Below are 49,568 nucleotides of genomic sequence, written 5' to 3' on the forward strand. Positions count from 1 at the left end.
GACACTCTGCAGTTTGATTTTCAGATCGAAGAAAGAGTCCGTCTCGATGGTGGTGACATCAGCAAGTGCTACATGATCAGCGATGGTGAACAGCGTTATTTCGTCAAAGTAAACGAGCGTGAGTTCTATCCCCGATTTGAAGCAGAAGCAGAAGGTCTTCGCCAGCTCCACGAAACCGGGAGTGTCTTTGTTCCTGAGTTTGTTCTGCTTGGCCAGTGTAAAGATCACGCATTTTTAGTGCTCAACTACGTGCCGCTCAAACCTCTGGAAAACGACAAAAACAGTTATAAGTTTGGCCTTCAGCTGGCAAAACTTCATAACTGGGGTGATCAGAAAGAGTATGGTTTTGACCAGGACAACTACATTGGCGCCACCCTGCAGCCAAACAACTGGAACAAAAACTGGGCCCGTTTCTTTTCAGAGCAGCGCATTGGCTGGCAGCTGCAGCTGCTGAAAGAGAAAGGTATCTCATTCGGCCAGGCCGATATTGTCGTGGACTCGGTCTATGCCGCGCTTCGCCATCATCAGCCCAAACCTTCCCTGCTCCATGGTGATCTCTGGCATGGCAATGTATCCAATTCTGCGTTTGGCCCGGTCTGCTACGACCCGGCCACCTACTGGGGCGATGCAGAATGCGACCTTGCGATGACCGAACTGTTCGGTGGATTCCTGCCTGATTTCTATCAGGGTTATGAAAGCGTTCGACCGTTACCGCTCGAATATCAGTCCCGTAAGCACGTATACAATCTCTACCATGTTCTCAATCACTGCAACCTGTTTGGCGGACACTATCTGGAAGAAGCTCAGGGGATCATAGAGCAGCTCGTTGCTGACTATCGATAATCAGTAACCGGAAGAATTAACAGCACGGCACCCTGTCCAGGTGTCGTGTTTTTTTTGGGGTTTTATAGCCTGATAACAAAACTATAAATATGGAATGCATCTCAAATTTTCCGCATAAAAATCCATACCATCTCAGGCAATTTTCCGAGGCAGATCTTATAAATTCTTTGAAATTGTTTCATTCTTTGCACTGTCTCAACTTTGCCACTTAATTCTTAACCTTAAACAACTTCCAAACCTAATATGAAGTTAAGGACACAACACTTCCTGTTTGGATGTAAGGATAAGGCCAATGAAAAATTACACTGAGAAAAGCGTGATCTGCCCTCACTGTGGACATACGATCCGTATCACCCTTGACTCTTCAAATGGCAGTCAGGAGTTTTATGATGACTGCCCGGCATGTTGCCATGCCATTCACCTGAGCATGTTGGTCGATGAGCAACATGATGACATTCAGTTGATGGTCGATGCTGACGACGAGCAAATTTTCTGACTGGCCCGTTTCTCCTGATTAAAGCAAAAAGCCCCGCTTACTCATGTAAACGGGGCTTTTTCTGTTCGGGAACGGTTATCAGCTCACTTCGCGCTGAGCCAGCACTCTCTCTACCGTATCGACAATCGCCTGAGTCTGCGGATCAAACTCGATATTTACTTTATCTCCTGTCTGGCGGCGGCCAAACAGGGTTCGGGTCAGGGTTTCAGGAATAAGATGCACATTGAAACGGCCGTCTTTCACATCACCGATGGTCAGTGAGCAGCCGTCGATGCCAATATAGCCCTTGCTCAGGACATATTTCTCCATTTCAGGCTCAGACAGTTCAAACCAAATAGTGCGGTTATTTTCACTGACAATAACATCACAGATAGTCGCGACATTTGAGATGTGACCCGACATACTGTGCCCGCCAATCTCATCACCAAACTTAGCGGCGCGCTCAACATTAATCTCATCACCTGCCTCAAGCAGCCCCAGATTAGTTTTATCCAGGGTCTCGTGCATCAGATCAAACCATACCTGGCGGCCTTCAATTTTGGTCACCGTCAGGCAGCAGCCGTTATGCGCAACAGATGCGCCGACTTTCAGGCCCTGTTCCAGCGAATCCGGCATTTCAATAACGTGTGTCTGAAAGCGTTCCTTTTTTTCTATCGATACAACTTTAGCGGTACCCTGAACAATTCCTGTAAACATGCTTACCTCTTTAACAACAGCCCGTAGCACCATAAACCTTACAAAAAAAAGCCGCTGAAACGGCCACGAAATCTTTTGCCCGACGGGTGTTGGTATAATTGAATCCAGGCCTTATCATAGCTCAAACTCTCGTGATTCCTATCACGTTCTGCACATTCTTTTCTATTACACATTTTCTCTGGAGTCTCTGTGCACCGTTATCGTAAAGAAACCGCACAACTGTTAAAACTTGCTGCACCGGTTCTTATTGCCTCAGTCGCGCAAACCGGTATGGGCTTTGTGGATACCGTCATGGCGGGCGGTGTCAGCCCGACCGATATGGCCGCCGTCGCCGTTGCAACCAGCGTATGGCTGCCGTCTATTCTGTTTGGCATTGGCCTTTTGATGGCACTGGTGCCCGTTGTCGCCCAACTGAATGGCTCCGGCGATCAGCAGAAGATCCGTTTTGAGATCCACCAGGGAATCGCGCTGGCGATTTTTGTCAGCGTTCCGATTATTCTGGTGCTGATGCAAACCCAGTTTATCCTCGGCTGAATGAAGGTCGAACAGGCAATGGCAGACAAAGCGATTGGTTATATGTACGCCATGATGACAGCCGTACCGGCCTTCCTGCTGTTTCAGACACTGCGAAGCTTTACCGATGGCATGTCTCTTACCAAGCCTGCGATGGTGATCGGTTTTGCCGGTCTGCTGCTTAACATTCCACTCAACTGGATTTTTGTCTACGGCAAGTTCGGAGTGCCCGCTCTGGGTGGCGTGGGCTGTGGCGTAGCAACAACCCTGGTTTACTGGGCAATGTTCGCGATGATGCTGGGTTACGTTATGACCTCTGATCGCCTGCGCCATATAGGGCTGTTCGACCGGTTCCACAAACCTGAAAAGAAAGCTGTACTGCGCCTGTTCAAACTGGGTTTCCCGGTTGCAGCCGCGATCTTCTTTGAAGTGACTCTGTTTGCTGTAGTGGCACTGATGATTGCGCCACTTGGCTCTATGGTGGTAGCCGCGCACCAGGTCGCGATGAACTTCTCGTCACTGGTCTTTATGCTGCCGATGAGTATTGGTGCTGCGGTCAGTATCCGTGTTGGTCATAAAATGGGTGAGAAATCGACCGAAGGCGCGATGATCGCCAGCCGGGTTGCCCTGATTGTCGGCCTGCTTATGGCCTGCTGTACTGCGCTGTTTACCATACTGCTGCGCGAGCAGATTGCCCTGCTCTACACCAATAATCCTGAAGTGATTGGTTTGGCAACCAGTCTGATGCTACTCGCTGCGATTTACCAGTGCACTGATGCGGTGCAAATCGTCGCGGCCGGTGCGCTGCGTGGCTATAAAGATATGAAAGCGATATTTAACCGCACTTTCATCGCCTACTGGGTTCTGGGCCTTCCTGTGGGTTATGCGCTGGGGGCAACCACCCTGCTTACCAGTGAGCCGCTGGGCGCTGCCGGTTTTTGGATTGGTATCATCATCGGCCTGACAGCAGCCGCGATTATGCTGGGAATGCGCCTGCACTGGATGCATAAACAGGACAGCGATATTCAGCTGGAATTTGCAGCGCGCTAAAAACCCGCCTACCCGCTCAAAAACAAAAGCCGAAGCAGTTTGGCGCTTCGGCTTTTGTTTATTCTTCCACCCGCATCCGGACAAATCGCGCGAATCTGGGAATGCCGTTAAGGGTATAGCCGTTGTAACGATAAGTAATAACAGAGCCAATTTCCGGCGGCTCACGTCTCAGGGCATCACTCAGACCACTGCCCACCTTAAAACGCACACCTTCACTGGTTTCGACAATCAGAGAGCCCACCATACCCTCATACTTGCCTTCTCCTATCTTATACCCTATTACCTTAGCCTCAGCGTCCTGATGTTTTTTAACTTTTAACAGAGCCTCACTGCGTCCGCCCTGATACGGCATATCAACCCTTCTCAGCATCAGCCCTTCACCTTTTTGGCCGGTTACCGTATCAAGTAAGCGGTTCAGGTCCGATTCGTTATGAATGGGACTCTGAGCGATCCGGCTAAGGTGATCATTCTGATTTCCCGCCAGCCAGTAACCCAGATCGTGATAACGCTTGGCATAGTTTCCCGCATTATCCGGCAGATCAAACAACATCAGCCGGATTTTCTTCCACGCGGAATCATTGGGGATTTTATCTAACACGGTTTGCTGAACCAGATGAAAATTGTCCCGCCCGGCCCAAAGCTCTCCTTCAAGGCGAAATGCGGGCAAACTTTTGGTAAACCATGCAGGTGCGTGAATAATATTTCCGTTTCGGGTAACCAGTTGGCTGCCATCCCACAACGCACGGATCCCGTCGAGCTTCTCACTTACCCAATACAGGCTCAGCTCTGTCCCTGTCTTGTAGGACATAGCCAGTGTCAGATCCGGAATCCCCTCCGGCCTCTCCGCAGTTGCCGGACATGCGCCAAGTAACGCCAGTGCAATCATACTGTATTTCAGTTTCATCTCACCCCTCCGTATACAACCAGTAAAACGAAGTGGATAACACCTGGTAAAGCAAACAAACGTAAATTTGTGAGTTACAAATTTATGATGATAAATCGGCCAGTTACATTACATTGCCGGGCTTTAAGCGTCTCCCAAAACCAACAAATGCAGAAAAAAGCATCAAGGCGATCACAAACTCGCCAAACAGTTCAAAAACCTGCGATTTGTACTTGCACCGAAAACCGGCTGTGGTTAATATCCCTCTCGTTCCACAGGAATGGGTCCGTAGCTCAGTTGGTTAGAGTACTACCTTGACATGGTAGGGGTCGGCGATTCGAGTTCGCCCGGACCCACCATTCTTTTTTGCATAATGATGCAGGAACACAATTTGGATCCGTAGCTCAGTTGGTTAGAGTACCGCCTTGACATGGCGGGGGTCGGCGATTCGAGTTCGCCCGGATCCACCATATTTAAAGACAAAGCCCGCTTTTATAGCGGGCTTTGTTGTATCTGGCCTCCCTATCCTGCTTCCCCTTCAAAACGAATAGACATTCATTAAAGTGAATAGCTGAAACACGCCTGATTTTGGCCGGTTCCAAAATGGTTCCAAAACGGTTCCAAAACTCACACCAGTGAAAGCTCTGCCGGCGGCACGGTAATCCATTTAATGTGCCCCTCCTTGTAAACCTTCGTACTTCGTGAATCTGTGTGTGCTGCCCTGGCCTGAGGGTCATAGCCAGCTTTGTCAAACAGGTGGATACTCAGCGCCCTGATCTCGTGAAATGTTGGCCGGCACTCAGGCGGAAGACTGCGTTTTACCCCAACTGCATCTCTGTAGTGCGAGAACTTGCGGCTCAGATACTTTTTGTTTACCTGGGTAAAGTGATCACAGTACTGACTTACTTCATTCAGGTGCCTGTCTGGCAGGCGGTGCACTATGTACGGTGAAAGCACACCATCTACGCTGTTTTCTATAACTTTTAAAAGTGACGACGTCACAGGGATTCTTACGCGACTGGCCTCTTTCTTCTTAACCTTCGCCCGGTGAACTTTCAGATAACCGTAGATCATCAGGCCGCTCTCTTCGACCGGTACCTCAAGCTTCTCAAAGTCGCTGTACTTCATCGAGCACACTTCATTTACTGAGTGTGTGGTCTCGATAGATAGTTCCATTGCCGTTCTCAGCCAAAGGGGCGCTGCCAACCAAATTTGTTTGTACTCGAGCTCTGTCAATCTGGTCCGCCGTTTATCCTCGAGACGGCGGACTTTCTTACGGCGGGCAACATTCTCCACCATTACCCCCTCGTCAACCGCATAGTCGAACACCTTACCCATGAAGCTGATCCACCGGTTATACACTTCGTTGGACTTGCCGCCGGCGCACTCTTCCAGAACGTAGTTAACGTCATTTAGCGAAATGCTTATGCCTACGCGGCCACCAATCAGATCATTGAGCCTGTCGAGACGGTTTACAAACAACTTATACGTCTCTTTGGAAGGCTGCTCATCCTCCAGGTAACGAGCTTTCAGGGTTTTAAAAAACTCGGAAAGAGGACGGGCGTTTGCATTGCTTGTTCTCGGGCTGAACTGGCTGACATCATGAGTCAGTTCAGTATCGATTCGAAATGTTGCGTTGTAACGTCTGGCCAGAGCGACAGCTCTGCTCTTGTCTTTGCCCAATGATTTCCAGGTATTATCTACCCGCTTAAAGACGTACCCTTTCACGCCTTTAAAATAAAGGCCCTCAGGCAGGCCTTTATGTTCTTTATTTCTTGGTCTCGGCACGGTCACCTCCACTCGCTTACTAATGCTTCATCAACTCATCAAGCATAGGATCACCTGTTGCTTGCTTCTCTTTCTCGATATCAACGTAATATGAGCGACCAATTCTCTTACCAGGCAACGTACCTAAATCAATTTCCCTACGGCAGATCCTTACATCGGGTGCATCCCCGTTCGGGAAACGCTGTTGACGCCATGTATTCAGTTTTATCAGCATAATGTCCTCCCACAGACAAGCCATCTCTGCGGTGATTGCTTTTTGAAACGGTACCCTCCGGAGTTGCCGCTCCAGAGGAATACCAGTGATGTTGGAGCCATGAGCATAGTTTTGTCTGCTCACTAACAATGGTGATTCAGCACCTTTAACGTCACATCCAGATGCAATGAAGTAATCCCCATCTTCCCTGCCAGGCGCTTCTTGTTCTCCGCATCCAGATTGATAGCGCTTGCCAGCGACTCGTATTTGTTCTCATGCCCTTCCAGGCGTTTCTTTTTGTCCTCGATATAAGGCTGATCCATGCCTGCTTCTTCGAACACTTGCAGAATGGAACAGGCGATATGATTTAACTGTTTCTTTGCCATGACTGCCTCCTATGCCGTCTTGCTGACTGGTGAGAACTGTGCGATTACCTGTTCGCACCATTCGATATCTGCCTGAAGATGACGTTGCCGGCGCTCCACCAACAAACGCGCTTCAGGAAGCATGCTTTCTGAAAGCTTATCCATGCGCTCCAGCTCATTGTTGAGCTTCGCTGAGTAAGCGAAGAAGAAACCGGCATCTTTAACAAAAACCATCGCACAGGCTTCATCCTGCCATTTGGGAACCACTAGGCTATCGATGTCAGCGGCCTGCTCGAGCAGTACCTGACCATGGTCACTCGGGGTATAGGTTTTCTTATCCGGTTTGCCTTCCTGAGGAACCAGCTCGCAGGTCAGAAGCCCCTGAGCTTCCATCTTGTTAAGCTCGCGATAGATCTGCTGGTGACTGGCTTGCCAGCCATACTCTCCGGTTACCCGGGTCAGGTCATAACCAGTCATTGAGTCTTTCGAAAGCAGGCTAAGCAAAATCACCTGCAGATTTGATAACGAGTTTTTCATTGTTCACCTTCCATTTTTTCTTTGGCAACAGTTGCCATTTCACTTACTTCACAAACCATGAAGCCACCAAAGCCACCGGTTCTGCGAAGCACACCATTTCGCAAATGTTTGCACTCCAAAACATCGCACGCATGTTCAACAGCGCTATCGAGATCTGGGAAGTCTCCCAACTGCATGTTAATCACCTTCTTAGAAGTCCTATCCCGGGCTACCGCCCCGCTTTCATTGAGATAGATCGCCAGATACTCCATCAACAAGCTTCCTGTACTGCAGAAAAATCTGCGTGGCCACCACAGATCCAGTCAAACGAGAAAACAACAAAGCCGTCTTTCTGCTGGTAGTCAGTGATGTATTTGATCCGGACCACCACATAGCGATCGCTGCCTGTCTCAAACAGGCTTACCTGGTCCCCAACTTTAAAATCCCGATCATTCTTCCTGATCTCAAATGTCTTCTCACCGGTAATAATCTTCTCCAGGTACTCAGGCTGGATTTTCAACTCATGCATTCTCACTGCTTGTTACCCCCATTCACTTCTCTTTCCTGAACATCCTCCGGCACGGTCGGATACACCCCATACTCACGCAGGTTCTCGACGCCCAGAGCAACAAAATTGGATACTCGCTTGCCGTTAATGCTTTTCTCACAGCCATCTTTCAGCACTACGTCAGCGTCTTTGAGTTGCTTCTTCAGTACCCGGTCAGATTTAACCGGCAGGCTGTCAAACTTGTTTCTCAGGGCAGGACTCTGGCTGATGTGTTGCATGATATGGCTGGTCCGGATCAGTAAGCACAACTCCCCATCAATCCAGTCATACGCATAGGGATGGCGAAAATGACCAGCGTCCATCTCACCCAGAATTAGCTCAGTGATCCAAACCCAGGGCTCGCGCTCGGCACTGGTTTCACTGATGTGCAGGTTCATCTCTGCAACCAAGTCATTGATAAAGTGACCGTAGTTAGTCGCAACACCGGTAAATTCACAGAGCAGCTTCCACGAAAGCAACAAACAAGCGTAGTTATCGCGCATACGGTTGGCGCCGTTATCATCTGGCTTCGCCATACAATGCTTATCCAGATAACTCACACACTCCTGGTACGCGCGTTTCATTTGAGGGCGGGTAAAACCCGTAAGGTACAGAATCCAGTTTTTAACCGGAAAGCGAGGCAAATCATCTGGAAGTAAATCCCCTTTCCTTCCCGTAAGATCAGATCGAACAATCTTACCAATGAGCGAATTTACAGGAACATCTTCACCAGCTAAAAGCACAGGAGCGATACTAAGGAACTCTTTCAGCTCAGAGCCCCGGTGTCCCACCGAATACTGATAGCTCTCCTGTAACTGTCCTACAGCAAAGTCAATTCTCTTTTGATCCTGAGCACTAAGCTCTTCCCACCCAACCGGGTGAGAAGTGTGAGAGATTGAGGTAACTATTCGCCAGTCTGATTGAATGTTCTGCCCCGAGAACATAGTGAAAGCGATAGTTCTCTCCAGCGACTTAATCAGAGTTGACTTACCAGAGCCCTTGCCCGCCTGCAAAGTGAAGTGCGGCCAAAATCCTAAAAACGTTTTGATGTGCGAACCAAGCCCCCAAACCAGCAAAATCAGAGCTGCATTCCTGGTGAATGTGGCCTGATACGCCTCAATCACTCGCCGCCCCTGCTCAGGAGTTCCTGCAGGAAACTGCAAGTTGTAATAAGGGCACTGCTGACGGGCATCGATGAAATAGCAATCTGGCCCCTCATTCAATATTGCTTTTCCGTTCTGCCAGGCGAGCCCCACAAAGTTCACCGCAGTGCGGGCGCCAATATGAGTGGCGCGCTCGAGGATGGAGATCATCCGGCTGAACTTACCCGGGTTAAAAATACCGCCACCAATGCGGCGCCAAACATCTATGTTGTACAACTGCTCACGCTTAAGCACTTCACGGGTCAATTCATAAGGTGAGTCCGGGGTCTGAATCGTCGCGCAGTAAACCTTACGCGGCTGTAGATCCACTTCTCCAGTCATCGCCGCAGTCGCAGAAGAAATAGTCACCTTAGACAAACCAGCTACACGAAAGCTGCACACGTCCTGGGGAACGGTCGCCTCCCCCTCTTCGTTCTGAACTATCTTCAGCACACTGGTAAAGTCCGCTTTCACCCGGTACAGGAAGTACACATTCTGATCATGGTCCGGCAGAGGTAAACGGCGGTAACGGCCATCATTCTTAAAGTCGCCTTCCTGCCCATATACCAGCCACTGCTCTTTACGGTGCAGGGCGTATTTGGTTTCATTCGCTCCGTGTTTACGCAGGTAGTCGTTCAGGTCGTTGGTACCATCCCAATTGGAGTTATTGTGATTAACGATGAAGCAAGGGATATTCAGAGCCGTACACGCTTCATGTACCAGCCATCCGGCTTCCGGGCCCGGGCGATGTCCTTTGCGTGGGCCATCTTTAATCGGCTCATCATTATCGAAACAACACACCACCTTTTTCCCCACCAGAAAGCGCCAGTCAATCTCTTCAACGGCCAGCCCTCTCGTGGCAATGGCAGTGGTGGAGCCTTTGCCGCTGCCTTCAGGGTCAAAAGCGGTAATCGCAGAAATGGCATTGATCGGGGACTCAACCACAATGACGGTGTTAGCACGCTTGAAAGCAATATGATCCGGAATGTACGGGTAGCCACGCTTCTCTCCCTGAGCTTTTGTTTTGAGGTCTCCGTTAAGCGCAGGGTCGAAAAAGCGGTAATCAATCCCTTTTACCTCACGGCTGTAATAACAACGGGCAGGAAAAGTAACAGCAGGGCCACCATAGCCCATCTCTCCCGGGTTCTTTTGCGGGTTGGTCCAGTCACTGAAACCAAACGCCCCTCTCTTCTGCAGCATATCGATGACAGCTGCCGGGATCTTTCTCTCATCAAACAGATAGGCCCGGGCATCATTCGCTGCCGCCAGTTGCTTGTCTGCCAGCCATTCGAGCTGGCTCTTTTGCTGTTGAGGCTGCGCAGCATCGTCGGTCGGGATCCCGTACTCTTCATGCAGAAAACGCATCGCTTCACTGGCATCACCAGCACGGCCGCAGTAAATGACCAGGTCAATACAGCTCCCTTTTTCGCCTGAGGTATGGTCTTTCCACATCATCATGCCGGAATCCTTACCGTCAAAGATGCTCACGCTCGGATGCTTGTCTGCGCGGTCTGGTGCCCGGTAGTTACCGTTTGGATCAGGGCGCTCCATGCCCAGACGCTCGGCCAGATCATGCAAATCAATTTGTTGTTTTAGTTTGTCTGCGGACGCCATAAAGCGTGCCTCCAATTTCTTTCAAATCCACCCCGATGGTCACAGGGCCAAAGTAGTGCTTTAACTGCTGCCTTAACTGACGAAATTCGGCAGATTTCATTAACTCAGCCACTGGGCGGTGGTTGCTCTGAATATGCTCCCAAACCAGCTGCTTTTTCTCCGGCGGTAACTGGCTGAGATTTACCGCCGGTATCCGGGAACTGCAGAGGCAGGTTTCTGCATACCAGGGTGGCTGTTGCCACCCGCGATATACGCTATAAGTCGTGGGCACAGATCCGCCTCAGGCAGCTCGACGCTATCCACAGGTCATCACTCATGGAGCAGATATGGGTCAGCTGCAGCTTCTCTACCTTTTCAGGCTCGATATGTTCAAGGCTCTCTGTTTCCAGTTTGATATGCCCTTCCTGCTCCCAGCGGGAAAACACCTGTTCGATATCTCCCTGAAATGCCGGACGGCAAATAAAACCCTGCTGGCGAACCATCTGCTGCTCGAGCTTAAACAGGCAGGCCCGCTCTGCCTGGCTTAACTGAGTCGCGGCGATCACTTTTCACCTCCCAGATAAAATGCAGCGATTGACTGGGATGGCCGAAGTTGGTGAGCAGCCCAAACGGAGTTCTCGTTCAGTACAGCCAGAAAATCAGGCAAGTACTTTCGGGGAACGCCGTCAGAAACCAGCCACGTCCGGACCTCACCTGGGTAAAGACTCAGGCGGGTAGCGACATACTCAATAAGTGCCCTTTCCGTTGCACGGTTATTAAAAACGTGCAGGTTGATGTTACGCAGCGCGGCAGAAAAGGCTTTACAGCGCAGTTCCGTTAGTGCTTGTGAAATTAAACCTGACATGATTCATCCTTATCTCGTGTGACCAGAGAACACCGCAACGCGGCGATCCTTATTCATAATCAACGCATCAGAGCCAATCACTTTCACCAGCACTTTAGGCCCCTGCTCCCGGATGCTCTCGACCGGAGAAGCATCCCCGCGAGAGCCATCAAAACTCACAATATCCCCGCGGCTTAACAGTGCAGCCGCCTTATGACCAATCAACGAAAACATGTGCTCGCCTCCCTCATTACTGAGTGCATAGCATCACGGTCCGGTTTGGTGTACACCGCTGTTGTTGCCTGGTTGGTGTGTCCCAGCACTGCTTGTACCCGGCGCAACGCATCTGGTGACGTGGTTCTCTCCAGATATCGCTTAGCCCAGGTATGACGCAACCAGTGCGGCGAACCCTCAGGCACTTCAGCCAGCCGGCACCATTTGGTGAAACGATCCTGAAAGCTGCGGCGACTCATCGCCTGGCGGTTACGGCTTACAAACAGAGGGCGCTCCAGCCTTGGAATTTCCCATTCCCAGTTTCTGGTCATTTCAGCGTGAAGCTTGAGCAGTTGCTTCAGGGCATGCTTTGCTGATTTGCTCAGGGCAACCGGATGCTTCTTCTGGTTCTTTGCGTTATCGCTGTCATACACCAGGTAGCCTTCCTCAAGGCTTCGCTCCGCATCCCCGACCGTCATACCTTGCATAGGCAGGTTATGACGTTTGGCTTTGGCCGCATCCGGCCCGGCCAGAACGCCAAGCCGGATTGCGGTTTCACGCATCAGCAGCATCCAGTAGTAATCACGGCTGGCGTACTGGCCATAGGTTTCTTTAACGGTTTTAAATAGACGCTTCTCTTCCTGCTCAGAGAAGTAATGAAGAAAAAACTCACTCATGGCATACCTCCTTGGCTTCGCCAGTTCTCAGTCAGAAATCAGAGCGCGTGCGCGGTTCAGGAACTCAAGCCCGGCAGCGAACGACTGCTGCAGCTCGCGCTCGATACGGGCAAACTCATCCTTTTGGATTTTTCCGTCTGCCAGTGCATCCGCCAGTTCGCGGTTAACATCGCCAATTTCGGCATGCCAATCGCTGTAGCTTCTCAGTAATTCAGTATCTGTTATGGAGTGGTAGTCAGCGAGGAAGTAAAGGGAGTGGTTAAACTCTGCGGCAACAGCCCGCAGGATCTGCACATCTTCTGTGATATGCATGATTTCTATGGCATCAGACAGGCCCAGTTTATGGCCGGACTGGTTAGGGTTTAGTTCGTTCGCCAGAACGCCGGGGCGCTTGCCTAACAGTTCTTCAATTTGGTGGGTGTTTTTAAACGCTCGCAGTGTAGCAGCGCACGCCTGGTGCACCTGCTCTGGCAACCGCGATGCGCAAGATTGCATCACTAAGCTGGTCATGTGACCTCCTGAAATAGAATACGTTTCGTTTTTTCAGAGGTCTGCGCTACAATCTACGGTAAGGATGAAATGGTATTGGAGCCGTGAGCATAGAGGTTGCCGCCTCGCTCTAGTCCCTACAGTAGACTGCTGTATTGCAGACCTTCTGGGCCCTTACTGGATTGCCGTCCGGTAAGGGTTTTTTATTACTTCTCTTTTAGCAGCTCATAGTTCGGCTTCTTGAATCCCAGCTCCCGGGCTACCTGTTCCAATGCTGGCTTCAGTTCTTCACGTTCAAACTCAGTTTTAGCCTTTGAGATCAGCTTAACCAGCTCGATATATTGAGATCGAGAGCGTGCTGTTGTTTGGGGAGTCAGTGAAAATGAACCCGTACGGCGGATTTCAGGTAAAACTTCAGACGTAACCCATTTGGTAAACGCCTTCGCTTCTTCTTTCCGACTAGTGAAAACCAATCGATACAGGCCAGGCTCCGTTACAAAAAGAAGCTCCTGCATGCCACCAAGGGTCTCAGTAGTAATGATACCCTTTTCATCTTCATCCAGACGGTTGATTGCCATACTCGGGTTGCCAATATCCAAAAGCTGGCAAACATCTTTACCACAGAACATCGGTCCTCCTTCGTCAATTACAGCAGTTCGAAGCTGCTGATCGCCAAATTCAAACGATAGTATTTTTTCAAAAGCTCTAATTACTTGGGACATTTTCTATTCCTTCTCGGGGTTAAACAAATCAGTTGGATTTCTCACGTCTCCAGTTAGGCCGCCTTCTCATCAATTGGCGGTAAGCCTCGTTCCTCCTCTACTTCATCAACTACTCGACGCAGAAGAATGCGGGTCATTTGTGCCAGTTTGCGCTCTTCTAACGTTGCTAGACGCTCTACTCGTTTCCTTAAATGGTAATCACGAGTAGAGATCATGTCAGAATATGGACTTGAAGCTGTAGCCATATGGCCTCCTATGTGTGCTAAACTCGATATTTGGAATTCAATGCTCACCAAGAATCCAAATACAGACTTTGTGTTCAAACAAAACGAATCATAGATCCATAAATGGAACTATGCAAGCCGAAGAAGGTAAATATATGGATCTTTCTTTTGATGAACGTCTCAACTTCGTTCTGAAAGACAGAAAACAAACTCCATGGGGGAAGAGCTTAGGCTTTACTAGTGCGTCAATTTCTCACATCTTTTCAGGAGGCCGCATCCCCGGTCCTGAGTTCTTACAAGCTATTCGCAGAGCCGAAAATATCAACTTAAACTGGCTCCTTACTGGTGAAGGAAGCCCTTATATTGTGGAGCATTATCAAGAAGCTAGTCAGCTCAACGAACTGGTATCAGCAATGCTGGGTGAAGAGCATTGGATTGTATTCATATGTGATCATTCCAGCCGGGCGACTCTAGTATTGGCTCAACCAGGGAAGTATGAGTTCAAAAGCAAATTGATTGACTACGATATCGTGCATATTCTGACTGGCCCTGGTAGCGAGCAATTATCAGATACGCTTGAGCAGTACAACAGCAAAGGTGGCCCCGTATTTGTCCCCTTGCTAACAGATAGCGAAAGAGATGACATAGTTAACGGTAGACTTGGAACATACGAGCTATTCGGTTCTACCAATCGGCTACTGACTCCACAGAAAGTAAGCACCCATGTTCAAGAAGTTGAATTTGGCACAGAAAATCAGACAGCCTCTCCCGTTAACTTAACCATGATGCGTGCTGTAGTCCGCTTAGTTGATGAATGCGAGCAGGAGCTAGATGAACACTTAAACAGCGACCAGCGCGCCAGAGTCATTACCGCTGTCTACCGCCAGGCCGAACGTCTTGGCCTTGAACCAGGCGAAATCACCCCAGATTCTGTTCAGACGGCGTTTGATGTGATCCGCGATTAACCTGCCTCCTCTCCACTGCTTTAAGTAATTTCGCCAATGCCAGAGCAAAAACCTGCTGCTCTGGCGAAAACTCTTTCTTGTTTCCGTCACTGCTAGCCACTAATCCTATCCAACTGTTTATAAAATATTTTTTAACATTTGTTCAAACTATATCGACTTTGCCTCACAGATTAAGTGCGACACTTTGTATATAGCGGATCTGTAACTGATAGACTTAAAGTTAGCTACTGTTCCGCTTCGCGTGAAGCCACAACAAGAATTCGCGGTATCATGCGCGCCAATGAAAAAAGTTCGACTGAGACAGGCAAGGAAAGCAGCGGGGTTATCTCGAGATCAGGTTGCCAAAGCAATGCACAAGTCTGCCCATACCATCAAAGCGTGGGAGACAACCGATCGCAAACCGAGAACCATGCGAGAAATTTTGAGGTTATGTGACCTACTCAATATCAATGTGACTTGGTATCTGTCGGGGCAACTGCCTATACGCCCGATATCGCCGCAAGCCAAAGAGCAGGAATTGTTAGCCCTGTTCTCAGGGCTAACGGAGGATCAGCAGGAAGCTGTTTTGGAAGTTATGAGGGTTATGGGGCCGCCATGAATGATGAAGTTAACGTCTGTCCTTTTGGGATCTTACAATTTTCAAACACCTTTCGTTCAAATGCTTTCACCGCTATATAAGCACTTTCTACATATTCCTGTGTTAGATGCTTATCCCAAGGACATTCCATTTTCATTTGGAGTTCTTCACGGGTCTTGGCCTCTGTCACCAACTCAATCGGCTTGCCATGGGCAACTTCATCTCGAAGGACCTTCAACTCCCATAACTGCTTATATATACCTACATTCGGATCAAACTCTTCACCAGCAACCGCGCAGACTTTTTTTACTTTAGCTATATATGCGTCTCTCTCTTTCCAACGTTTGACTCGTACTGAGCCTACAAAATTAATTAAAGCTTCTACGGAAAAAGCCAAAGAAATTAAACAAGACAGGCAATCCAGTGCTACTGCATCTTCCTCGTCTTTGTCTGCTTTATCTCGGATCGTCCCTAAATGATAGAATGCCAAGTTCATTAAATCATTGTGAGGGTAAACTCGAACATGTGCCATGTATTTACTCCTTACCCAAAACGGCCACTGTTGAGTGGTATGGTTGCCCCTGGCTATCATTTTCACTTTCTTGACCAACGTGGAGCAACTTATATCCATGCTTTTCAATATAGTGATTTACACTGGCTTCAAAACTTTGTCCATTGTATGGCAAATTGCATCCATATGGACAACCAGAAATAATACTGGTAGAAACTACCACCACTTTCTTAGTTTTTTCTATTGTAATGATTCACCTCAATACCAGTATGATTCAGTCAGAATGTACGGCATACTTCATTGTATCACCGCAGATTACACAACGGAGTATTTCATCACCATCACCATTCGTCTCCTTAAAGCTAATTTTAATTTCTGATAGATTAGCTACTGATTTTGACTCTAGAAACTGACTCAAAACCTCAACAAACTCTTGCCTTGTATATGTCTTACCCATATCAATTTCCATGGTTATTTCCTTGTATATTAACAATATCTCATTCAATATCCAGAGTAATCCTAATCGGACAGTGATCTGACAAATTTAAGTTTATGACATCATCAGGGTTATATATAAACTGTTTAAATGACTCTGGAACCATAAGATTTTTTGCTCTACTATCCATTACAATATGGTCAATATAGCTTTCATAACGTTTCAGAGCCCAGCGATGACCTTCTATGTCATACTCTTTGCACTGACATCTACTCTTTTCTTTTCCCGCCGCCAGATAAAGAGCTAAACCTTGAGGAGCAGCATCATTAATTTCAGGCCAAAACCAATCTCTATATCCGTTCAGTTGACGGTTAAAGTCACCCATAACTACAAATGGCAGGCTTTCCTCGGCACGAGCATCTATCCAACTTTCTAGCTGTGTCACTTGCTCATCCAGAGTTTTACAACTATCACTTGATTCCCGTCCCTGATAGAAACAGCGACTCTTCAGATGGACTGCGAGAACTCGCAGTGCTGGCTCCCCATTTTTATGGAGAATAACATCAACTCCATACCGGAGACGGTGATTACCCTTTACATCTAGTGCAGACAGGTCTGGTTGCCGCTCAAACTCTATCCCTTTTCTGATGGCTAAGCCTACAAACTGGCGCCATTTCATCGGATCAGTAGTTTTCTCTACCTTATCCTTCCTCTCGGAGATTTCTATTTTGTACTGATACTTATCCAAAACCCGTGTTAGCGAACGGTAGTCAGCAACTTCCTGGAATGCAATGACGTCCGCTGCTAATTGATCAGCAAGATCACGCATTACCATGTAATCAGCCGAAGAGCGCAACGACTCAGGTCGTGCAGAGCCTTGATCTAGCCATTCCATGTTCCAGGTTGCCAACCGAAGCGGTTCCGCTACTGTCGCAGTCGAAAGCAATAGAAGCGGTAATAATAGTTTTTTCATATGTCCTCCTTACACACCAATAAGCATAGAAGAGCATATGGTCAAAGTTGTGACTTTGAGCTCGTTTTTAACTAACTAGAAAAGTATTAACCCTGTCTCCAGGGCTGATGAAAAGCTGCAGGAGGCTTTTTGGGGAGAAAATGAGAGTTATGGTGTATTTACTATATTTTGTATTGGGTTCTCGGGATCAAGTCTTGATATTTTCTAGACAAATGGTAAGACTTAATCCCATAATTCATTCAGTGCAAATCAATAAACACCGTGTCGATACCGTTTTCACTAATGTATTTCTGCTTGACTGCATATACAAACGAAAAGATAGCAGACCGTGTAAGCTGGAATAACCGCTTCAAGTGATGAACAAACTCTTCTTCACCAATAAAAATCACACCATCTTCGAATTCCTTGGACATTTTTGGCGCTTTAAAGTTATCCTTTTGAACGATAACAAACTTGTGCTCCAAGTCGTTTCTCCACTGCTTATAAAAAGCCCACTCCCCTTCCTTTCGTTCATTTAAGTCAGTAGCAATACTATATAGAGCCAGCAATGGAAGATTGTTTTCAGCTTCAATTTTATCTCTACGCCCATTCCTATCTAGCTGCCAAAAACTTTGAAAGGACACTTGTTTATTTGGTGGGTAAAAGTCTAACAAATCACATATTGCCACTCCAATTTTATCCAATACACCAAAACACAGCTTAAATGATGTCCTTAGTTTTTCAAGCTCAACTGATAGTGTTTCATTGTAGAAGTTATCCCCATAATAAACCTCCTTGTCACTGTGTAAACCATTTCCCTCTGAATAATCAAAGTAAAACTTACGAGCCAGTGAATATTCTGACTTTAATCTATTTAATACCATAGACATAGATGCAAAATCTTCACTATCACCTATATTCAAACTTAGGTCATCCAAGTACTCCTTTGATATACAATTGCAATATAATGAATGCTCAGACAATGCAAGCCTATTAGACTGAACAAAAGCCCTATATTTGTCATCACATTCATCATTTAACACAGATTCTATGCACTTCTGATATTCATTCGAATCTTTTATTGAATTATGCCCTTCTATTATGCTTTGAATCTTAGTAATCTTTGCATAAGCTAGCGACATCCTTACACTTTGCCTTGGAATACCACCTGAGTGCAATGCCTTAACATAACCATTTTTTGCTTGAATAAGCATATTTAAATTGTAATCATTAGTTAATCTACTTAGTAGTAAAATTGAATCAGTTCTATTTAACCAGCTCTGCGGATAACTTGAATTGATAGCAATTGCCTTTTCATAATAATACATTGCTTCTGTAATCCTAAGCTGCTGCTTCAACGCATTGCCCAAATTAATATAACATTCCGCAGGAACAGAGTTAATATCAGGAGCTGACTTGATGGCCTTCCATATAAGGGCTTTCAATTCAACCAATTCTTCGATAGTTCTAAATGATTGTAGTGTTGGCTCCTGACTTGTCAGTATGTTTGTTTTGATATTGCTATAGTTGTAATAGAATATAAATGGATTAATCCTCTCCTCAAAATCAGCTTTATTCTTCTCCATTATTTCATTTGCCAACTCGGCCGCTTCTCTGTTGGAAAATAAGTGTGCAAAATCAGAGATTACAGCAGACAAGTTAAAAAGAGCCGAATAATAACCATCCCCCTTCTCCTCCAATCTACCAATTTTCTTTAAAATCTTATTTGCTTCCCTAAAGGACACATCAAAAGACAACTCTCCAAAACAGTTATGTAACAATTGAATTTTATTGTGGACTTCATTTAAATCATTCATAATATTTTCTTATAAAAAGCTGTTAATCAAAGTGTTCGCTGTCAAATCTTGATATTTTCTAGGCATATGGCAAGATTTAACTCTAACGTTCGTGTAAAAAATACGGAGTGTAACGGGTTGCCTTGTTAGTTGCTTGGTGGAAGTAAAAGCTCAACCGAATACTTCTATATAATCAGCCATAACTCCAACTACCGTAGAAATCACAAGAACGGCAACAACCATAAAGCCAAGAAATTTAACGGACAACTTAGGACTACTTAACATGTTTGACACCACAGGATGAAATATCTTAGCACTACTATCTGTATAGCCAACATCCGTAATCTTCTTCTCTATTATCTTAATATCAAGAGAGTTAATACGCAGTAATGCACCAATAAAAGATGACTTATATGCTTTCAAGCACATTTCAATCTCATCATATAAATCACAGTCTGCACGTAAATGTAGCGTAAAATCATGATCCAAAAAGCCCTCGGTTATATCTACGGGTTCATCGCTACGTAACCTAACACCATGTGAGATTAACTCCTCTCGAAATACATCAGGAAAAAATTCCAGGCGGAACGATTCTTTCCACTCGCTTTTCTTTATCTCCAGATGAACGTTTAAATAGTATTCATTATCTGAATAATTGATAAACGCCATACCGGATTCTTTGAAGCAGACATCAGTAAGTACCGAGTAGTCAACATACAACATAAAGGATACTGAAGGTAAATCCTTCACGTATCGACCTTTAAATTCGGATATTTCCATCTCACCCAGAGAATAACTAGTAAAGTTGGGGTGCGTTGCCTTACTTGCTTCAACAACTCTATCTTTAAAAAGCTGAAAAGGAACCTTCTCGTAAGAAATCATTTTTACCTTTACCATAATAACCAGCTGATTTGTTTTTTGATGCCACCCGTGACCGAAAGGTGCTCGGAGTCAAGGCCGCATAGTGTATATAGTTTCAGTTATCAGAGTTGCACAGTCAATTACTAAAGCCGGGGATATTTGCCACTTCCTGCTTCGGCGCCACAAACCGCCCACTCAGCACATGCCCGTTGTCATCCAGCCTCTCCGTCACGCTCTCGCACATCCACTCACCATTAAACTGCGGGCGGTGATGCCCACTTAACCTGATGTTACGCTCAGCAATCAGGCCTGGAACAAAAGGAAACTCGTCAATTTCCAGTGTGTATTCGGCACGCTTGAGGTTGTGCAGTTCCGCTTCTGCTGCTGCCCGTGCTGCGGCTTCATCCGGGTAGTTGGCGTTGAGCTGCTTTGCCCTGCCCTCTGGCTCTCCAATCCTGACGGTTTTGGTCTGAGCTGCATCACCGTCATGCCAGCGGGCAACCACGGCTTTAAACTTACCGGCACCGGACAGGGTGATCGTGGCTTCCACTTCGTCAGTAAGGTGCAGGGGAACAGCAGGCAGAGCTTTGCCTGATACGGTCTGGTTGTCTCCCCGGGGGAAGAAGATCAGCTTTTTCTGCTTCACCTTCATGGTGGCGTTGTGTTCGTCGGCCAGCTCGGTCAGCAAATCTGCATCGCTCTGGCCGGTCTGGTTGCGGTGGGTAATGGTGACCTGAGCATACTGGTCAGAAACCGCTGGCTTGTATCCGCACCGGTTGGCGACTGTCTCAACCAGCGCCTTAAGCGTCATGTTCTCCCAGGTATAGTCCCGCTGGTTTTTAAACTCTCCGGAGAGATTGGCGGCATCACCAGAGAGCTCAATACGTTTTTCCGGGCTGGTCAGCTTAACTGAGTTAACGGTAAACACCCCGCGGCTCTCAAGCGCCTGTTTGGATTCACCGGTATAGATCTGCAGAGTCGCTTCGGACTGAGGAAAAGCTATCTTGCCATCATCAACCAGGCTCAGGGTAAAGCTGTCGCTCGAGCGGCCAGCTTCGTCGGTAATGGTCAGGCTGAGGAACAAAGGGCGGATCACTTCCGTAATGTCTTTGCCATTGGCCACGATTTTATAAGCCGCTAATCCCACAGGCTGATCTCCCCTTCCAGAGTCGGTTCCTCGAGCTTAGGCAGGATAATTTTGACCCCGCCAGCTAACGGGTGCGGCATAGCTGAAAGCCCGCGGTTGGCTTTCAGCACTTCCTCGTAGGCATCAGGCCTGCCGTTGTAATAACGGTCGGCAATGTCGTCTATCTGGTCGCCGTCTTTGGTGATGTAAGTGGTCATTGTGTGTCTCCCGCAAACTCTTTCAGCTCAATAGTAAACTCCACCTTCAGCGGTGCGCCCTGCCGCCAGAGCTTACTCTTATCGACCTGCAGTTGTCTTACCGTCCAGTTGCCCCAGTCCCGGCCCATACCATCAACCAGCAGCAGCGGCTGGCCCTTATCGCCTTCTGCTTTCATTTTGTCGGTCTGTTCCAGTCCTCCACGATAATGCGGATAGATAGTCCCCTGCAGGTTAAGAGCAGAGAGGTCCGCACCGATAAACTGAGAGCGGGGTTTCTGGCCCGCTACGTTGTGATCGGCCCACCGCCACGCATGGGTTTCACTTATGCTCTGCAGTGCTGCCGTATCAATTGAGAACCGGTAATCACCGAGCGCCATCATTACGTCTGCCATCTGTCCTCCTAATCAGCAAAGGCCATGTTAGTACCGCCACCCTGCAGTTTGTTCAGCTGTTTGGCCAGCCGCATCACCATCTTTTCCAGCTTGTCGATCTGATTGTCATCAACAGAGCCGGTGACGTGGAAAACAGGAGCAAATTTAACTTCAGCCCGTGGCTGAGTTTGAGAACCTACCACCTGCTGCACGTTGTTGATCAGCTGGCGGTTCTCCAGGTTCTGCACATGGTTGGTTGTAACGGTATCACCGGCTTTAACTGCAGGAGTGTTCGTACCGGTAATCTCCACTACGTTGGTTTCTATTGGATGTACGGTGTTGTTTACCTGGCTGGATTGGTTGTAGGTAGCGTTCTGCTGGTTAACTGAATCTCCAGCTTTAACTACCGCGCAAGGCCTACCTGCCACTTCCACAACATTTGTCTCTACCGGCTGGACTGTGTTGATCTCCTGACTGGACTGGTTGTGTGTGGTCACGGTTTGATTAGTTACAGAGTCACCGGGTTTAGGGTTCGGTTTTTCATCATCACCAAACCAACTGCCTACCCAGCGCCCGACTTTTTCCATGCCAATGCCACCGATAACGCTGCCGATAACACCACCAACTGCAGTGCCAATCACCGGAACGACCGAACCAATCGCAGCGCCAGCTGCAGCACCGGCGGCAATGCCACCCATCTGGCCAACGCTGCCACCCACTTCCTGCGCTTTCTCTTTCTTGCTGAGGGAGTCATCCGTCAGGGCGCTGCCGATATCCATTGCGCCCATCAACGCGCCCATATACGGAATGCGTCTGCCTACTGCACCCAACATGCCAGCACCTTTACTCAGTACCGACGTAGCGCCGGAGAGAGACTTCATCATTCCCGGGTTAAACATGGTTCTTTTTACTGCAGCGCCCACTCTCACCCGCCGCGTTCGGGCCTTGCCTCTCCTTCTGCGTCGGCGACCGGGGCCATCAGCCCCAAAACCACCATCAGGCATGTTGGTAACGTAAACTTTCGAGACTTCACCGCTGTCTGGTAAGCCAGAAGCACCACCGTCACCACTGCCGCCACCAAAAAGGCCTTTTACACTCTTACCCACATTCCATGCTTTACGCCCAATCCATGCCGCGCCCAGAGCGCCTGCAACGGCAGTGGCTCCGGTCAGGGCATTGGCCAGCGTATCCGGAGCAATGCTGTTAATCAGATCGGCCAGGTTGGCAATAGGTTCTGCCAGCTTTTCGTCTGCAAAGCCCATCCAGGCTGTTTTCAGGCTCATCATGGCGGCGTTGGCCGTTTTGGCTGCACGGGTGGAGTCCTGCAGAACGGCGGTACCGTCTCCACTAATAGCGAGGAATGAATCGAAGGCTTGTTTCCCGTCATCCGTAGACAGCACTTTCATGAAGCGCATGGCCTCATCGCCAAACAGCTTGCTGTATTCGGTGATGTCTGAGTTAGTAGCCTCCATGACTTCTTTAACGATGAGCGGCAGCTCGCGGAACTTCTTCTCTCCCCGGGCCAGCGCTTCCTGGTCAAAGACTTCAATCCCCAGCGCTTCAATGTCTTCATAGTTGGACGTGATATCCGCCAGTACCGATTCCATGGCACTGGCCGCTTCTGCTGCAGAGCCCGAGCCCATGCGGGAGATCTGCAGCATGGCGCCCATTTCCTGCACTGCTTTTGGCCCGGTCCGGCCCATAGCGGCATAAGCCGCAGATACGGACGCACCTTCAGCCGCGAGGTTCTGCAGCGTAAAGGCACCGGCTTTACCCTGGACAACCAGGGTATCGATAGCGGACAGCACATCTTCACTGTTCTTTAGGCCAAACTTGGTGGACATATCCGCGAACATTTCACCGACATCAACACCGGCCGCACCGGTTGCCTGCATGACCCGGCCTATGTTGGCCATGTTCTCCTCGGCAAACTTAAGATCACCTGTTTTCTCGACGATCTTCTCGACTGCTGCCAGCATCTCGCCCTGATCTACACGGATATCTGCCTGCTGAGAGGTCGCAAACATCTCTTTGCGAAGCGCGGCCATCTCTTCTTTAGACTTACCCACCTGGATGCCTAACCGCTCGTAGCGCTCTTCCAGCCCCATTACTGCGACGGCAGAGCCTGCACCAGCGGCACCCGTTGCGAGTGCAGTCCATTGGTTACCGACCACATCCAATCCGTCCCCCAACCCGTCTACGCTTTTGCGCAGCAGGTTATTCTTACGGATAGCCTGGCCTATATCGCGGGTGTAGCGCTTGACGCCCGCACCGGCTTTGCGCAGTGAGCGCCCCAAACCGCCCACCCGGGTACCTGTTCTGGTGCTGTCCCGCCCCAGCTTTTGTGTATCCCGGCTCAGGCGCTGCGCGTCTTTGCCCAGTTTCTGATTCTGCTGCTCAACCTGGGAAAAAGCCCGGGTGACGCTCTTGTCTACCCGGGCTTCTACACCAATGCCGACAGAGTGTTTTCTATCAGTCATTGCATCCTCTTTTTAGTCGTCTTCGTTACGCAGTGCTGCAAGCTCAGTGCATTCGTTTAACCAGTCGCTGAGCTCTGCGATGCTGAGTCTTCTGAGTTCGTCGAGGGAGATCCCTCCGCAGAACCTGGAAACAGCAAGGCACATTTGGCGGCAGACTGCGGGAGAGGCAACAAAAAACAGTCATACGCCTTCTGCAGTTGGGTGTAATCGTAAAACTGCAGGGAGCCGATAAACTCCCGGGTGGTATCCGTCAGGTTGGCGAACAGATGGGCTTCATGCTCCCCGTCATCCACCACAATCTGACTACCCACCACGACTTTGCCCTGCTGCTGAGCATGCAGAACATCATTTGACGTTGGTGGGCGCATGGTGACTGCCGTAACCGGCTTTCCATCAAACTCAGTCGCCTGTTGCAGTGTCACTTTAATCGGTTGATACATGCTTAAATCCCCAGTGCTGCGTTGATGTCTGCACGGCGATCGACACCGCCCACGATTTCTTTACCTGAGACCAGGTCGATATCTGCCAGCACTTCGCCGTTGTATTCGATCTTGAGTTTGGTCCAGGTGATTTTGCACTGAACCTCGGTCAGCTTCTTACGTTCCATCTCACCCAGATCCAATCCAATAACCCGGCCATACACCTGGCATTTGAATTTATCTGCAGTGGCGCCACCACCTTTGTAAGCAGCGCGGAAGGTAAAGGGCTTTTCCTGACCGTTGGTAAGGCCAAACATTTTGATTGTGCTTGGATTCGGCTCAGCCAGCGTGACTTCCAGATCTTCCGTTTCCATCGCGCCCATATCGACTTTGATGGCGCCCACCATGCCGCCGGCAATGTACTCTTCAACGATACGGGTCAGCGGAGGCAGTTTGACTTTAGGCACCAAGCCGATCATGCCAGAACCATCCTGGTACCAGGCGTAATCAACCAGCGTATTTGGAGCTCTGCGTTGCATAGTTCAGTCCTTATTTAAAGATCACGTCAGCGTAATCGTTGGTGAAATGGCTCGTTACGTGGATAGCCTGCGCGATACCCGGCGGGGTGAAGTCGTAATCGAGATAGAAGTTACCCGCAATGATGGACTCTGGCGGATTAAGATCTGCGTCTGCCCAGGCGGTTGCGCCATACATATGGCCGGCACGGGTTTCACCATCAAGGAAGTTCTGGACAGACTCGGTGACATCTTCCACGAAGGTGGCAAGGATCTTACGGTCACGCGCCCATTTCAGACCGAGGGTAATGGCATCGAGCACCATGTCATTGACACGCACATGAGAGTTAAACTGCCATTTCGGGTCATCACTGCAGCTCAGGTTGCCCCAGCTGCGGTAGCCGTCATCCAGGATAACTGTGGTGATCTGGTTTTCGTTGAGCAGGTGGGACATACAGTTGGTATCACCGTCTGCATAATCGACCGGAAACTCGGTGCCCATAGTGCCGTTAATACGGCGGTTAGAAAGTGATGCGCTGTAGCCGGCATTCGCATCTTGGTCTTTCTGAATTTCGAGGCCAAGCAGAAAAGCTGACATTGGTACCAGGCGATCACCGGTCGCGTTCTTCATACGCGGCCAGCAAAGCTCGAGACGACGGTCACCCCACAGCTGACGATAGGTTACGGTATCGGCATACTTCGGTGAGAACGGACAATCAGCAAACACTTTGCAGCGCAAACGGGTAGCAATTGGCAGCAGCTTGGTGAGTACCGACTGGTTCTGAGTAAATCCCGGCGCGGCCAGAAGGCGCGGACGCTTACCAGTTACCGCCTGCACGTCCAGAATCGCTTCAAGGCCTGACTTTTTACCCGTTTGCGGGTCAACTCCACCAATGATTTTAGTGATGGTTTCGGCTTCGTTGGCGCCCTCTTCAACCCGGATCACGCAGATAGTACAGCGTTGCTGGTCGTAAACTGCAGTGAGTCCATCAAAGAGCGTGCCTTTGCCTGCGCCGGTCATATCAAGCTTGGCCACCATATGAGGGTTACCGGCAATCAGTACAGGGGTATCAGCAGGGAAAACAGAAGCATCTGCATCAGGAGCGGTACCGACCACCACAGCGAACGAGGTATCGGCCATAAGCATCGGGCGGGTACCACTGTTATCGGTACTGCCAAAAATGCCATGTTTGAATCCAGCCATAAGGTGAAATCCTCTTGTTTGGAATACACACCTTCAGCGGCTTTGGGTATTGAGTTGTTTGGTTAGTTCTGGGTTGGTAGTGGGTAGCGGGCTTTAATTTCAGCTACTTTATCGCGCCAGGCTTGCTCTTTTTCTGCGGTTTGGTCGTATTGCCATTCCATGTAGAGAGGGTCGGATTCCTTTTTATAGGCAGCCTGTCTTAACCCCGACACGCGATCAGACTCTGCCTGAACCTTTTCAGACTCAATGACACTTGCGGGTATGCCCAATGCAAGCAAGTCTTCTTCTTTGTGTTGATAGTACAGCTTTCCGTTGTGGTTAATATCGAGCAACATAATGACCTCATGCCATATCAAGGTTTAGATTTGTGATCACGTAGGTATCAGGAATAGCCAACAGCTCCCTCAGGTTTGCGTGCTGGCCATTTAACTCAAGAGAAAAATACACCCCAAACAAATCCACCGGAGGTGCAATCGCAGATCCAAATCGAGAAAACAGTTTCTTCTGGGCACCGGTAACACCCGCGGCACTTGCCAGAACCCTGATGCCTGACTGATAAAAGCTCACTGAGCGCCGGTGGAAATCATCACCAGACCCTGCATCGTGGATGTGGAATACCTGGTTATCGTTGATATCCAGCTCACTGAAGATCATCCGAAGTTTGGTTTGCGAGCCAAAAATAGAACGGTTTTTGTAGATCTCGGGAAGTACCTCGTTCTCTTTCGCTCGATATGTACTGACCTTGACGTTAGTCAGATAGACATAGGGCGCAACAAAATTGGCGTACGTGGAAACGGCTTGCTTAACTTCAGGGCGATCCGTCGCTCCATCATTAGCGTTCCAGCTTTCAATGGTAATTGCCCGCCTTGCTTTAATGTAATGAATCAGCTCAAAAACCGTGCCCTGCCTGACTACGATACGAATATAGTCGTAGTCATGATCGATCAAGTTCTTCAGCCGCTCAGAGGTCTTAATGCACTGCGATGAACTTTCACCATTATTGGCATCATCACCAGCAACAGGGTCAATGAACACCTTAACACTCTTGGCAGCATTCACATTTAGCTCAAAGTCTCCAGAGATAAAGTCGTTAAACTTTTTCTGTGCTTCGGCAACTGTTTGATCAATTTCCCCCATCTTGCCCGACACTTCCTGGCACAACTCCTGTGACACAGCTACCTGCTCAGACGTTTGTTTCTCCAGAAGCATGACCTTGTCTTCTAAACTCATGAACTCTTCTCCATTTGTCTCAATTTTTCACTCATCTGCATGTTAGCTCGAGCATTCCGTATCGTTGCCGTCCCGGTAGTTATCGTCGCAGCCACGTTTGAAATGTATTTATCTCCCCATGCTGCCAGGCTCAGATTAGCTCCGGTACCCTCAACCGTTACCGACTGTGCCGGCAATGCTGCGAGCACCAGATCGAAAGCGAGGAGAAGAGGAACCTTAACCGAATAGTAAGCCAAGGGATCCGTATCTGACCAAATGGCCAGTGTGGTGCCATCCTCGAGGATGAACGCAATCTCTTTCACCCAAAAAGGAACGCCGCCAGAGAGTAACCCTGTTACGTGGATCTGGAAATCATCAATACGCTGGCTGCCAGCGACGGGAATTCTCATTCGCTCATTGACCAGACCCAACTCATGTTTGCTCGGCGTTCTGCCATGGTCACCTAAAGCAAAATGAGTGATCTTTGCGGCAAAGCCGTCATTGGTCGCGTTGAATACTGCGGCCAAACCTTTGCTGGTAATTACGGGTACTAATGCAACGGTATCACTCACGCCGCGGCCTCCATTCTGACTCTTAATACCGCCCAGCCTCTTGCTACTCCTGCAGCTACTACAGCTGCAGGCTCTGGCTGAGCATTAATTTCGGCGGTTGCCGTCTGACGCGTCAGGCAGGCACCATTGCCTGCCATCGCCATACCAATCTGAGCTTCGCTTTCCAGCGGCTGCTGAACCGCATTGGTGTCACAACGGGCCATTGCGGTTGGATTGGTAATCGCACTGCCCACAGCCAAAGTGTTTGGACCAAACTTAGCCCCGACTTTCATATCGTAATGACTGCGGGTGTTCTTGGCGTTGTCGACCGCTGAAGCAATGCGTTTATAAAGATCTTCGGAAAGAAAGGCTTCCTTCCCCGGTGACAGGTTTTTGTTCGCCCATGCTGTCACTTCGAACCGGCCACGCTTAAGAGGCGGATTTGCTTCAAACCACTCAACCAGATCGGTTTTTACACCCAGAGCATCCAGTGCTGCTTCTACCCCACCCCGGGTGCCCTTGTAGATATGGACTGTCAGAGCATTGGCACAAACTCCGCGCTTGATGCTCTCATGCCAGGTATCGTCCCAGTCATCCACGCTCAGTTCCCACGCCAGATAAGGCAGCAAATCAACCCGGCACTCCCACGGGTTCAGAAAGCTCCGGATATCACGTTCAATGAGCTGAATTTCCTCCCAGAAAACCTGTTCCAGAGCCCGTTCCATGCTGCTGGCAGAAGGTGGTAACTTGCTGACAAATGCCGCCATCACGCCACCTTCCTTCGGACTAAAATCTCTGTGCAGTACGGAGCCTGAGATTTGTCACACACGATATTGCTCACTGGCGAGATCAGCTTTACATCACGTACCGGCTGGAAGCTGGCATCCGCTTCATTGCTCTTCTGCACATGAGCCGCTGCGCTGATTGCAGAAAGAGACACCATGCCTTCCAGCATATGTGTCTCTTCAACCAGCGTTTGCAGCCTGGTTTTCGCCGTGGCAATGGTCTGGGATTCGCCCGGACCTTCCGGCATATCCAGCTCAGCTTCAATTCGGTACGTCATTATGCCTGCCGGCAGAACACTGTATTTATCACTGAGTGGACGTTTAAGCGCCGCGCTTACATGTTGATAAACTGCCTGGCATAACTCTGCAGAAGCAGTGCCATCACCCACCCGGCTCAGAATATACTGATTGACGATCACTTCTTCCGGGCTGTCTACACTGGCATCGAGTACGTCTTCATGAGCATTCAGGGCATGGAAAATATAGGCACCATCTGGCCCGGCGGTACTGAAACCTTCGGGAGCCATTTGGATACGTCGGCGATACTGGTCATCCGTTTCTTTCTCAAACTTCTCTACCGGACGGGCCGCACCCAAATGCTGCAGGTTAGCCCCATTGGAGAACGCCACCATATTATCCAGGCTGATGTCTTGAAACTCCTGTCTGGCACGGGTCACCTCTTCTGACATTGAAGACATGGCGTTATATAACGGATCACCAATTTTCGGCATCTCAACGCCCTGCAACTCAGCGTAGCGCGCCAGCATTCTGCTGCGAACAACGCCTGCAGAAAGCTGTTGCACCACCTCAGGCGGTGGGAGTTTTGAAATGTCGATTTGACTCATAACCGAAGACCTGTGATTTCCTCTACCCGGCCATCAAACAAAAGTGTCACGCTCATTCCGACCGACACTTCATTCTCACCTGGCTCTATCCACACTTTATTGAGTTTTATCTCGCCTGCGAACTCATTGGGAGGGTGGGCAATCATGCTGGCAACACCGGCATATATATCCATTCGCAGCTCAGATGTGATTTTACCGTCAATACATTTGGGCAGGTCGGAACCATACCCCCGCCCAAGGGGCAGTGTCCGCAGCCGGGTACGCATACAGCGCTGCAGCCTTTGAGTTAACTCTGCTACACCATCTATGATCTGTCCGGTTTTCTCACATATACCCGTTGCCATATCACCCTCTACTGCTGTTGATTGACTTTACCCGTGGTAGGGTCGCCGTGCGGATGGTCATGGCTGTTATAGATTTCCCTGTCCTCCGCCATTGAGCGCACGCCATCAGCGATATCACCAGTACTCTTTTGGTTCCCGTCATGCTCGATATCCCCGACCATGACGATTTTTGGTGACTCAATGCGAAACTGATCCTGTGCTACCAGATCCACCTGGCCGTTAACAAAACCCGAAAGAAGGTGGTTCTTCATATCGTATTTAAGCCAGCTGCCATCCGGGAACTCGCGGTAAAACAGGTTAAGATCTTGCTGAGGCTGGTCGAACTGAGTCTGATTCAGGCTGGCAACAATCACCCCACCCTGAGAACGGAAAGGCCGGATAACCATGACCTGCTCGCCTTTCTGATGCGGATGCCAGTCTTTAACCTGGGCAGCATGACCAACATCCGAACGCAGCCAGTCACTGGTCCGGTTCTCACCAAACCGAACTTTGTAACGCAGCGGATTGGCCTGTACCTCTATGATGGTGCCAAACTGGATCATCTCGCAGAGGTACCTGATTAGCTGGGCCTGAGTAAGCTCCATCAGAAGTCCTCATCTACCGTGAAGTAGTCATCCTCGTTGCCAAACCCTATCTCTGGTGCCTGAGAGGCTGCGATGCTTTCTGGCAGTTCTTCTGGTCCGGTTGGCAACCAGTCAATTTCACCCGCCAGATCAAACGGGCCGACACGGCATTCAGCAATAAACCAACCATCCGGCGCTTCCTGCTGCTGAGACGTGGAAACAGACAAAAGGGAGATATTGCCGAACTCGCTTGAGCCACAGAACTCCCGCCACTGTTGCAGGAAGTCCAGCTCAGCCTGCTCTACCTCCTCCCCTTTGGCAGAGGCACCGCAATAGATGCGGCCGATAACCAGCAGCTTAACGTAGGTGTTATAGATATCGTTCGGGATCTCTCCGGTGTAAATCACCGTTAAAACGCCTCCTTCCAGATCCCGATTTTTGTACGCGCTCCGGTCCTGCCAGTTGCGTGTTACCTCTCGCTCAGGATGTTTGTTTTTAAACCCGGCCAGAACGCCATTGATGATGGTGTTTATATTGCGATCTTCCTGTGCCATTACAGGCTCCTTAATCCGATACTGCGTAAGGCCAGTTTTACTGACGCATTCAGAATATCCGCGACTTTATCTGAGTTCTGATCCGCGGCGCGGTCATAGAAATCGTTAGGGGATGTGCCGTTTCTGGCGACAGACCTGGCAATCATGAACGCCAGATCCCGCTGGTTGTGTTTGGGGTTATGCGGCTGCAGTCTTTTTACCTTTACCCAGTCCATAACAGACTGCAGTGGCGGCATCCCCTGAGGGCCGGTACCAGAAACCACCCACTCGTTATAATTGAGGTTACTTGTGATGAGCCTTTGCAGGTCGCCAACCACATTGCTTCGGATAGAATGCGTTAATGTGGATTCCGCTTTCGGAGTTTCTTCTCTCGCAGTGCGGGATACTTCCGAACCGGCACGCTTGATCCCTTGTCTGAGATAAGCTGTTAATGTCGCCGGAGCCTCTCTGAATGCTTCATCGAGAGCGGACGTATCAACGGAAATGCCCAGTTCACGCATCTTTCACCTGGCGGATAAACTGTTCCATCAACTGCTGATGAACCGCAGCCGGCGTGCCGTTTTTCGCTTCACCACCAACACTGTTCCGGACCGAAACCGTTTTGTTCAACTGGTGCACCATGATGTATTTCACTGCTTCTGCCAGACAGCGCAGTAACAGCAATGGTTCCAGTTCTGCCGGCAGCAGAATCTGATCATCACGGATTGTCCGCGCCGCATAGTAGGTATAGGTCAGGTCACGACCACAGCTGAGCAAAGTACTTTGAGCCGGGAAATGAGAGAGCTGAACAGCAAATCCTTCGTCCTGCTCGAGCTTGTAGAGTTTCGGCAGCTTCTTCGGATACCCTTCCTGCCACGGCTGGAGACTGGAACGGACCGTCTGACCATACAGAACATTACAGATATCAATAAAACCGGCCGGAGCAGGATAAACCAGTTGGCCAGGTATCAGGATGATCGTTGAGATCTTCTTCTGGGGCCGGTACCGGCTCAAATCAGCCAGAGCCGTAGTGATGATCTGCTCTTCCATTCTTGAAACCAGTTCGGCGCTGTCCATCAGCGCCGACTGCAGTTGAGTGGTCAGTTCACTCAAAGTCATAAGCCACCCCGCAATGCATAACCTGCGATACCAATAGCCAGCCCCAGCAACATCCAGATAAGATCACGGTTGTACTGGGTTTTGATATTGGTACCACCCTGGTTCTGCTCCAGAGGGAGAACCCGCTTTTCAAGGCTCTCAATGTCGCGGTTCTGCCGGCCTACCTGAGATTCGAGGTTATTGTGCTTAGTCTGAAGCTCAACCATCTGACGCATCAACTCGGTTTGCTGCTGCATGCATTCACGCATTTCACTCCGGAACTCAGCGAACTCTCCCCGGGAGATACCACGTTCAGCAACATCAGCGCCCATCAATACCTCCGGTAAGCTGTTTGCCTTTGGTTACACTTCCCTGACTGCTGCCAAGCCAGAAAGCAACAGCGGTACCAAATGCACCGAGAACTGTACCCGCTATCATGATCAACACCTGAGCATAGTCTTTCGGTGGTTCTCCGATATATAGAGCTACAAACATACCACTGACCATCAAAGCAAGAATGATCGTCAGGGCCCATGGCATCCAGTGATCTTTATGCTGTTTTCGGGCGTCCTGTGTATCCGCCATCTTGGCTTGCTCATGTCCGAGCAATAACCCTGTTTCCTGAATCTTAAGCCTGCGTAGTTCTACCCGCTCTTCGCTCTCCATCTCTTTAATTTTGAGCAGCGCATCAGGGTTTGCCTTAAGCTCGGCTTCTATCGCTTCTGGTGTCGGTTCTACACCCAACTTATCGGCAATCAAAGCCGCAACACCGGCACCTGCTGGCCCACCAACCAGCCCCCCAACCAGAGGGGCTGCTTTTGCCAGCATGGATTTAATCGTATCCCACATGGCCTGTTACTCCTGGTTTGTCTTACGCGCTGCCAGTTCATCCTGGATGGCAGCGATTTTGACCTGGTTACCGCCTGCATCCAGAAGTGCCAGGTTCAGGTCTTCGTCATTCAGCTCTTTCAGTGAAGCCACAAACGCTTCAGGGCTGAAGTTTCGCTCAGCTTCACGAACAGCTAGCTCATTGTCGATATACTTCAGCAGGGTTTTACGCTTTTCAGACTCTTGCTCAAGCTCGGCCATGCGGCTCAGTTCTGCATCAGTCAGCTCGGAAACAAACGGGGTGATTGACGCAATCGGCTGCTCAAGCAGCTTCAGGAACACCTGGTCCTGAACTTGGCCAGCATCTGCCGTATTGGGGTTTTCAAAGTGAATAACCGACAGACGGGCAAACGCACCCGGTGCCACTTTCACTGTGCCAAAGAATCGGTCCGACTCTTCAAAGTTGATGTAGAAGATCTTAAGCCCGCGGTTAATTTCAGGCGTAGCTGGTGCAAAGCGCGCATCCACTTCACGGGTTTCACCGGGCAGAACTGTACGGCCACCGATGTTCACTGACTGGTTGCTGTTGTTGGTATAAGGCGTCAAAATCATGGGGATTACCTTCTGAACAAATAGAAAAAAAGCCCCAGACCCTGGGGCAAAGTGTACGACTATCGGCTTGAAGCTGAGTAGAACAGTACGCTGGTAAACCGGTTACGAATCGGTTTAGGACAGTGAATAGCGTTGTATTCTTCGGCGTAGGCTTCCTTACCACCTTTAAGCTGGCCATTAGCGTCTCGCGCCTCCTGCATTTCGCTCAGTGTGTAAGGCTTAATGATTGAGTACGTGAGCGTGCCACGCTGCCCCATCAGAATACGCTCATCACCCAGGTGGGTTGCTGGTGCATTGGTGGAGTAAGACGGCAGTGCTTTCACAGATTCCAAATCACCCTGCGCGTTGGTGTTTGAACCATCACGGCGCATCGATGCCACAAACTGCTCGGCATTGGTACAGGTGTCATTCAGGGTATTGGACATCAGCAGGAAGTCCGGGGTAACAAAGCGGTCATCTTTCATAATCGCTTTACGACGGCCAATCGCCTGGATCAGCTTGTTGTAGTGCTTCTCTGGCGCCATACCGTTTGGTACGTCGCTGTCTACCTTCTGGATGTTGGTCGCGTAGCTGTAGCTGAGTTTCGCGCTTGATGCGGTCACGGCTTTTGGAGCACCACTTTCATCAACCAGAACAAACTTACCCAGGTTGAACGAGTTCACCACATAGTAGGTACCCGCGTCTTGCTTACCGGAACCATCGAATGGCTTAACTTCAGCGCCATCAATGGTCAGTACAATCGGATTTTCCATAGCACCGATGGTATTGCCCTGCAGATCAAACTGCTGATGCTGAGCAACCACCGGGAAGTGAGCTGACTTAAACGTAGCGGCCCCCTGCAGTTGCGATGCAATGTCTTCATCTGTCTCATCTGCAGCCAGGAATGAGTCCGCAACACGCTGCATGGTGTTCAGGATACGGCGGGCAACCAGTTCCTTGATGATGCGGCTTGCGGTAGCCACATTGCGACCCCAGGCATCCCAGTTAATGGCTGAAGACTTGGAAAAGTGAAGCAGCTCGTTTGAAACTTCAAACGCGACCTTCATTGGCAATACATAAGCCAGATCCATACGCTGCGAGTTCTTCACTTTTGGAATGGTACCGTGCTCGAACACAATGCCATCTCCCATCACAGCAGACACATCACGCTGTTCGTATGGGATATTGGTGGTTGCTGCCGCGCTGAAATCGGTCAGTGTCTGAACCAGCTGCAGAACATTCAGATCAGACAGGGCTTCACGGATCACTTCACGCTGAACTGATACCGGCAACTCAGTATCTGCAATAACGTTCGCACTGCCCTGACCAGACAGCATCAGACGCTCTGCATGGATTTGGCGGTGATGCAGGCGGTCAAATTCCGCCAGTACCTGACGGGCAAAAACGGGCAGGTCGTTCTCTTCTACCAGGCTCAGCTGGCCAAGGGCAAAGGTATTGGTGTTACGCAGGTTACCGTGAATTTGCTCCTGCAGTTGCAGACTTTCACGCTGCTGATCCGGAGTCTGGACAACCTGACCTGTCGTGCTGCCAAATCCAAGACCTGAAAGCTGAATGGAAACCATCTTCTGGTTACCGTGAGCCACCTGGTTTTCTGCAAGTCGGGTAACCTGCTCATCGGTCATTTCGGCAGTGATCAGGTCACTGCTTTCCTTCAGCTCTTTCTTAACGTCATCACTCAGGCCTTCGGCGCCGTCGATTGCATCAGTGAAGATTTTGACCTTAGCAGCCAGCTTCTCTTTTTGTTCAGCTGCTGCCTGTTTAGTTTTAGCATCCTGCTCAGCAAGAATGCGGAGTACATCCGATTCATTGACGCCGTTCAGGTTAATAACCGGCGTATCTGCCGTGCCCGATTCAGAAAGCTGTTTTGCAACAGACTGGAACTGTTCGCTCAGCGCTTTGGCCTGCGCTTCATCACTGACACCGGTCAGCGAGTCGGTCAGCAGTTTGACCATGGCAGCATGCTGCTCCGCTGTCAGTTTCAGACCTTTCAGCTGCTTTTCAAACAGCTCGATAAGTTGTTTCCACATGGTTTGACGTTCCTCAGAGAATTTTTGAGCAAGAGACTCGGAAAGATAGGTTGGGCAATCGTGAAGGCTTCCTTCACTGAGTTCGATTTTGTCCAGGTTCTTAATACAGGGACGGGTCACCAGACCGGCACCAAGCAGAGTTGGGCCAAACTGGCGGTATTGCCCTTCACCATCAGCCTCATTGCTGACATAGTTCGGATGAATTTCGGCGCTCAGATATTTGAAGCCTTCCTTTAAAACCTTGTTAACGCCCAGTTCGTACCACTCCACCTCTGCACGTAAACGACCACGGTCGGTAAACAGGCGTCTTACCACCGCCCCTGCACCATTCTCAGGCTGGTGCGCTATATCGATGTTGATCTCCTGACCATAAGCATTCTCATTGAAGTTCTGGATCATGGAGTCAAACATCGACTGGGTCAGTTCAAACTCGCCGTATCGGGGGTCATTAAATTTGCCGGTTCGGGTAATTGTGACAACAGTACGCTTGCTGCAGGTATCCACCTTTACAGCATCAGAGAGCAGGTGGATTACACCTTCAGGTTGAGATGATGAAAGAGCCAGTATCACACCGGCTGCGAGAAGTGTTTTACCCATGCAGTCTGTTTCCTTTGCGCTAAAACAAAAAAGCCCCTGAACAAGTCAGGGGCTCGGTCGCCATCAATATCGCAAGGATGTCAGCGGCGGGGGGGCGTTGGGAGGGATTACACTATGTAGTATGAGACGAAACACACAAAATAAATTCACACCGCTGCCATAAACATGACTAATCAACTAGCATACAGCATACAACAAATCAAACAGAACTCTAAATGGGCAATGGAAATAAAGCATCATCAAATAACTTAGAGATAATGCTATCTAAAACAAATCTTGAACTAGCGCGCTCAAATGAGACACTAATAGCTCTTGAGGAAGCGGCAATAGAACAAACAAAACTATCAAACAAGATTGCAGTAAGCGCAAACAAAATATCAGTAATCGCTGCAATAACATCCATTGTAAGCATAATACTGGCATCTGTTAGCATATTTACAAGTGTAGCATTGCACCGAGAAAACCTTAACTTCTCATCTGCGTCAATAAAATATGACAAGTTAGATAACTCAACCATTGAGATATTATCCGCCACAACTGCCATTGGAAAAACAAGTCCATTCATGGAAATATGCAAAGGCGAAACCAATCTGAACCCAGATATATTTAAAAGCAATCATGACTGGTCAAGCAAAAAATGGAACAGCTTAACCAGAAAACAAGTCAAAGAACAAACAATTGATATCGGCGAGTATACTAAATCTATTTTTTCTGAAAAACCAGCCCTTTACAAAAAATTAGAACCACTTGTAAAAGAAGACCCCCTTCTATATCACTTGGTCACGTCACACCGACCACCTAGCCAAGAAGAAATTCAACGAATCCTTGAACTAAACTTGCTATACATATATTTAAATCAAGCAAACAAACAGATACCAATCGAAACTATTCAGCTTATGTTTGATGTAATTGAAATACCAGAAAGCGAAGTAGAACTAAACTCTTGGCTGACAAGAGAAATTGATTCCGTCGAATCACAGATGACAATGTGGCGACTCAACAATTACATAATCGCCGCAACCTCCATGCACAACATAATAAAAGAGCTATCATTCGAAGATGTCAATCAAAATAGAATGCGGGAAATGGTTAGCTTTGAATTAAAAAACAACTCACGCAACCTCAGCGCAATGCAAGTAATGTTTAGACATATCCCCGACATTTGCCACCCCAATATGAAAAAAATTAACAGGAGTGGTGAATTATATTTATTGCATTTGGATTAAGTTCAAACGACGATGCTAGTTATAATTACTAGCACGTCCGCTTACCATACTAACCGTTCAGCACCTTAACCCATCGCTTACAACGGCACAATGCAGTACCTTCATGGATCTTGACACACCGCGAGCGAATGACCCCCTCACGGTCACAAATTCGGTGACCACATACGCAGGTAACAGTCTTGGTTTGGAGTTGGGATGGATGTTGTGAAAGTTTTTCTGCCGTATTCATTATTATCTCCTAGCTTGCCTGGCTCATAGTCCTTCAGCCTTATTACTGACGTAGATATTATATCTGAACTTACATCCCTATAGTTGCCCATTTTTTCGGCACGTTAGAGGGCATCAACATCAATTCCCTTATGCCTGAAGCCGGGTTCAAGATATTTCCACGGGGTGGCCAGCATGGACTCTTTCAACAGACCTTTATCGAATGCGGCGACTTTCTTATCGTGCCCCAATACTGCTTTTTTACCGGCATGACTCTGATGCTTCAGCCAGTCCATACAGCTTTTGTCGCCGAGTTTATCCGCTTCTGTCACTTCATCGACAAACACAACCTGCTCATAACTGAGGGTGTTCGGGTGCGCAGGCCATGGGCTTTTCCCTTTGGGGTACACACCTTTCCCGAGACCATATAAGTTCACCCTGGCATGCATATCACAGATATCCGGGCGCGGATGATTGGGGCTGAGTTTAAATTTGGTGCCTACCACAAACTCGTCTTCAAAGGCCGCGTTCTGGAATGCGACACCATGAGCCCGGTTTATCTCGGTACGCATCACGCGCTTAATCTGATAGTACGGCGCCCCTTCATCCTGCATCAGCGTCTCGGCCATAACGCGCTGCAGCTGAGCTGAATCTGCCAGCTTCTGACGTTCCTGAATATCAGCGGGTACCGGCTGACTTCGGCGCTGAAAATCCTGAGCAGCCTCTGCAGCGGAATTAGCCAGAATAACCGCTCTTTCTACTGCTGTACTCACCACATCGTGAGCCTGGCGGTTGATCCGCCACAACCGGTCACTAAGCCGTAAACCGTCCTTCTGATTTATAGTTCGGACTGACAACACCGCGGCATCGATAGCGCCCGATACCTTTTCTGCTGCAATACCGGTTGCAAATGTGTTCCCGCCGTTTTTCGCCGCTTCCACCACATAGCCCTGCACCATTGCTGACTGAGTTTGATTTAGCTGCTGCAGCATATCTTCTATCTGGCGGGTTACTTGGCTGAGCATGGAAAGACGAACCTGGCCTAATTCATCGGCAGACTGAGAAACCAGAACCTGAATTTCAACCAGGGTAGATTTGTACAGTTGCTCAAGCTCTGCCATCGCGGCGCCATCGAGTTCATTTGTTGCCCGTTCCGCCGCTTTCATTGCCCGGCGGATTGTCGCTTTGACCTGAGTACGGTTGTTATCGCTCATAGTGATCACCCATTACTGATTGACGTTGCACTTTCCCCTTTGGGCTGATTGCCCGGGGTAATACTGACTTTCGATGAATTAGGCTCGTGATACTCGGGGTATGGGTCTGAACTGTTTCGTTCATCATCCCGCATGCTTTCAGCGCGCTGAACATCCACTCCTGCAGACTCCCACGCCAGTTTTCTTGGCAGGCCAAGAGCCTGATATTTGAGCGCCAGGTCTGCTCGCTGGTTTTTGGTGTCAGTCATACGCTCTACAAACTGGATCTGGAACTTGTATGAGTCTGGATTTAAGCCGGCCAGCAGCAACTGCAGCCTGAATCCGTCCTGGTACGCATAAGCTAATGCATCCTGCAGAGCGTCGATCTCTTCGTAGTAGTCCCGCTTCAGGTCTTCCAGGACATCCCGGGCCAAGTCATCAACATAACCAAACAGGCCTTTAGGGGCCGGGGCTCCGGAAAAGAAGGCATCAACCAGCAGCGATATATCGCCTATCTGATCCATATTGGCATCACCACCCACCGCGGTCACGGTGAGCTTGTTACCATAGAAATCCGTTGCTATTTCTCCGCTTTCACCTTCAACCCGCTCACGGTATTCATTCAGGGCATTGGTATCTGCACCTTCCAGCGAATGAGCCAGTTTTTGTGGTGCCCGGGTCCGGCGGCGGATAACCAGGTCTTCTTCTGTCATGGTCAGCTTTTGCCAGATAGTCCGGCTGGCGTCCATATAAGGGCGCCCCATGCATCCCATGTCATCGAAGTTATCAGGGTCAAGGCGGGAAAGAGTGAGCTGCCACAATGGAAAGGTACACAGCTCCTGCCAGCTGATAGGGTCTATCTGCCGGTATGCTTTCTTCGGGTCTTTAAAACGACCTGTCTGATCGACTATCGGAATAATTGTCTCAGTAGGCATCCGGATAGCACTGACGACCTGACCAGCTTCATTGATCACCCATTGCAGTGGCAGGTTTCCTTCCTTTGCCATGCCCCCCGCATCACTCATCAGCTTGGCCCGATTATCAAGCTGCAGACGGGTAACAAACTGACCCCACAGTTTGGTGACTCGCTTATTCTCCTTCCCTACCCAGTGGAGTTTTAGGCCACCTTTCGTCGCGTCTCTCGCTATCCGGCGATGGATTTTCTTAACCCGGGGATCGATTTTATCCATGTGACGCAGAGTGATGATTGCTGCTCTCAGGTTTGGGTCACACTGCATCTGCTCATACAGATACTGAACTGAACGTTCAGGATCCGCGATATGACCAATTTCAGTAGAACGGGCTCCCTCCTGGTTGCCAGATGTATTTGGTGCAGAAGAAAGAGGCTTGTTTCTGATCGCCGCCCAAATACGAGACGCTATGTTCATGTCAGGTTCCTTAACAAATTGAGGTTACTCGGCGCCCCAAGCAACTGATCGCGGGTTCGGTGATTGATGGTGATAATGCTCGGTACCGGTGCGGAACCCTGAGTCACTAACGCCCAGTGTGAAGCCATGTGAGCATCAAAAAGATCATCGCCTATGTTCTTTTTCACCATCTGATAACTGCTGTAACTGCCCGCTTTTACCAGGCTGGGTTTGATGTTTTTGAGCTGCCTTGGCAGGTTGGCGTAATCCTCTACCTCGGGGTCGCCCTCCCGGTAATCCACATACGGCAGAACCATCTGCCGGTTGTGATAGGCAGAACGCAGGCTTTGTGCCATCTGGTGTTTAGCCATTCCCTCAAAGCGAAGTGGAGAAAATGCCCACTCAGGCCAGGTGGAAGATGTGCTTTCTCCTCCCCCTATCGCCCTGCGGTCTGTTTCAGTGAGACCCTGTTCAAAAAGATCATCGTTAACCTGAGTCAGCAACCCAATGCCAAACGCATCCCCTATCGCATAATCAGGCCGGAAGTATCGCCAGAATCCGACCAGATCCTTTCGAAGCACGCCTTCATCAGTCCCCGGGTGCCAGGTCTTACAAAATATGACGACAGAGAACATCCCTACCTGTTCTTCAACAACCAGCGAGGAACGGGAAGAAGCCAGATTTTCACCGTGGCCGGTATGGTCATAACCAAATGAGAGAACACCGCGCTTTTTGTACCGGGTATAAGGTTCGGGGCAAACCGGCTCATGACCGATTCTGGCACCAACCTGAATGGCGTAACGAATGTACTTTTCCCAGATGAGGTTTTTTGCAGCTACGTTGATGCAAAGCAGCTGGCGTATGTACTCATCCTCCGGAAGCTGCTTACGCATCGACATAATGAACTCTTCGTTCAAAATGCCGAGTTCAATCCCCAAATAACAATCTACGGTCGGCAGGCAGTGGTATTCGCCAGAGTCAATCAGCCCACTGAGAACATCAGCCCCTTTAAATACACCGGTAGTCCTTATCTGAGGCTTGTTAACCGCTTTCTTACTTGCACCAAGACGGCGGCTGGAACCCATCATTAGAAGGAATCGGCCATACAAACGATCCGCATCAAGGTCGTCCACCTCTTCCAGAGATGCCCAGGTCAGGTCACCGCCATCAACGTTCGCCATGATCCCGTAAGCCCGGGCTTTTGAACGGTTCGAAAACTCATAGTAGGTATCAGCCAGCTGCTTCCGGCCAGACTTGTAAGCAATGTAACCACTGAGAATATCGGAACGGCGTATAGCATCGAGGTGATAACTGAGATTGACCAGGCTCTGAGCTTCCCGCGGGGCCACTATCCCCCCTTCCTGATCACAATGAACAGCGTTGTGTTCAAGCAGGTACATTTCTTTAACTGCAGTTTTTCCGGTTCGCCGGCAGCTGTTATCGACCGTGTTGGGGAAAGTGTCCATTTCCTCCATCTTCAACAGCTGCATGGGGTCCAGTTCTACGTTATGTACGTGTTTGTGCCACATACCATGATTGCCGGCGTAGCGTTGGATCTCTTTTTCGGCCAGGCTTTGAATTTCAATCCGCTGCGATGCAGTTATCCGCTCAGCCATCATTCACCTCTGTGAAATCCGCATCTTCCGCGCCATGTTCCTGGTTGTGCTCAATCAAGATCTCGTCACTTTGAACACGCTGACGTGAACGGGAAATCAGCTCTCTGAGACCTGACATATCCTCCGTCATCTTGCGCTGGTACTCGAGTGCTGACTCTTTCTCTTCTTCCTGGTCGATGGTTCGGCCCATCTCAATCCCCTGGTCTACCTGAACCTTAGGAGTCATATTCAGATCAGACATGGAGAGGTTGTTTTTACTTAGCATATCGAGCATGGGTTTGAGCAGAGGGTGCGCTTTGACTTCCTCAATCGTCTGCATCTGGCCAGAATCGTCTTTATACCGACCGATATGAAAGCCACCTTCCTTGTCAAAGTCGTAAACCGGATTTCGCAGCGCTACCCCATCAGCCACGATGGTCTGCATCATGTCCTGAAAGATTGCGGCCAGATTGGCCTGATTAATGGCATGTATTTCGGTAAGTTTGGAAGGATCACCCGACTGAAACGCTATCAGGTGCTGCATCATCAACTCTGTTCGCTTCATGCACGCCGGCTGTGCCTGGCAATATGCATGGTCAACATCACAGGTATCACACTGCGGATATTTCCCGGGCCTGGCAGGGAAAAACAGAGCAGTTTTAGCATTGGCCCCATGCTTCATGGCATTAAAGCGGCTCACGGCCCGATCACTCACTGCAGCCAGATTGGCAGCAGAACGCGCTTTACCTTCTGTTGTCTTCGGGCCGGTCGCGGCCAAAACTGCACAGAACTGCCCAACCTCCCAGGGGACTTGCTGAACCTCGCTCTTACAGCCAGTACATTTTGCAAAATAGCGGAATGGATGCGCCCGTTTAGGCTCATCTTCTACTCGTTCTGGTACTGCCCGGAATGTGTATTGGCAAGCTGAGCACTTGAAAGTGACCATCTCACGGGGCGTGTTAGCGGATTTATCACTCATGCCACTAACCTACGGGTTTACAGATGTTTTTAAGAGGGGCTGATAACTACGAACTAAACGCAGCAGACGGTTACACCGGGTATCGGATGGGGAGCGCCCCATCAACTTCTGCAGTTGCTTTTTCACCACGGGCTTAGGAACGCCAGACACTAAAAGCTCGAAAAGAAGAATGCCTTCAAGATGATTGGGCCAGTTCACATAAGCTGGCACATAAATCCGAAACTGCCGGCGGTTTGGGCGACATGCTACCGCGTGAAGTGTTTTCCAGATGAAGCGGTATTGCTCAGAACTTACCGTCACGTAGATTTCAAAAAAGGCTGCAGATAGCGTTTGTGCATCAAGCCAGGTTTCAAACTCTGCCTCATCCATTTCTCTGATTTGGTCCGGAAGATCCGGAACCATAATTCGAAGCTGTCTTTCAGCCCGAAGGGTTTCCAGCCTGGACCACAGAGTTAACCAGAGCTCTGGTCCCAGATGATTGGCAATAGCTTTCCAGTGTTCAGCCAGCGGCAAACATGCCATCGCTTTTTGAAGCTCAGAGGCGCTTAACGAAAGTTCAAAACTGGTGCAGTTATCCGGGTACCCACCTCCCCCTGAGCACAGGCACTTATCTCTATGCCGAGCCCCCACCCCATAGGCATCTATCTGGTGATCAGTAAGAATGGGTAAAGATTTTAGAATTGAGCTGCACATTTCCTAACCATCCATGAAAACTACATTGAGTAATCACAAGGGCTCGGACACCACAGCTAATATCTGAACTGCACAATCTGACAGTATGTGCAGGTGGTGACGAATGTCACACTTACGGGTTTGCTCGTTATTATTAACAGTTCCCTAACATCGCAAAATCGGCCGCCAACACCCATTATATCTAAGTTTCGGAATAAAGTTAAAGACGGGTTATATGTGTTCTAGGACTTTGTGAGAGCTAGACACAGTTAATCATAGTATAGCCATATCACATGATCGCATAGACTGCACAAATGAGTTAGAGTGCATATCATAATAATTCGTTATAAACACACTAGCGTACGTTAAGTCGTAGAATCACAACAAAATCTAGAAGGTAGACAACTGATATGTCAGAAAGCCATCACAATCAATACGATGAATCTTTGAATGAGTTAAAAAAGAGCTATCAAGAGCATGTTTCAAGACTAGAAGATAAAGTTATAGCACAAAATAGCAACATCAGTGAAAGAGCCATTGACAAAACGATTAGCATCGTTAAGTTCATTGGGTTAGCACTGTCAGTATTAATTATATTAATCGCTTATGCTGGGTATCAAAATATAATGAAAAGTGCTAACCAAACTGTACAAGAAAAAGTAAACTTGTGGTTAAAGTTTGACAATAATGATTCACCCTTACACAAAGAAATCTTAGAAATTCGAGACCGGCAATTATTAGACTCACTCTACATAAGACATAAACGCGCAAAAATTGGAGGAAGAAGATTTTTTAAGTTATCAAAGGATGAACTGTCAGACCTTGTAAGAATAGCCAACAAAAAAGAGCTATCCTTAGCGGATTATTCAGACATCATGAGTATTTATGAGGCAAACTTTACGATGGGGATGAACATGCTTTATGGCGATTACAGATCAGAGCTATTTGTCAATATAATGACTGAGCCCGGACATATTGACCAAGCAATGAAGCAGCGTATTTTTATGGGTAAGTTTTCCCACGACATAAACATAATGGATATTGCAATCGAAATACTAGACAGCAATAGTGACCATTTAAAAAACGAAGCTCTTGATGTCTTGCTAAACACAAACAAAAGACTTGCTACAGAGTATATAGATAATAATTTCACAACTACTACGGACAAACATAGAAAACATGGAATGGCAATTTATTACGCGCAAGAAAGAATAAGATTAGATAAAGTAAAAGAATACGCAGAAGAGCTACTAAAAAGAATGGATGCAAATAACCACTGGTTAGTCAAGTACTTTGAGATTGCATTAGCTTTAGTAGATAACCCAAGTCATATCTACTTTGAAGAATCCACTCCTAATAACTTACAACTTCCCATCGAGCTTCTCAATAAAATCTTTGTTGCAGGAGCGTCATTTGAAATTAGTGACTTTGCCGATAAAGCAATTATACTTTCTTACCCAAACAAGACCTCAAGCCCTTTCATTCGACAGCTTGACATTGAGAAAATATATCTATCAGAAGGTATATTACAAGGACTGGCAATCATGAACTCCAACTCTCTACCCGCTCTGTCAAAAATAATAAACTCTCTAGAGATAATTGACAATGACGAATATCTGGTTACCATATCCCTAGAGTTAGGTGAGAATTCTAAAATCACTCTTAAGACCGGAGAAAACATAACAAAAGCCAATACTAAAGGGAAGTTATGGTTAACAACTAAGGATGTTCATCAGAATGAGTTAACCGTAATATACAGAGATGAGCTCGGCCAGATAAACAGAAAGCTAGTAGATAGCGCACATGATTTAGAAAACTCCATCTTCAGTTATACATTCAATAGGAATGAGCTACTTCAACACGCATACAGCAATATAGATACAATGTAAAAAATTAAGGTATGAGTCAATACAAACTAGACTCATACCAACCTCAACACCCGTAACCACCGCAAATCACATAATTAACATCACATTCATGCAAGAAGGCATAGGGTATATCACCTACCGTTAACAAATATCCAGCATAAGGGTTAAAAGACACTAAATCTCCCTTTTTAATCTCTTTAGCTGTTTTTCCAACTGACACCACATTTCCTTTGTTTATTGGCACTAATTTTTTAAACAACCTCCCCTCACCAATCCCACCCCTCTTTAACTCAATAAGAATCCAATCATGTAATGGCTTTATTTTCAAAGTATGCCCCCTTTCTTGATTTCATGAATCAGTCCAGTTACTGGCGTAGTAATTTTCCCTAATGGGTTACCATTATCAAGTATACTAGTCATCTTTCGCATTGATATATGAACGTATATCTCAGAAGTCTTTGGATCAGCATGCCCCATCAATGACTGAATCTGCAACGTAGAAGCATCAGACTCAGCCAATTCAGTACCAAATAAGTGCCGAAGAGCATGGGGATGAGCATACTCTTTAGGAACGCCAGCCCGCAAAGCATATTTCTTTATCATTCGGTCTACTGACCTAGGGGAGATTCGTCTAAGGTCCCCTCGATGCTCCCATTCAGGGATATGACGGTTCCTTACGTTCACAAATAGCACTTGGTCACCATCAGTAAGTAGCCTATCAATCAGCGATAACTCCGAATGACCGAGATACGCCTGTAGTAACAACATTGCTTCACACGGTACAGGAATCACTCGTTCTCTTTCTCCTTTCTCACTCACTCGTATTGCTAACCTGTCTGCCTGTTCGTACTGATACCAAATCAAATTTGACTCGTTTAATTCACACACCCCGCTAACTCTGAACCCACAACCAATCATTAATGACAGAATTGCGCAGTCCCGCAGGCCTGAAAAACTATCAAGATCAGGCTGGAAAAGAAGAGACTCAGCATTTTTGAGCCCCATGAACCGAGGCAGGCGCCGGCCAATCTTTGGATAAACCAGGTTTGCTGCAGGGCTGGTAGTGATCAAATTCCTTCTGGCCAGATAGTTATAAAAGCCACGAACTGCTGCTGCTGCTACCGCTACTTTACGTGATGCTGCGGAGTAACCCCGATGATGCAACCACCCACCAGAGAACTTCTCCAGGTCAGCAAGTGATGCAAGCTGAGTGCGGCCAGGCAGAAACTGCGTCAGAAGTACCAGCAACCCATGATACTTCTTCACAGTTCGGGAACTGCAGTTCTCGTTTTCCTTCTTCCAGGTCAGAAACTCCCTAATGAGATCGAGATCATCATTTTGAGACTGCATTTTGGTGGTAGGGGCAGAATTATTCATGGACTTGTGGAATCACCCTTGTAGAACTCACTAACTCCAGTATTGACGGGGCCTGCAGGCCAAAGGAGGGGTTAAAATAATCCATGGATCAACCCATGGATCAGGAAAAAACCCATGGAACAAAAAAACACCTGTATTTCCAACATGTGGAACTGCTCTCAATGCCTACTTTCTTCCTTAGTCTCTCTATCTCTCTCTTTTTTAATAAAAAAAGAAAGAAAAGAAAGAAAAAGCGGCGAAAACAACCAAAAACAGACTTGTGGAAGAAAAGACATAACCCATGGAAAAAACAGGGTGACCTGTGGAAGTCAGATTGAGGAAATACCAATAAAATCAAAGGGGAAAGCAGTGAGTCCCACAACTCCAGAGGTTAGCATAAAATCCTGTGCCCCCGAAACTTGCGCAGAGGCAAACGAGCCGTCATCTTTTTTTCACGCTCACAGCCTCAATCCGGGTGCCCCTATGCCTCTTCGGGGGTGCGGGGGAACAACCATCAGAAGAGAGAAGGCGTGTTTCTAATGCTGGGCGTCCCCTATAAGGGGGATACCCTTAATACCGGCCCTGGGACGCCCTCCTATGAGATTTTCAGCAAGATAAGAATACGTGTAGTCACAAAGGAGAAAGCTATGCGTAATCACGTACAGACACGCTCACTCGCGCAAATCATTAACGAGGTTTTGAAGAAAGAGGGTCACCGCTCAAACAACAGTGATGACTTAGGTGGTGATACTACGTGGGGGATTACTGAAACTACGGCGAGAAAGTACGGCTACCGGGGGTTGATGGCAGAGCTAACACAAGAGCAAGCCAGTGAGATCTATACCGCCCGGTATATCAAGGCCCCCAAGTTTGATGCTGTTTACGAACTAAGCCCTATTGTCGGTGAAGAACTGATAGATACCGGCATCAACATGGGTAAATCAGTCGCGGCGAAGTTCCTTCAGCGATGGCTGAATGCATATAACAACAAGCAAACCTACTTCCAGGACCTAATTGTTGATGGCCACATTGGCCAGGCCACCTTAAACGCGCTGCAGGCCTTTATTGCTAAGCGTGGTGATGAAGGACAGATTGTTCTCTGGAAGTCTCTCAATTGCAGCCAGGGGGCACGCTATCTCGATATAACCGAAGCCCGGGAAAAGAATGAAACCTTTGTTTATGGATGGATGAAAAACCGGGTTAGTTAGCCCAAAAACGGTTCCAAAACCCTCTCCTAACCTATTGATTTAATTACATGCGCTTGAGCTAAAGTGTATCACCAAAAAGCTCCAAAGTTGGCACTTTTTTATTTTATTCAATAGGTTAGGTGATTTTGAAGCCAGACTTGACATGGTAGGGGTCGGCGATTCGAGTTCGCCCGGACCCACCAAATTTTATAATGAAGCCCGCTTTGTGCGGGCTTTGTTGTATCTGGGCTTCCCTATCCTGCCTTCCTAACGAACCGAATAGACATTCATTAAAACGTATAGCAGAAATGCCTCTGATTTTGGCCGGTTCCAAAACTCACACCAGCGAAAGCTCTGCCGGCGGCACGGTAATCCATTGAATGTGCCCCTCCTTGTAAACCTTCGTGCTTCGTGAATCTGTGTGTGCTGCCCGGGCCTGAGGGTCATAGCCAGCTTTGTCAAACAGGTGGATACTCAGCGCCCTGATCTCATGAAATTGTAACCCTCCCTGTTTTAGTGGCATTCTAAATTAGAGGTTTTCCTGTTTTCATGCCTTGCTAAATACTCCCAGGGAGTCAGATCATTCAGTGATTCATGAGGGCGTTCATCGTTGTACTCCCTCATCCAGTTTTCCGTCAGTTCCCGGACTTCACTCAGTGTTTTGAACACATACATGTCCAGAACTTCTGTCCGGTACGTCCGGTTAAAACGCTCGATATACGAGTTTTCTGTGGGCTTTCCTGGCCGAATGAACTCAAGTTCCACCTTGTTTTTTTCTGCCCATTCAGCCAAAGCGGTTGAGATAAACTCTGGCCCATTGTCCATTCGCAGTTTTCCGGGATAGCCTCTCCAGGCAATGATACGTTCGAGAACCCGTATCACCCGTGGAGCGGGCAGATTCAGGTCCACTTCAATCGCGAGTACTTCACGGTTGAAGTCATCCACGACATTGAATGTGCGAAAGCGTCTGCCACAGTTCAGTGAGTCACTCATAAAGTCGATAGACCAACAGCTGTTGACCCAGTCCGGGCATATCAGGGGCGCGGGCTCGCGCTTGGGTAAGCGTTTTTTGCCCTTGCGGCGCATGTTCAGTTTCAGAGAACAGTAAACACGATGAACCCGTTTATGGTTCCATGCATGCCCCCAACGCCTGAGCACGGCAAATACCTTGCCAAATCCGTATGCAGGATACCGCTCAGTTACTTCCTGAAGTTTGGCTATCACCTCATCATCCCGGTGAGGATCTGGCCGGTAGCGATATACCGAATCACTGATGCCAACTGCGCGGCAGGCCATTCTCAGGCTGGTTTGGAACTGTTTGCGAACATAATCGACCAGTTCCCGTTTAACCGCTGGCTTTAGAGCTTTTTTTCCAGAATGTCTTTGACAATGCGATGCTCAAGGCTGAGATCAGCAAACATCTGTTTGAGCCTTCGATTCTCATCTTCAAGCTCTTTCAGGCGTTTCACATCCGATGCTTCCATACCACCATACTTGGATTTCCAGTTGTAGTAAGTCGCATCAGAGATGCCATATTCACGGCAAACTTCATTGACCTTTCGGCCTGCTTCCACTTCCTTGAGGATCCTGACGATTTGTGTCTCTGTGTAGCGTGATTTCTTCATCATGCGTTCTCCGTTTGTTTCAGTGTAAACGGAAAAGCTCTAATTACTAGTGACCAGTTTTTTGGGGAGGGTTACA

58 protein-coding genes, 2 tRNA genes and 1 pseudogene (1 of these 61 running past the window's edge) are annotated in these 49,568 nt (G+C 48.6%); 11 read left to right on the plus strand and 50 right to left on the minus strand.

Annotated elements, in window-relative coordinates:
- Both ACVB80_RS18280 and ACVB80_RS18285 read left to right on the plus strand, forming a co-directional pair.
- Window positions 1-843, plus strand: partial view of a fructosamine kinase family protein gene (locus ACVB80_RS18280; RefSeq protein WP_481082729.1) — the 3' portion only. Its footprint begins 30 nt before the window's first position; only the last 843 of its 873 coding nucleotides appear in the window; the start codon falls outside the window, past its left edge; its stop codon occupies window positions 841-843.
- Between the two features lie 292 nt (window positions 844-1,135).
- Complete coding sequence (locus tag ACVB80_RS18285; RefSeq protein ID WP_481082730.1) at window positions 1,136-1,339, plus strand: CPXCG motif-containing cysteine-rich protein; 204 nt, start codon at window positions 1,136-1,138, stop codon at window positions 1,337-1,339.
- A 78-nt stretch (window positions 1,340-1,417) separates the two neighbouring features.
- On the opposite strand, the gene ACVB80_RS18290 is transcribed toward ACVB80_RS18285, so the two are convergent.
- Window positions 1,418-2,035, minus strand: coding sequence for a riboflavin synthase subunit alpha (locus tag ACVB80_RS18290; RefSeq protein WP_481082731.1), 618 nt, complete (start codon window positions 2,033-2,035; stop codon window positions 1,418-1,420).
- Between the two features lie 189 nt (window positions 2,036-2,224).
- Here ACVB80_RS18290 and ACVB80_RS18295 point away from each other — a divergent pair.
- A pseudogene (locus ACVB80_RS18295) lies at window positions 2,225-3,598 on the plus strand (MATE family efflux transporter).
- 58 nt (window positions 3,599-3,656) lie between these two features.
- Here the strand turns inward: ACVB80_RS18295 and ACVB80_RS18300 are convergent.
- Window positions 3,657-4,496 (minus strand): DNA ligase, encoded by an 840-nt coding sequence (locus ACVB80_RS18300; RefSeq protein ID WP_481082790.1) that lies wholly within the window; start codon window positions 4,494-4,496, stop codon window positions 3,657-3,659.
- A gap of 267 nt (window positions 4,497-4,763) precedes the next feature.
- On the opposite strand from ACVB80_RS18300, the gene ACVB80_RS18305 reads away from it, so the two are divergent.
- Window positions 4,764-4,840: transfer RNA gene (locus ACVB80_RS18305), tRNA-Val, on the plus strand.
- 34 nt (window positions 4,841-4,874) lie between these two features.
- A tRNA-Val gene (locus ACVB80_RS18310) sits at window positions 4,875-4,951 on the plus strand.
- A gap of 157 nt (window positions 4,952-5,108) precedes the next feature.
- Here the strand turns inward: ACVB80_RS18310 and ACVB80_RS18315 are convergent.
- The 14 genes from ACVB80_RS18315 to ACVB80_RS18380 form a co-directional block, all read right to left on the minus strand.
- Window positions 5,109-6,269, minus strand: coding sequence for a tyrosine-type recombinase/integrase (locus ACVB80_RS18315; protein WP_481082732.1), 1,161 nt, complete (start codon window positions 6,267-6,269; stop codon window positions 5,109-5,111).
- Between the two features lie 19 nt (window positions 6,270-6,288).
- On the minus strand, window positions 6,289-6,483 hold the full coding sequence (locus ACVB80_RS18320) for a hypothetical protein (RefSeq protein WP_481082733.1): 195 nt from the start codon (window positions 6,481-6,483) through the stop codon (window positions 6,289-6,291).
- Between the two features lie 122 nt (window positions 6,484-6,605).
- Window positions 6,606-6,848: a hypothetical protein gene (locus ACVB80_RS18325; RefSeq protein WP_481082734.1), complete on the minus strand. Its 243-nt coding sequence runs from the start codon at window positions 6,846-6,848 to the stop codon at window positions 6,606-6,608.
- Window positions 6,849-6,857: 9 nt separating this feature from the next.
- A complete protein-coding gene (locus ACVB80_RS18330; RefSeq protein WP_481082735.1) occupies window positions 6,858-7,364 on the minus strand; it encodes a PadR family transcriptional regulator in 507 nt (168 codons plus the stop codon).
- The gene (locus ACVB80_RS18335; RefSeq protein ID WP_481082736.1) at window positions 7,361-7,615 is read right to left on the minus strand and encodes a hypothetical protein; all 255 of its coding nucleotides are present in this window, start codon (window positions 7,613-7,615) and stop codon (window positions 7,361-7,363) included. The genes ACVB80_RS18330 and ACVB80_RS18335 overlap by 4 nt, the downstream gene beginning before the upstream one ends.
- Window positions 7,615-7,872 (minus strand): DUF3850 domain-containing protein, encoded by a 258-nt coding sequence (locus tag ACVB80_RS18340; RefSeq protein ID WP_481082737.1) that lies wholly within the window; start codon window positions 7,870-7,872, stop codon window positions 7,615-7,617. Before ACVB80_RS18340 ends, ACVB80_RS18335 begins: the two co-directional genes overlap by 1 nt.
- Before the next feature lie 2 nt (window positions 7,873-7,874).
- A complete protein-coding gene (locus ACVB80_RS18345; protein ID WP_481082738.1) occupies window positions 7,875-10,646 on the minus strand; it encodes a toprim domain-containing protein in 2,772 nt (923 codons plus the stop codon).
- Window positions 10,647-10,900: 254 nt separating this feature from the next.
- Window positions 10,901-11,191 carry a hypothetical protein gene (locus ACVB80_RS18350; RefSeq protein ID WP_481082739.1) on the minus strand — a complete coding sequence of 97 codons (291 nt, stop codon included), beginning with the start codon at window positions 11,189-11,191 and terminating at the stop codon, window positions 10,901-10,903.
- The gene (locus ACVB80_RS18355; protein WP_481082740.1) at window positions 11,188-11,490 is read right to left on the minus strand and encodes a hypothetical protein; all 303 of its coding nucleotides are present in this window, start codon (window positions 11,488-11,490) and stop codon (window positions 11,188-11,190) included. Before ACVB80_RS18355 ends, ACVB80_RS18350 begins: the two co-directional genes overlap by 4 nt.
- Window positions 11,491-11,499: 9 nt before the next feature.
- Window positions 11,500-11,703 carry a hypothetical protein gene (locus tag ACVB80_RS18360; RefSeq protein ID WP_481082741.1) on the minus strand — a complete coding sequence of 68 codons (204 nt, stop codon included), beginning with the start codon at window positions 11,701-11,703 and terminating at the stop codon, window positions 11,500-11,502.
- Window positions 11,691-12,359 (minus strand): tyrosine-type recombinase/integrase, encoded by a 669-nt coding sequence (locus ACVB80_RS18365; RefSeq protein WP_481082742.1) that lies wholly within the window; start codon window positions 12,357-12,359, stop codon window positions 11,691-11,693. The genes ACVB80_RS18360 and ACVB80_RS18365 overlap by 13 nt, the downstream gene beginning before the upstream one ends.
- 27 nt (window positions 12,360-12,386) lie before the next feature.
- The gene (locus ACVB80_RS18370; RefSeq protein ID WP_481082743.1) at window positions 12,387-12,869 is read right to left on the minus strand and encodes a phage regulatory CII family protein; all 483 of its coding nucleotides are present in this window, start codon (window positions 12,867-12,869) and stop codon (window positions 12,387-12,389) included.
- A gap of 185 nt (window positions 12,870-13,054) precedes the next feature.
- Window positions 13,055-13,570: a BRO-N domain-containing protein gene (locus ACVB80_RS18375; RefSeq protein WP_481082744.1), complete on the minus strand. Its 516-nt coding sequence runs from the start codon at window positions 13,568-13,570 to the stop codon at window positions 13,055-13,057.
- Between the two features lie 53 nt (window positions 13,571-13,623).
- Window positions 13,624-13,815 (minus strand): hypothetical protein, encoded by a 192-nt coding sequence (locus ACVB80_RS18380; RefSeq protein ID WP_481082745.1) that lies wholly within the window; start codon window positions 13,813-13,815, stop codon window positions 13,624-13,626.
- Window positions 13,816-13,925: 110 nt separating this feature from the next.
- Between ACVB80_RS18380 and ACVB80_RS18385 the strand changes: the two genes are divergently transcribed.
- Window positions 13,926-14,759 carry a helix-turn-helix domain-containing protein gene (locus ACVB80_RS18385; RefSeq protein ID WP_481082746.1) on the plus strand — a complete coding sequence of 278 codons (834 nt, stop codon included), beginning with the start codon at window positions 13,926-13,928 and terminating at the stop codon, window positions 14,757-14,759.
- 280 nt (window positions 14,760-15,039) lie between these two features.
- Window positions 15,040-15,357: a helix-turn-helix domain-containing protein gene (locus ACVB80_RS18390; RefSeq protein WP_481082747.1), complete on the plus strand. Its 318-nt coding sequence runs from the start codon at window positions 15,040-15,042 to the stop codon at window positions 15,355-15,357.
- Here the strand turns inward: ACVB80_RS18390 and ACVB80_RS18395 are convergent.
- The 26 genes from ACVB80_RS18395 to ACVB80_RS18520 all read right to left on the minus strand — a co-directional run bounded on the left by ACVB80_RS18395 (window position 15,341) and on the right by ACVB80_RS18520 (window position 36,217).
- Window positions 15,341-15,868 carry a hypothetical protein gene (locus ACVB80_RS18395; RefSeq protein WP_481082748.1) on the minus strand — a complete coding sequence of 176 codons (528 nt, stop codon included), beginning with the start codon at window positions 15,866-15,868 and terminating at the stop codon, window positions 15,341-15,343. The two genes, ACVB80_RS18390 and ACVB80_RS18395, sit on opposite strands and share 17 nt — an antisense overlap.
- A gap of 253 nt (window positions 15,869-16,121) precedes the next feature.
- The gene (locus tag ACVB80_RS18400; RefSeq protein ID WP_481082749.1) at window positions 16,122-16,316 is read right to left on the minus strand and encodes a hypothetical protein; all 195 of its coding nucleotides are present in this window, start codon (window positions 16,314-16,316) and stop codon (window positions 16,122-16,124) included.
- A 28-nt stretch (window positions 16,317-16,344) separates the two neighbouring features.
- Window positions 16,345-17,256, minus strand: a complete 912-nt coding sequence (locus ACVB80_RS18405) for an endonuclease/exonuclease/phosphatase family protein (protein ID WP_481082750.1) — start codon at window positions 17,254-17,256, stop codon at window positions 16,345-16,347.
- Window positions 17,257-17,495: 239 nt separating this feature from the next.
- Window positions 17,496-19,052: an LA2681 family HEPN domain-containing protein gene (locus ACVB80_RS18410; protein ID WP_481082751.1), complete on the minus strand. Its 1,557-nt coding sequence runs from the start codon at window positions 19,050-19,052 to the stop codon at window positions 17,496-17,498.
- Window positions 19,053-19,202: 150 nt separating this feature from the next.
- Entirely contained in the window at window positions 19,203-19,928 is a 726-nt protein-coding gene (locus ACVB80_RS18415) for a hypothetical protein (RefSeq protein WP_481082752.1), read from the minus strand.
- Window positions 19,929-20,028: 100 nt separating this feature from the next.
- Window positions 20,029-21,039 carry a contractile injection system protein, VgrG/Pvc8 family gene (locus ACVB80_RS18420; RefSeq protein ID WP_481082753.1) on the minus strand — a complete coding sequence of 337 codons (1,011 nt, stop codon included), beginning with the start codon at window positions 21,037-21,039 and terminating at the stop codon, window positions 20,029-20,031.
- Window positions 21,030-21,236, minus strand: a complete 207-nt coding sequence (locus ACVB80_RS18425) for a tail protein X (protein WP_481082754.1) — start codon at window positions 21,234-21,236, stop codon at window positions 21,030-21,032. The genes ACVB80_RS18420 and ACVB80_RS18425 overlap by 10 nt, the downstream gene beginning before the upstream one ends.
- Window positions 21,233-21,628 carry a phage tail protein gene (locus ACVB80_RS18430; protein ID WP_481082755.1) on the minus strand — a complete coding sequence of 132 codons (396 nt, stop codon included), beginning with the start codon at window positions 21,626-21,628 and terminating at the stop codon, window positions 21,233-21,235. The genes ACVB80_RS18425 and ACVB80_RS18430 overlap by 4 nt, the downstream gene beginning before the upstream one ends.
- Window positions 21,629-21,636: 8 nt before the next feature.
- Window positions 21,637-24,087 carry a phage tail tape measure protein gene (locus ACVB80_RS18435; protein ID WP_481082756.1) on the minus strand — a complete coding sequence of 817 codons (2,451 nt, stop codon included), beginning with the start codon at window positions 24,085-24,087 and terminating at the stop codon, window positions 21,637-21,639.
- 56 nt (window positions 24,088-24,143) lie between these two features.
- Window positions 24,144-24,527 carry a phage tail assembly protein gene (locus ACVB80_RS18440; RefSeq protein ID WP_481082757.1) on the minus strand — a complete coding sequence of 128 codons (384 nt, stop codon included), beginning with the start codon at window positions 24,525-24,527 and terminating at the stop codon, window positions 24,144-24,146.
- A 2-nt stretch (window positions 24,528-24,529) separates the two neighbouring features.
- On the minus strand, window positions 24,530-25,045 hold the full coding sequence (locus ACVB80_RS18445) for a phage major tail tube protein (RefSeq protein ID WP_481082758.1): 516 nt from the start codon (window positions 25,043-25,045) through the stop codon (window positions 24,530-24,532).
- Window positions 25,046-25,055: 10 nt separating this feature from the next.
- Complete coding sequence (locus ACVB80_RS18450) at window positions 25,056-26,225, minus strand: phage tail sheath C-terminal domain-containing protein (RefSeq protein WP_481082759.1); 1,170 nt, start codon at window positions 26,223-26,225, stop codon at window positions 25,056-25,058.
- Window positions 26,226-26,287: 62 nt separating this feature from the next.
- Complete coding sequence (locus tag ACVB80_RS18455) at window positions 26,288-26,560, minus strand: hypothetical protein (RefSeq protein WP_481082760.1); 273 nt, start codon at window positions 26,558-26,560, stop codon at window positions 26,288-26,290.
- Between the two features lie 7 nt (window positions 26,561-26,567).
- Window positions 26,568-27,455, minus strand: coding sequence for a hypothetical protein (locus ACVB80_RS18460; protein WP_481082761.1), 888 nt, complete (start codon window positions 27,453-27,455; stop codon window positions 26,568-26,570).
- On the minus strand, window positions 27,452-28,006 hold the full coding sequence (locus tag ACVB80_RS18465) for a phage tail-collar fiber domain-containing protein (protein ID WP_481082762.1): 555 nt from the start codon (window positions 28,004-28,006) through the stop codon (window positions 27,452-27,454). The genes ACVB80_RS18460 and ACVB80_RS18465 overlap by 4 nt, the downstream gene beginning before the upstream one ends.
- Window positions 28,003-28,752 (minus strand): phage tail protein I, encoded by a 750-nt coding sequence (locus ACVB80_RS18470; RefSeq protein WP_481082763.1) that lies wholly within the window; start codon window positions 28,750-28,752, stop codon window positions 28,003-28,005. The genes ACVB80_RS18465 and ACVB80_RS18470 overlap by 4 nt, the downstream gene beginning before the upstream one ends.
- Window positions 28,752-29,615, minus strand: a complete 864-nt coding sequence (locus ACVB80_RS18475) for a baseplate assembly protein (RefSeq protein WP_481082764.1) — start codon at window positions 29,613-29,615, stop codon at window positions 28,752-28,754. Before ACVB80_RS18475 ends, ACVB80_RS18470 begins: the two co-directional genes overlap by 1 nt.
- Window positions 29,612-29,959 (minus strand): GPW/gp25 family protein, encoded by a 348-nt coding sequence (locus tag ACVB80_RS18480; protein ID WP_481082765.1) that lies wholly within the window; start codon window positions 29,957-29,959, stop codon window positions 29,612-29,614. The genes ACVB80_RS18475 and ACVB80_RS18480 overlap by 4 nt, the downstream gene beginning before the upstream one ends.
- A gap of 8 nt (window positions 29,960-29,967) precedes the next feature.
- Window positions 29,968-30,543 (minus strand): phage baseplate assembly protein V, encoded by a 576-nt coding sequence (locus ACVB80_RS18485; protein WP_481082766.1) that lies wholly within the window; start codon window positions 30,541-30,543, stop codon window positions 29,968-29,970.
- Entirely contained in the window at window positions 30,543-31,076 is a 534-nt protein-coding gene (locus ACVB80_RS18490; protein ID WP_481082767.1) for a hypothetical protein, read from the minus strand. Before ACVB80_RS18490 ends, ACVB80_RS18485 begins: the two co-directional genes overlap by 1 nt.
- Window positions 31,076-31,576, minus strand: a complete 501-nt coding sequence (locus tag ACVB80_RS18495) for a hypothetical protein (protein WP_481082768.1) — start codon at window positions 31,574-31,576, stop codon at window positions 31,076-31,078. Before ACVB80_RS18495 ends, ACVB80_RS18490 begins: the two co-directional genes overlap by 1 nt.
- Complete coding sequence (locus tag ACVB80_RS18500) at window positions 31,569-32,174, minus strand: phage adaptor protein (RefSeq protein ID WP_481082769.1); 606 nt, start codon at window positions 32,172-32,174, stop codon at window positions 31,569-31,571. Before ACVB80_RS18500 ends, ACVB80_RS18495 begins: the two co-directional genes overlap by 8 nt.
- Window positions 32,171-32,485: a chromosome partitioning protein ParA gene (locus tag ACVB80_RS18505; protein WP_481082770.1), complete on the minus strand. Its 315-nt coding sequence runs from the start codon at window positions 32,483-32,485 to the stop codon at window positions 32,171-32,173. Before ACVB80_RS18505 ends, ACVB80_RS18500 begins: the two co-directional genes overlap by 4 nt.
- Window positions 32,475-33,002 carry a hypothetical protein gene (locus tag ACVB80_RS18510; RefSeq protein ID WP_481082771.1) on the minus strand — a complete coding sequence of 176 codons (528 nt, stop codon included), beginning with the start codon at window positions 33,000-33,002 and terminating at the stop codon, window positions 32,475-32,477. The genes ACVB80_RS18505 and ACVB80_RS18510 overlap by 11 nt, the downstream gene beginning before the upstream one ends.
- A gap of 6 nt (window positions 33,003-33,008) precedes the next feature.
- The gene (locus ACVB80_RS18515; RefSeq protein ID WP_481082772.1) at window positions 33,009-33,593 is read right to left on the minus strand and encodes an ABC transporter ATPase; all 585 of its coding nucleotides are present in this window, start codon (window positions 33,591-33,593) and stop codon (window positions 33,009-33,011) included.
- A 59-nt stretch (window positions 33,594-33,652) separates the two neighbouring features.
- Window positions 33,653-36,217, minus strand: coding sequence for a hypothetical protein (locus tag ACVB80_RS18520; protein WP_481082773.1), 2,565 nt, complete (start codon window positions 36,215-36,217; stop codon window positions 33,653-33,655).
- Window positions 36,218-36,432: 215 nt separating this feature from the next.
- Between ACVB80_RS18520 and ACVB80_RS18525 the strand changes: the two genes are divergently transcribed.
- Window positions 36,433-37,443, plus strand: coding sequence for a hypothetical protein (locus tag ACVB80_RS18525; RefSeq protein WP_481082774.1), 1,011 nt, complete (start codon window positions 36,433-36,435; stop codon window positions 37,441-37,443).
- Between the two features lie 332 nt (window positions 37,444-37,775).
- On the opposite strand, the gene ACVB80_RS18530 is transcribed toward ACVB80_RS18525, so the two are convergent.
- From ACVB80_RS18530 to ACVB80_RS18550, 5 genes are all read right to left on the minus strand, one after another.
- On the minus strand, window positions 37,776-38,864 hold the full coding sequence (locus tag ACVB80_RS18530) for a hypothetical protein (protein ID WP_481082775.1): 1,089 nt from the start codon (window positions 38,862-38,864) through the stop codon (window positions 37,776-37,778).
- 5 nt (window positions 38,865-38,869) lie between these two features.
- Entirely contained in the window at window positions 38,870-40,231 is a 1,362-nt protein-coding gene (locus tag ACVB80_RS18535; protein WP_481082776.1) for a hypothetical protein, read from the minus strand.
- Entirely contained in the window at window positions 40,228-41,826 is a 1,599-nt protein-coding gene (locus ACVB80_RS18540) for a hypothetical protein (protein WP_481082777.1), read from the minus strand. Before ACVB80_RS18540 ends, ACVB80_RS18535 begins: the two co-directional genes overlap by 4 nt.
- Window positions 41,819-42,349, minus strand: coding sequence for a hypothetical protein (locus tag ACVB80_RS18545; RefSeq protein ID WP_481082778.1), 531 nt, complete (start codon window positions 42,347-42,349; stop codon window positions 41,819-41,821). Before ACVB80_RS18545 ends, ACVB80_RS18540 begins: the two co-directional genes overlap by 8 nt.
- A gap of 444 nt (window positions 42,350-42,793) precedes the next feature.
- The gene (locus ACVB80_RS18550) at window positions 42,794-43,477 is read right to left on the minus strand and encodes a hypothetical protein (RefSeq protein ID WP_481082779.1); all 684 of its coding nucleotides are present in this window, start codon (window positions 43,475-43,477) and stop codon (window positions 42,794-42,796) included.
- A gap of 389 nt (window positions 43,478-43,866) precedes the next feature.
- Here ACVB80_RS18550 and ACVB80_RS18555 point away from each other — a divergent pair, with 389 nt between their 5' ends.
- Complete coding sequence (locus tag ACVB80_RS18555; RefSeq protein WP_481082780.1) at window positions 43,867-45,345, plus strand: hypothetical protein; 1,479 nt, start codon at window positions 43,867-43,869, stop codon at window positions 45,343-45,345.
- A 43-nt stretch (window positions 45,346-45,388) separates the two neighbouring features.
- On the opposite strand, the gene ACVB80_RS18560 is transcribed toward ACVB80_RS18555, so the two are convergent.
- Both ACVB80_RS18560 and ACVB80_RS18565 read right to left on the minus strand, forming a co-directional pair.
- The gene (locus ACVB80_RS18560; protein WP_481082781.1) at window positions 45,389-45,652 is read right to left on the minus strand and encodes a GroES family chaperonin; all 264 of its coding nucleotides are present in this window, start codon (window positions 45,650-45,652) and stop codon (window positions 45,389-45,391) included.
- Complete coding sequence (locus tag ACVB80_RS18565) at window positions 45,649-46,701, minus strand: tyrosine-type recombinase/integrase (RefSeq protein ID WP_481082782.1); 1,053 nt, start codon at window positions 46,699-46,701, stop codon at window positions 45,649-45,651. Before ACVB80_RS18565 ends, ACVB80_RS18560 begins: the two co-directional genes overlap by 4 nt.
- A 114-nt stretch (window positions 46,702-46,815) precedes the next feature.
- Between ACVB80_RS18565 and ACVB80_RS18570 the strand changes: the two genes are divergently transcribed.
- On the plus strand, window positions 46,816-47,220 hold the full coding sequence (locus ACVB80_RS18570; protein ID WP_481082783.1) for a hypothetical protein: 405 nt from the start codon (window positions 46,816-46,818) through the stop codon (window positions 47,218-47,220).
- Between the two features lie 107 nt (window positions 47,221-47,327).
- A complete protein-coding gene (locus ACVB80_RS18575; protein ID WP_481082784.1) occupies window positions 47,328-47,888 on the plus strand; it encodes a glycoside hydrolase family 108 protein in 561 nt (186 codons plus the stop codon).
- A gap of 492 nt (window positions 47,889-48,380) precedes the next feature.
- On the opposite strand, the gene ACVB80_RS18580 is transcribed toward ACVB80_RS18575, so the two are convergent.
- A protein-coding gene (locus ACVB80_RS18580; protein ID WP_481081072.1) for an IS3 family transposase occupies window positions 48,381-49,492 on the minus strand; the annotation gives its coding sequence in 2 pieces (ribosomal slippage) (window positions 48,381-49,240 and window positions 49,240-49,492; 1,113 coding nt in all).
- Window positions 49,493-49,568 lie beyond the last annotated feature (76 nt).

It is taken from the genome of Vibrio sp. 9-16B-A1 (assembly GCF_056726165.1).

What these genes read in the sequence shown, in the direction of transcription:
- ACVB80_RS18285 (WP_481082730.1), top strand. Translation starts at nt 1,136, where the DNA reads ATGAAAAATTACACTGAGAAAAGCGTGATCTGCCCTCACTGTGGACAT.
- ACVB80_RS18290 (WP_481082731.1), bottom strand. Translation starts at nt 2,035, where the DNA reads ATGTTTACAGGAATTGTTCAGGGTACCGCTAAAGTTGTATCGATAGAA.
- ACVB80_RS18320 (WP_481082733.1), bottom strand. Translation starts at nt 6,483, where the DNA reads ATGCTGATAAAACTGAATACATGGCGTCAACAGCGTTTCCCGAACGGG.
- ACVB80_RS18325 (WP_481082734.1), bottom strand. Translation starts at nt 6,848, where the DNA reads ATGGCAAAGAAACAGTTAAATCATATCGCCTGTTCCATTCTGCAAGTG.
- ACVB80_RS18330 (WP_481082735.1), bottom strand. Translation starts at nt 7,364, where the DNA reads ATGAAAAACTCGTTATCAAATCTGCAGGTGATTTTGCTTAGCCTGCTT.
- ACVB80_RS18335 (WP_481082736.1), bottom strand. Translation starts at nt 7,615, where the DNA reads ATGGAGTATCTGGCGATCTATCTCAATGAAAGCGGGGCGGTAGCCCGG.
- ACVB80_RS18340 (WP_481082737.1), bottom strand. Translation starts at nt 7,872, where the DNA reads ATGCATGAGTTGAAAATCCAGCCTGAGTACCTGGAGAAGATTATTACC.
- ACVB80_RS18345 (WP_481082738.1), bottom strand. Translation starts at nt 10,646, where the DNA reads ATGGCGTCCGCAGACAAACTAAAACAACAAATTGATTTGCATGATCTG.
- ACVB80_RS18355 (WP_481082740.1), bottom strand. Translation starts at nt 11,490, where the DNA reads ATGTCAGGTTTAATTTCACAAGCACTAACGGAACTGCGCTGTAAAGCC.
- ACVB80_RS18360 (WP_481082741.1), bottom strand. Translation starts at nt 11,703, where the DNA reads ATGTTTTCGTTGATTGGTCATAAGGCGGCTGCACTGTTAAGCCGCGGG.
- ACVB80_RS18365 (WP_481082742.1), bottom strand. Translation starts at nt 12,359, where the DNA reads ATGAGTGAGTTTTTTCTTCATTACTTCTCTGAGCAGGAAGAGAAGCGT.
- ACVB80_RS18370 (WP_481082743.1), bottom strand. Translation starts at nt 12,869, where the DNA reads ATGACCAGCTTAGTGATGCAATCTTGCGCATCGCGGTTGCCAGAGCAG.
- ACVB80_RS18375 (WP_481082744.1), bottom strand. Translation starts at nt 13,570, where the DNA reads ATGTCCCAAGTAATTAGAGCTTTTGAAAAAATACTATCGTTTGAATTT.
- ACVB80_RS18380 (WP_481082745.1), bottom strand. Translation starts at nt 13,815, where the DNA reads ATGGCTACAGCTTCAAGTCCATATTCTGACATGATCTCTACTCGTGAT.
- ACVB80_RS18385 (WP_481082746.1), top strand. Translation starts at nt 13,926, where the DNA reads ATGCAAGCCGAAGAAGGTAAATATATGGATCTTTCTTTTGATGAACGT.
- ACVB80_RS18390 (WP_481082747.1), top strand. Translation starts at nt 15,040, where the DNA reads ATGAAAAAAGTTCGACTGAGACAGGCAAGGAAAGCAGCGGGGTTATCT.
- ACVB80_RS18395 (WP_481082748.1), bottom strand. Translation starts at nt 15,868, where the DNA reads ATGGCACATGTTCGAGTTTACCCTCACAATGATTTAATGAACTTGGCA.
- ACVB80_RS18400 (WP_481082749.1), bottom strand. Translation starts at nt 16,316, where the DNA reads ATGGAAATTGATATGGGTAAGACATATACAAGGCAAGAGTTTGTTGAG.
- ACVB80_RS18405 (WP_481082750.1), bottom strand. Translation starts at nt 17,256, where the DNA reads ATGAAAAAACTATTATTACCGCTTCTATTGCTTTCGACTGCGACAGTA.
- ACVB80_RS18410 (WP_481082751.1), bottom strand. Translation starts at nt 19,052, where the DNA reads ATGAATGATTTAAATGAAGTCCACAATAAAATTCAATTGTTACATAAC.
- ACVB80_RS18415 (WP_481082752.1), bottom strand. Translation starts at nt 19,928, where the DNA reads ATGGTAAAGGTAAAAATGATTTCTTACGAGAAGGTTCCTTTTCAGCTT.
- ACVB80_RS18425 (WP_481082754.1), bottom strand. Translation starts at nt 21,236, where the DNA reads ATGACCACTTACATCACCAAAGACGGCGACCAGATAGACGACATTGCC.
- ACVB80_RS18430 (WP_481082755.1), bottom strand. Translation starts at nt 21,628, where the DNA reads ATGGCAGACGTAATGATGGCGCTCGGTGATTACCGGTTCTCAATTGAT.
- ACVB80_RS18435 (WP_481082756.1), bottom strand. Translation starts at nt 24,087, where the DNA reads ATGACTGATAGAAAACACTCTGTCGGCATTGGTGTAGAAGCCCGGGTA.
- ACVB80_RS18440 (WP_481082757.1), bottom strand. Translation starts at nt 24,527, where the DNA reads ATGTATCAACCGATTAAAGTGACACTGCAACAGGCGACTGAGTTTGAT.
- ACVB80_RS18445 (WP_481082758.1), bottom strand. Translation starts at nt 25,045, where the DNA reads ATGCAACGCAGAGCTCCAAATACGCTGGTTGATTACGCCTGGTACCAG.
- ACVB80_RS18450 (WP_481082759.1), bottom strand. Translation starts at nt 26,225, where the DNA reads ATGGCTGGATTCAAACATGGCATTTTTGGCAGTACCGATAACAGTGGT.
- ACVB80_RS18455 (WP_481082760.1), bottom strand. Translation starts at nt 26,560, where the DNA reads ATGTTGCTCGATATTAACCACAACGGAAAGCTGTACTATCAACACAAA.
- ACVB80_RS18460 (WP_481082761.1), bottom strand. Translation starts at nt 27,455, where the DNA reads ATGAGTTTAGAAGACAAGGTCATGCTTCTGGAGAAACAAACGTCTGAG.
- ACVB80_RS18470 (WP_481082763.1), bottom strand. Translation starts at nt 28,752, where the DNA reads ATGGCGGCATTTGTCAGCAAGTTACCACCTTCTGCCAGCAGCATGGAA.
- ACVB80_RS18475 (WP_481082764.1), bottom strand. Translation starts at nt 29,615, where the DNA reads ATGAGTCAAATCGACATTTCAAAACTCCCACCGCCTGAGGTGGTGCAA.
- ACVB80_RS18480 (WP_481082765.1), bottom strand. Translation starts at nt 29,959, where the DNA reads ATGGCAACGGGTATATGTGAGAAAACCGGACAGATCATAGATGGTGTA.
- ACVB80_RS18485 (WP_481082766.1), bottom strand. Translation starts at nt 30,543, where the DNA reads ATGGAGCTTACTCAGGCCCAGCTAATCAGGTACCTCTGCGAGATGATC.
- ACVB80_RS18490 (WP_481082767.1), bottom strand. Translation starts at nt 31,076, where the DNA reads ATGGCACAGGAAGATCGCAATATAAACACCATCATCAATGGCGTTCTG.
- ACVB80_RS18495 (WP_481082768.1), bottom strand. Translation starts at nt 31,576, where the DNA reads ATGCGTGAACTGGGCATTTCCGTTGATACGTCCGCTCTCGATGAAGCA.
- ACVB80_RS18500 (WP_481082769.1), bottom strand. Translation starts at nt 32,174, where the DNA reads ATGACTTTGAGTGAACTGACCACTCAACTGCAGTCGGCGCTGATGGAC.
- ACVB80_RS18505 (WP_481082770.1), bottom strand. Translation starts at nt 32,485, where the DNA reads ATGGGCGCTGATGTTGCTGAACGTGGTATCTCCCGGGGAGAGTTCGCT.
- ACVB80_RS18510 (WP_481082771.1), bottom strand. Translation starts at nt 33,002, where the DNA reads ATGTGGGATACGATTAAATCCATGCTGGCAAAAGCAGCCCCTCTGGTT.
- ACVB80_RS18515 (WP_481082772.1), bottom strand. Translation starts at nt 33,593, where the DNA reads ATGATTTTGACGCCTTATACCAACAACAGCAACCAGTCAGTGAACATC.
- ACVB80_RS18520 (WP_481082773.1), bottom strand. Translation starts at nt 36,217, where the DNA reads ATGGGTAAAACACTTCTCGCAGCCGGTGTGATACTGGCTCTTTCATCA.
- ACVB80_RS18525 (WP_481082774.1), top strand. Translation starts at nt 36,433, where the DNA reads ATGGGCAATGGAAATAAAGCATCATCAAATAACTTAGAGATAATGCTA.
- ACVB80_RS18530 (WP_481082775.1), bottom strand. Translation starts at nt 38,864, where the DNA reads ATGAGCGATAACAACCGTACTCAGGTCAAAGCGACAATCCGCCGGGCA.
- ACVB80_RS18535 (WP_481082776.1), bottom strand. Translation starts at nt 40,231, where the DNA reads ATGAACATAGCGTCTCGTATTTGGGCGGCGATCAGAAACAAGCCTCTT.
- ACVB80_RS18540 (WP_481082777.1), bottom strand. Translation starts at nt 41,826, where the DNA reads ATGGCTGAGCGGATAACTGCATCGCAGCGGATTGAAATTCAAAGCCTG.
- ACVB80_RS18545 (WP_481082778.1), bottom strand. Translation starts at nt 42,349, where the DNA reads ATGCAGCACCTGATAGCGTTTCAGTCGGGTGATCCTTCCAAACTTACC.
- ACVB80_RS18550 (WP_481082779.1), bottom strand. Translation starts at nt 43,477, where the DNA reads ATGTGCAGCTCAATTCTAAAATCTTTACCCATTCTTACTGATCACCAG.
- ACVB80_RS18555 (WP_481082780.1), top strand. Translation starts at nt 43,867, where the DNA reads ATGTCAGAAAGCCATCACAATCAATACGATGAATCTTTGAATGAGTTA.
- ACVB80_RS18565 (WP_481082782.1), bottom strand. Translation starts at nt 46,701, where the DNA reads ATGAATAATTCTGCCCCTACCACCAAAATGCAGTCTCAAAATGATGAT.
- ACVB80_RS18570 (WP_481082783.1), top strand. Translation starts at nt 46,816, where the DNA reads ATGGAACAAAAAAACACCTGTATTTCCAACATGTGGAACTGCTCTCAA.
- ACVB80_RS18575 (WP_481082784.1), top strand. Translation starts at nt 47,328, where the DNA reads ATGCGTAATCACGTACAGACACGCTCACTCGCGCAAATCATTAACGAG.